We start from the raw sequence: 57,671 nt of genomic DNA on the forward strand, positions 1-57,671 counted from the left end.
CGGGTTGCCGAGGCTCCAGTCCCACGGCCGCACCTCCACCCGCGAAAACAGGCCTTCCTTCACATACGGATCATTGCCGACGAACCGCATCACCGCATCGATGTCGTCGGCTTCGATGACGAGCAGCGTACCGTTCATCGCATCGTCCTGCGGGTCGAGCGTCGGGCCGCCGAGCCGCACGTACACGCCATGCTGAGCCGCCGAGCGCAGATAGCTGCGATGCGTGGGCCGCACGCGGTCGCGCACGTCGCGCATCCCCGGCTGGTCCGTCGCGAACACCGCAAAGAATCGAGCCATATCGGTCAGCTCCGGTCGAGCACGAAGTCGTACGTTGCTTCGCGGTACGCACCGCTGATGCCGAACCGACGCGCCAGCTCATCGCCCGCTTCGCGCCGGCGATAAGCGACCATCAGCGACGGCTTCACGCCAAACACCGCATCCGACTGCAGGTACGCGTCTTCCTCGTCGAACAGATGCGTGACGAGCCGGCGATAGCCGGGCGCATCGATCATGAAGTGCAGATGCGCGGGGCGCCACGGGTGGCGCCCGGTCGCGTCGAGCATCTTGCCGACCGGGCCGTCGGTCGGAATCGGATAGCTGACCGGCAGAATCGTCGTGATCGCGTAACGTCCCTGCGCATCGGTCCGGTAGCGGCCTCGCAGGTTGCCGTGCGATTGCGCCGGGTCCTGTCCGGAATACATGCCGTTGTCGGCGGTCTGCCAGACGTCGAGCACGGCATCCGGCACCGGCGCACCGTCGGTGGTCAGCACTCGGCCATGCACGAGCGCCGGCGTGCCGGACGTGAGCGCCATGTTCTCGCCATACGCGCGATCGGGCATCCCTTCGATGTAGAACGGTCCAAACACCGTCGTTTCCGTCGCGCCGGTCGCCAAGCGATGGTTGATCGCATCGACCAGCATCGACACACCGAGCGTGTCGGACAGCAGGATGAACTCCTGCCGCACGACGTCGTCGCACATCTGCCCGGTTTCGGTCAGGAAGCGAATCGCGGCCATCCACTCGGCTTCGGTCAGCTCGGTTTCGCGGACGAACGCATGCAGGTGCCGCACGAGGCTCTGCATCAGCATGCGCACGCGCGGGTTCGGCGCGCCGTCGAAGCTGGCGACGACCTGCTCGGTCAACCGCGTATCGCCGTCGTCATGATCATTCGTCACGTTCGTCTCCTTTGACGCGGACCGCCGCTCACCGCGGCGCGCGCCCTTCCCATGCATGCTGAAGCAACGCGCGGATCGGCGCACGTTCGATCGGCCGCGGGTTCGCATACGGATTCCGGCATGCCAGGTCGGCGGCTTCGTCGAGGCCCGCCTCCGGCATCCCGAGATCGCCGAGCGCCGCCTGCAGCCCGAGCTGCCGGTTCAGTTCGAACAACAGCTGGCCGGCGTCGGCGGCGTCGCTACCGCCCAGCGCCCGCGCGACACGTCGCAGCGCCTCGGGCGCCGCCGCATGGTTGTAGTGCGCGGTATGCGGCAACATCGCGGCATGCGTCTGCGCGTGCGGCAGGTTGAAGGTGCCGCCGAGCGTATGGCAGAGCTTGTGATGCAACGCCATGCCGACCGCCCCCAGGCACGTGCCGGCGAGCCAAGCGCCATACAGCGCGCGGCTGCGCATCTCGCGATCGTCGGGCGCGCGTACGATCGCCGGCAATGCTTCGCCGAGCGCGCGTATCGATTCCTCCGCCATCAGACTGATGACCGGGTTCGCATCGTCGGCATAGAGCGCCTCGACCGCGTGCGCCATCGCGTTGACGCCGGACGCCGCCGAGATCCCCGGCGGCAACGACAGCGTCAGCGACGGGTCGTAAAGCACCGTGCGCGGCAGCACGCGCGGGTCGCGCCCGGTGCGCTTCAAGCGGCCTTCGGTGAGCCCGTGAATCGGCGTCATCTCCGAGCCCGCGTAGGTCGTCGGCACGGCGACGATCGGCAGCGACGATTCGAGTGCGATCGCCTTGCCGAGCCCGATGGTCGAACCGCCGCCGATCGCGACGCAACAGTCCGCGCCGAGTTCGACGGCCATCTCGCATGCCGCGCGTGCCACTTCGACCGGCACGTGCATCACGGCCTGCGCACACACGCCGGCCGCGCGCTCGCCCAGTACGCGGCTCACGCGCTCCGCGAGCGGCTGCTGCTCGGGCGTCGACAGGATCAGCGCCCGCTGCACGCCGAGTGCATTCAGCTCGTCCGGCAGCCGTTCGAGCGCGCCCCATTCGAATACGACGCGCGAAGGCGTTCCCTGGTAGACGAAGCGCTCCATCGCGACCTCAACGCTTGAAGTGCGGCGGCACGTTGCCGTCGACGTTGACCCACACCGAGCGCGCTTCCGTGTAGTCGTGCATCGCCTCGAAGCCCATCTCGCGGCCGTAGCCCGACTTGCCGATGCCGCCGAACGGGCTGCCCGGGTTGACGCGCTTGTAGCAGTTGATCCAGCACATCCCCGCGTCGATCTTCGATGCCATCCGGTGCGCGCGGGACAGGTCGTTGGTCCACAAGCCGCTGCCGAGCCCGTATTCGGTCGCGTTGGCAATCGACAGCGCTTCCTCGTCGCTGCCGAAGCGCAGCACCGTGACGAACGGACCGAACACTTCCTCCTGCGCGATGCGATCGGCCGCGCTCTTCGCTTCGATGACGGTCGGACGCACGTAGTAACCGTCGGCGAGTGCGGCATCCTGCGGCGCGCTGCCGCCGGCGAGCACGCGGCCGCCCTGCTCGCGCGCGACGTCGACGAACGACAGCACGCGATCGAGGTGCTGCTTCGACGTCAGCGGACCCATCTCGGTGTCCGGGTCCAGCGGATTGCCGATGCGGATCGACGAAGCCAGCGACACGAAGCGCTCGAGGAATTCGTCCGCGATACGTTCGTGCAGGATCAGACGCGAACCGGCGATGCAAGCCTGCCCCTGGTTGTGGAAGATCGCCCACGCGGCGCCGTTGATCGCGGCATCGAGGTTCGCGTCGTCGAATACGATGTTCGCGCCCTTGCCGCCCAGTTCGAGTTGCACGCGCTTCAGGTTGCCCTGCGATGCCTCGACGATCCGGCGCCCCGTCGCCGTCGAACCGGTGAACGCGATCTTGCCGACCCCAGGGTGTTCGGCAAGACGCTGGCCGGCCGTGTGTCCATAGCCGGGCACGATATTGACGACGCCGGCCGGAAAGCCGACCTCGGCCATCAACTCGACGATGCGCAGCGTCGACAGCGGCGTGATCTCCGACGGCTTCAGCACGACCGTGTTGCCGGCGGCCAGCGCCGGGCCCATCTTCCAGCTCGTGAACATCAGCGGGAAATTCCACGGCACGATCTGGCCGACTACGCCGATCGGCGCGCGCTGCACATAGTTGAGAAAGCCCGGTTCGACCGGGATCACCGAGCCTTGCAGCTTGTCGGCCATCCCGCCGAAGTAGCGGAAGCACGCCGCCGTGCGCGGCACGTCGAGCGCCCGCGAATCGCGGATCGGGTGTCCGGTGTCGAGCGATTCGAGCTGGGCGAGTTCCTCGGCATTCGCCTCGATCGCATCGGCCAGACGCAGCAGCAGCCGGCCGCGGTCGGCCGCCGCCAGCGCCGACCATGTCGGAAACGCGCGCGTCGCGGCTTCGACCGCCGCGTCCACGTCGACGGCGGTGGCGGCGGCGATCTTCGCGATCAGCGAGCCGTCGTGCGGATTGAGCACGTCGATCGTGCCGCGGTCGACGGCGTCGACGAAGCGCCCGTCGATGAAAAGTTGGGTTTGCATGAATCGTCCTCGATTGGTTGCGCGAGCGCGGCTCAGAACTCGATCGGATACGGCGCCAGCTCGCCGCTTTCGTATCGCTGCGGCAGGTCCGACGTCGCGTTTTCCCAGACCAGCAGCATCGAGCGCTTCGTCGAGTAGCCCTGATGCCGGATGTCGGCCGGCATCGCGCAGATGTCGCCGGCGCGCATCGTGATCCGCGCACGCGGCGCACCGGTGTTCTTGTCGCCGATGTCCCACACGATTTCGTCCGACAGTTGCAGGAACCATTCGACCCGGTCGTTGCCATGGAACACCGGCAGGATGTATTCCTCCGTCGTCGGGCAGAACAGGCTGCGCCCGCACACGGATGTCACAGACGGATTCCACGTCACGTCGGAGCGCGACAGGTACTTGAACAGGTTGAACGCGTGCAGCTCACCTTCGAATCCGGGCTCCACGTGCACCTCCGGCTCGTCCTGATCGACGTCGAGAAACGCACGGTTGACCGGCAGCGCCTCGCGCAGCGGCGAGTCGCCTTCGAGGCCCGGCATGCGGCGCGTCGCGATGCGCGTGCGTTCGATCGCCGAATCGTTTTCGCCGTGCTTGCGGCCGAATGCGCTGCCCGTCTCCTCCGGCGCCGCGAATGGATCGAAGCCTTCGTTGGTCCAGTCGTGCAGCATCGCCTTGAACGTCGCCATGATCGTCGGCGTCTCGAACGTCTCCGTGTAGTCGACACCGGCTTCCTTCAGGATGCCGTTGAACGTTCCCGCATAGACGTCGACCTTGCCGTAGTGATTGCGCGTGCCGAACACGTGATCGAAATTCACCCAGCCGTAGAAGAAGCCCCACGCGACGTCGCGCATCATCGCGCGCAGGAAGGCGTCGGCGGGTATCGCGTGCGTGCGGGTCTGGCCTTTCGCGGGCCAGCTGATCTTCACGAAGTACTCGTCGCGCTGGAACGCGAATTCGCCGAGCTGGAAGCGGCGGTAACCGGTGACGGCATCGGCTTGCGTCGCCTGCACCAGATCGGCGGCAAAGCCTGCGGAAAGATCGAGGGTCTCGAGCGTGGCCATGAGATGTCTCCAGGAATAGTTGAATGGTGTCGAGCGGGCGGATCAGTGCACGCAGATCTCGGCCCACTTCTCGACGGACAGCTCGCCGAGCACGGTCTGCACGAGCGCGACGCCGGGCTTGCTCGTGATGAACCGATACGCGCAGCCCGCCGGCAGCAATGCCTGATGCCCCTTGCGCAGCACCACGTAGCCCATCTCGCGGCCCGCCGGCCGGATGCCGGCGCTCACGGTGCCGCGGCCCGTGGTGGGCGGGCTGTCGAGCTTGATGAATTCGATGCGGACTTCGCCGTCCATCTGGATCGCAAACTCGTCGTGCGCGCAAGCAAACCACGGCGACTCGCCCTCGGTCCGCAGCACCTCGATCACGTATTCAAGGTTCTTGCCGGCAACCACTTTCTCGTAGGGCGCCGACTTCGATGCGATGTCGAAGATGTTCGAAAACGCGTAGTGTTTCGCGCTGCCGCTGGTGATTTCGATCTCGCCCCGCGTGTAGCTGTCGAGCGAACCAAAAACGGTGTGACGTGCCGTGTCGGTCATTGCTGTCTCCTGAGTTGAACCGCTTGTTGGATTCAACTCTAGGGGCAAGGGCGCCCCTCAACAAGGCAACGGACCGCGACTACGGCATTTGCGATTCGCGAATAATCGCGCCGTTCAGCGAACCCAGCCGCGTTCCAGCAGCGGGCGGTCCCACGGCGATTCGTCACCGATGTATTCGGCGAGGAATTCGACGAGCGCCTTGACCTTCAACGCCTGTCGCTGCGTTGCGGGATAAACGGCCGCGAAGCTCAGCGGCGCGATCTGGAAATCGGTCAGAATCGGCACCAGGCGGCCCGCGACGAGTGCATCGCTCGCGACCAGCGTCGGGAGGCACACGACACCGCCGCCCGTGAGTGCGTACTCGCGCAGCAGATGCACGGAGTTCGAGCGGATCATGCCGGGCAGCTCCATTTCGACGACTTCGTCGCCGCGCGTGAGCGTCCAGCGATTGCGTGATGGATAACCCGAATACAGCGCGGTGGTGTGCTGCAGCAATTCGCGCGGATGCTGTGGCGCACCATGCGTTTCGAGGTACGCGGGCGACGCGCAGAACAGGCGCCGCACGACGAACAGTCGCCGCTCGATCAGCGAGTCGGAAATCGGCGGGAAGATCTGGAATGCGATGTCGAACCCTTCTTCGACCGGGTCCACGACCCGATCGTTGACGATGACGTCGAGCTGGATGCCCGGATAGCGGCGATTGAATTCGGCGAGCGGCACGCCGAAGTGATCGAGCGCGAAGCCGGGCAGCATCTGGATGCGCAGCCGCCCGGTCGGTGTCGCGCGCAGCTCGCGCATCTGGTCGGTCAGCTCGTTCACGCGGCCGACGACCTCCGCGCATTCGCGGTAGAAGGTCTCGCCCACTTCGGATAAGCGAACGTGCCGCGTGCTTCGATGGAACAGCGGCGCGTTGACGAACTTCTCCAGTTGCTGGATACGGTTCGTCACGACCGAACTCGTGACCCCAAGCTGACGGGCCGCTTCGGCGAAGCTGCTCGCCTCCGCGACCCTGACGAATGCCTCGATGCTCAGAAACCGGTCCATACCGCGCCCTTGCTGCAAGCGAAAGCACCAGTCTAACCGGAGCTGCCGGCCGGTTCGATCATGCGAAAGGCGTCACTCTGTCGCCTGACGGGTGTCAATCGCGCCGGCCGCCTCCGGCACGTTACTGCTGCTTGCCGGCCGTCAGCTCCGGCTGCACGCCGACGCGGCGCTGCAGCACGGCCGGCGCGGTTTCCCGCATCAGCGTACTGACCACGATGCCGAGCAGCACCGCGCCCATCGGCAGCCACAGGATGTTCTGGATCCCGAAGTGCGCGGCGACGTAGCCGCCCATCGCCGGCGCGATGCCGCCGCCGAAGATTTCGCCGCAGCCGACCACCACGCCGATCGACGTCGACACGAGGCCCACCGGCGCGGCTTCGGTTGCAACCGGCCCCGACAGCAGCGACACCAGCCCGAGCGTGAAGAACGAGGCGACGAACAGGACGATGAACAGCATGACGGGCTGCGGGCCGAGGCCGCGGAAGAGGTAGAGCATCACGGCCGTGCCGGCGAAGCCGACGATGCTCGCGACGCGGCGCCCCACCAGGTCCGACAGCCCCGGCAACCCGAACTGCCCGAAAAAGCCGCCGAAACCGATTGCCGATACGACAAGCCCCATCTTCTGCGTGCCCAGCGACAGGTAGTCCGTCAGGTACAGCGGCAGCAGCGCGCCGAGCACGAACACGCCGGTCATCGCGCAACACAATGCGGCCATTGCGACGAGGATGTTGCGGCTCTTCAGCACATGGCCGAGCGACGCCGGCGCGTGCTCCAACTCGACTGCCTTCGCGCGTTCCGGTTCGCGGATCACGAAGAACATGACGGCGCCGAGGACCAGACCGGGCACCGCGACGAGCGCGAATACCCAGCGCCACGACACGAATTCGAGCAGCTGCGTCGCGATGATCGGCGACAGCGCGAGCCCGAACAGCGCGAAGCCGCTCTGCTGTAGCCCGAGGTTCAAGCCGCGCCGCCGCGGATGCGACGCGTCGGCCGTCGCCGCGAAGCTGGTCGGGCAGAACGAGCCTTCGGCGACGCCCATCAGCCCGCGAATCGCGATCAGCCCGAGCGCCCGCTCGCGAGCCCCGAGAAGCCGGACAGCAGCGAGAACGCGACGATCGCGGGAATCAGGACCTTGCGGCGACCGACCTTGTCCGAGATGCCGCCCATCAGCGCGGCGAAGATGCCCCACGACAGGCCGAGTACGCCGATGCAGTTGCCGACGTCCTGCGCCGTGAGGTCGAGGTCCTTCATGATCGAGGGGAACAGCGGCGCGATGAGCCAGCGGTCGAGGCCGACCAGCCCGAAACCGAGCGCCAGCAGCGTAACCGCCTTCCACTCGTACGCGGTATCCCACTTGTTTGCTTTCATGTCTGTCTCCGTGAAGCTGGTCAGCCCGCGCGAGGCGCGGCGTTCGTGCATGAGCCAGGTCCGTTGTCTTTGCGTGCGATGCGACGCGAGCCGCGCGGAAATGGCGCTCGCCTGCCGGCCGGAGGCGTCGAATTCAGCCCGCCGACGCCCGAACGATAGGTGTGCGGATGCGGATTGGGTATGGAACAACCGGCGAACGCGCCATTCGCGAAATGCAAATAATCGGCGTGGCGGGCGCGCAGGCCGGTGGAGAAGCGCTGTGCGAACGCATGCGGGATTGAAACGGGCGCCTACGGGGGAATCCCTCATAGACATCGGCATGCCGCTCGCGGCGCCCGGGATGCGATCGTTTCGAGGCAGAAGCGCCTGCCGTGGAGCAGGCGGCGACTGAAGAAGGAGCGACAAATGTGCGGGCATTCGCGGGCGTGCGCATGCCGTGCGATCCTCCCCAGCGAGCGACCGCGCCTCGCTTTACCGCATCAGCCGGTCACCCTCACTTTTGCGACGGGATTTCGCAACACGCCGAGCGCGTCGATTTCGACCTTCGTACGGCGGCAACGCGATCGCATCGGCATGGCCGTTCGGGCGCGGCGTGAAGGCGCGAACACGGTGCGGGAGCGCTGTGGGCGCATCAGAGCGGCGGGTTACTCGGCGAGACGGCGGACCCGAAGCAGTCGCGCGATAGCGAGCGCGTCCGACGCCCACCGGTCGCGCGACGTCATGCATGCGTGCGCGGCTGCGACTGCGACCGCAACTGCAATCGTCCTTGAACCCGCAAGCCCGACCGATCGTCGCGACACCCGCATCGCCTCGCGTAACGCCGTTGCATCGGAGTCGATCGCGCGTACACCGCGGCACCTCATAACGTTCCGACAATTTATTGGTTCCCTCGACGATGCATCTATCCGTATCGTTCACCCCGAATCGTCAGACCTAACGACCAACGGGGGAATCCAGTCATGAAACGCATCAGGTCACTCGCCTTGCTCGCCCTGCCGGCATCGCTCTACGCGGCCGGCGCGCACGCGCAAAGCAGCGTCACGCTGTACGGGATCGTCGATGCCGGCATCGCGTACGTGCACAACGCGCAGAACGCGAACGGCAGCAACGCGTCGAATCTCGTCAAGTTCAGCAGCGGCAACCTGTCCGGCAGCCGCTGGGGGCTGCGCGGCACCGAGGATCTCGGCGGCGGGCTCGCCGCGCTGTTCCAGCTCGAGAACGGCTTCAACATCGGTACCGGCGCGCTCGGCCAGGGCCAGCGGGAGTTCGGCCGCAAGGCGATCGTCGGCCTGTCGAGCGGCACGTACGGCACCGTGACGCTCGGCCGCCAGTACGATCCGGTCGTCGATCTCGTGCAGGGGCTCACGGAGGACAACTACTTCGGCGGCGTGTTCGCGACGCCCGGCGATCTCGACAACTACGACAACAGCCTGCGCGTGAGCAATTCGGTGAAATACACGAGTCCGCTGATCGCCGGCTTCCAGGCCGAAGCGCTGTACGGCTTCGGCGGCGTCGCCGGTGCGACGGGCAGCGGCCGCACGTACAGCTTCGCGCTCGGCTATGCGAACGGCCCGCTGTCGCTCGGCGCCGGTTACTTCTTCGCGAACGGCGGCACGACGACCGCAAACGGCATCCGCTCGTGGACGAGCAGTTCGGACACGCTGTTCAACACCGTGATCAATCAGGGCTTCTCGAGCGCGAAGTCGATTCAGATCGTGCGCGTGGCCGGCCAGTACGTGGCCGGGCCGGCGACGTTCGGCATCGCGTATTCGAATACGCAATACGGCGCCGACACGCTGTCGGCGTTCCGCCAGACCGCGAAGTTCAACAACGGCTCCGCGTTCTTCAACTGGCAGTTCTCGCCGGCATTGCGCGCGGGCGTCGGCTACAACTACACGTCGCTGACGGGGCCGACCTCCGCGCATTACAACCAGGTCAACGTCGGGGCCGACTACGCGCTGTCGAAACGCACCGATCTGTATGCGCTGTTCGGCTATCAGAAGGCGAGCGGCCATACGCTCGACGCGAACGGCGCGCGCGTGAACGCGACCGCGTCGGTCGGGTCGTACGGCGTCAATTCCGGTACCGATACGCAGGAACTGGCGATCGTCGGGATCCGGCACAAGTTCTGACCGCTGCGCGCCGCCGCGATAGCGGCGTATCGGCAAGCGTCGCGACGGGCGCGCACTGCGGTGTGCGCCCGTTTTTTTGCTCGCTCGAAAACAAGGCGCCCCATCGCGTGAGCCGCGTGTGCGGCCCGTCACTGGCGGAGGCCGGCGAACTTGACCGTTAGTTGCGTCAACGCGCCGACTGTCGCGATCCGGTCGTCGGCCTGCCGATGACATCGACGGAAAGTGTGCCGCCAAAACGACCGAACAGTTCCGTACCGACAGCACCAGACTGTCCATGGCCAGCGCGTCGTACGCGGCCGAATAATCCTTCAGTCGACGACAGCGACCGACATCGCCGAAGCCGAAGCGAACCGCAAGCGAACCGACAGCGGTTCGGCTATATTCACACCTTGCTTTTCGTCAGGCGAATACGCCGCGCTCGACGCTCGCATGCGCGCGCGGCCGCCGGCGCCAGGCAAACGAACCCTTCAAGGGTGACGGAGACTCGTCCGGTCATCGGCCGCCCACAAGGCGACCGGCACGCCGGACGTCAATAGAAATATCAATCGATATGGAGATGGCTGATGGAACGAAGCATTGTCGGCATGCGCTGCAAACCCCTGATCACGGCCGCACTCGCCGTCGCCGCATTCGGCGCGGCGTCGGGCGCACTGGCCGATCAGGTCGTCAAGATCGGCAGCGTTGAACCGACGACGGGCGGCATCGCACACCTCGGCAAGGACAACGAGAACGGCGCGCGCCTCGCGGTCGAGGAAATCAACGCGAAGGGGCTGACGATCGGCGGCCAGAAAATCACGCTGCAGTTCGACCCGCAGGACGACGCGGCCGACCCGCGTCAGGCGACACAGGTTGCGCAGAAGCTCGTCGACGACAAGGTCGTCGCCGTGATCGGCCATCTGAACTCGGGCACGTCGATCCCCGCCTCGAAGATCTACAGCGACGCGGGCATCGTGCAGATTTCGCCGTCGGCGACGAACCCGACCTACACGCAGCAGGGCTTCAAGACGACGTATCGCGTGGTCGCGACCGACGCGCAGCAAGGCCCGGCGCTCGCAAGCTACGCGCAGTCGAACGGCGTGAAGACGGTGGCCGTCGTCGACGATTCGACCGCGTACGGCCAGGGTCTCGCGAATGAGTTCGAGAAGAAGGCGAAGGCGCTCGGCCTGAAGGTGCTGTCGCACGACGCGACGAACGACAAGGCGGTCGACTTCCGCGCGATCCTGACGAAGATCAAGGGCGAAAACCCCGACGCGATCATGTACGGCGGCATGGACGCCACCGGCGGCCCGCTCGCGAAGCAGGCGAAGCAGCTCGGCCTGCGCGCGAAGATCCTGTCGGGCGACGGCGTCTGCACCGACCAGCTCGCGCAGCTCGCCGGCCCCGCGGCCGACAACGTGCTCTGCTCGCAGGCCGGCGCGGCCATCGAGAAGATGCCGGGCGGCGCCGCGTTCGTCGCGAAGTATCAGAAGCGCTTCAACCAGGGCATCAAGTTCGATGCGCCGTTCGCGTACGACGCCGTGTACATCGTCGTCGACGCGATGAAGCGCGCGAACTCGACCGACCCCGCGAAGATCCTGGCCGCGATGCCGGCGACCAAGTACGAAGGCGTGATCGGCACGACGACGTTCGATTCGAAGGGCGACCTGACGCACGGGATCATTTCGATCTACGGCTACAAGGGCGGCAAGAAGACCTTCCTCGATCAGGTCCGGATGTAACGGCCGCAACGCCGGCCCGACGGGTGTCGTCGCCCGTCGGCGCCGGCGCCGCGCGAGCCGGCTTTGCTTGACGGAGGACAGCAATCATGTGTGCGATGGCGTATGCCGACTTTCAGCAGGAGTTGAAGAAGGCGCAATTGACCGCGCGCGAGTTCGCGCGCCTGATCCGGATGAACGAAAGCTCGATCACGAACTATTCGAGCAAGGGCACGGTGCCGTCGCATCTCGCCGTGATCGCAACGCTGATCGGCGCGCTGGCCGCGCATGAGATCGACTTCCGCCGCGTGATCCGGCAGACGCGGATCGAGCCGAAACGGCCGCGCGGCGTCGGGGCGTTTCCCGCAACGGCCCATCCGCGTACCGCAAAGCGCGGCGACGACCAGTCGTAAAGCGCGTCAACCGGCGATCGCGAACGGCACGCCGCCGCGCGGCGAGACTATCCGTTCGAATCGCTCGCATGCGCGCACGCGCGACTTCACGATAAACGGCACGTCGCTCGATGCGCGCTTCACATGCGGCGTTCGCGATTGCTCGATCGCCCCTCGCCGCCCCGCCCTGTCGTGCCACCACAGCCGCCTGTGCGGCCGCCCGAGTTCGCTGCGGCAACCGCGCCCGCATCTTCTCCATCGCCGCGACGTTGCGCGCCTGCACGTCGCCGAAGCCGCGATTCACTGCGCCGCCCGCACCTGATCGAGCAGCACCTGCAGCGGATGCCGCAGCTGCCGCGCGGACATGCGCTTGACCTGACTGCGGCACGAATAGCCGGTCGCCAGCGCTTCGCCGGCCGGCTCCGGCGCATCGACGTGCGCGGCCCACGACTGCGCATAGATCGTCCGCGACGTATCGACGTTGCGCGCCTCGTGTCCATACGTGCCCGACATCCCGCAGCATCCCGCAGGCTGAACCTGCAGACGCAAGCCGCGGCGCGCGAATACCTGCGCCCATTGCTTGCCGCTGTCCGGTGCATTGGTCTTCTCGGTGCAATGCGGCAGCAGCCGATACGCGCGTGCCGCGTCGCCGGCCTGCGTGTCGGCCTGCGTATTGCCCTTCACATCGGGCAGCACATCGAGCAGCCACTCCTGCGGCAGCGCGACCGGCGGCACGTCGTGCAGCCCCGGCACCTTGCGGTATTCCTGCCGATACGTGAGCGTGATGGCGGGATCGACGCCGACGAGCGCGACGCCCGCACGCGCGAGCGCAGCCAGCTGCGTCGCGTTGCGGATCGCGGCCCGCTCGAATGCGCGCAGAAAGCCCTGCACGTGCAGCGCCTTGCCGTTCGGCGCGAGCGGCGCAAGCCACACGTGAAAGCCGAGCCGCGCGGCCAGTTCGATCAGCGTCGCCAGCTGTTCGGTGTCGAAATAGCGCGTAAACGTGTCCTGCACGATCACGACGCTGCGCGCGCGCTGCGCGTCGGTCAGCGCGGCGAGCGCATGCGGATCGGCCGGCCGCACGTCCCACTGCCGAATGACGGCCGCGAGATCGAAGCGGCTCAGCAACGGGCTGTCGACCATGCCGACGTGCCGTTCGAACAGCGTGCGCACCCAGCCCGCACGCATCAGTCCGTTGTATAGCGCCGGCACGCGCGCGAACCACGGCACCGTGAATTCGAGCGAGCCGATCAGGTAGTCGCGCAGCGGCCGCAAGTAGCGCTGGTGATAAAGCTCGAGAAAGCGCGAACGGAACTCCGGCACGCTGACCTTGACCGGACACTGCCCCGCGCAGGACTTGCACGCGAGGCATCCGGCCATTGCGTCGTACACGTCGTGCGAAAAGTCCGCTGCGCCGCGACGTGCGGCGCGCGTGTTGCGCCAGCGGTCGACGAAACCGCGCAGCCACGGCTGCCGCTCGCGTGCGGCGGCGAGCACGTCGGCGCCCGCTTCTCCTTGCAGACGCAACCATTCCCGCATCAGCGACGCGCGCCCCTTCGGCGAATGCACGCGTTCGCGCGTCGCCTTCCATGACGGGCACATCGCGTCGTCCGGATCGAAGTTGTAGCACGCGCCGTTGCCGTTGCAGTGCATCGCGGTGCCGTAGCTTTGCCACACGCGTTCGTCGATCCGCCGGTCGTGCTCGCCGCGCGTCGGCACTTCGTCGATCTTCAGCAGCCGCATCGCGGGCTGAGGCGGCGTCGCGATCTTGCCCGGATTGAACTGGTTGTGCGGATCGAACGCAGCTTTCAGCTGCTGCAGCGCCGGATACAGTTCGCCGAAGAACGCCGGCGCATATTCGGAACGCACGCCCTTGCCGTGCTCGCCCCACAGCAGCCCGCCATGCCGCTGCGTGAGCGCGGCTACCGCATCCGACACGGGCCGCACCAGCGCGGCCTGCTTCGGGTCCTTCATGTCGAGCGCCGGGCGCACGTGCAGCACGCCCGCATCGACGTGGCCGAACATCCCGTACCGCAGCCCGTAGCCGTCGAGCAGCGCGCGGAATTCGGCGATATACGCGGCGAGATGCTCGGGCGGCACGGCCGTGTCCTCGACGAACGGCTGCGGGCGCGCTTCGCCCTGCACGTTGCCGAGCAGCCCGACCGCGCGCTTGCGCATCGCGTAGACGCGCTTCACCGCATCGTCGCCGGCCGCGATCGTATGGCCGAGGCGCTCGACCGTCGTGTCGGCGCGCAGATGCTCGCCGAACGCGCGTACGCGCGCGTCGACCTCGTCGGCATCGTCGCCGCTGAACTCGATCAGGTTGATGCCGAGCGTCGGGCGCCGGTCGTCCTGCGGAAAATAGTCGGCGACGCTGCTCCACACGAAATCCTTCATGGCGAGCATCAGCACCGTCGAGTCGACCGTTTCGATCGACAGCGGCTTGAGCTCGAGCAGTGCGCGCGCATCGCGCAGCGCCTCCATGAAGCCCGCGTAGCGCACGTTGACGAGCACCGAATACTTCGGAATCGGCAGCACGTTGAGCGTCGCCTCGACGACGAAGCCGAGCGAGCCTTCCGCACCGCACAGCACGCTGTTGAGGTTGAAGCGGCCGTCGGGCTCGCGCAGGTGCGCGAGATCGTAGCCGGTCAGGCAGCGGTTCAGCTTCGGGAACTTCGCGTCGATCAGCGCGGCGTGGTCGTCGCTGATCCGGCGCGCGGTGCGATAGACCTCGCCGATCCGGTCCTGCCGCGCGCAGCGGCGCGCCAGCTCGTCCTCGGACAGCGCGGTGCTATGCAGCCGCTCGCCGCCCGGCAGCACGAAATCGAGCGCGAGCACGTGATCGCGCGTCTTGCCGTAGCTGCAGCTGCCCTGCCCGCTCGCATCGGTGTTGATCATCCCGCCGATCGTCGCGCGGTTCGACGTCGACAGCTCCGGCGCGAAAAACAGTCCGTGCGGCTTCAGCGCCGCATTCAGCTGATCCTTGACGACGCCCGCCTGCACACGCACCCGGCGCCGCTCGACATCGATCTCGAGAATCCGGTTCAGGTTGCGCGACAGATCGACGACGAGCCCGTCGGTCAACGACTGTCCGTTCGTGCCGGTGCCGCCGCCGCGCGGCGCGACGACGATGTCGCGATGCGCCGGCTGCGCGAGCAGCCGCGCGAGCCGTTCGACGTCGCCTACGTCGGCCGGGCACACGACCGCCTGCGGCAGGCGCTGGTAGATCGAGTTGTCGGTCGCCTGCACGGTGCGGTTCGCGTAGTCCGCGCGGATCTCGCCGGCAAAGCCGGCCGCCCGCAGCGCATCGAGAAAATCGCGATAGGCGGTGGCGGTCGGGGTGGCGGGACGGGGCAACGGAGCGATCGGCATCGGAGGAACAGGGTCAAGAGAATGAATCGGTCCGCGGCCGCCGCCGAATCATGAATTTTGAGCAAGTTTCCGCGCGACCGGGGTTTCCAGTATCGTTCGGGTAATGGCAGCAAACAAACGTATTCTTGTCCGTCGACACTTGCATAAAACTCATGAATTACCGGCGTCTGACTCCGTCCATGTCGTTGCTGCTCGTCTTCGAGGCCGCCGCGCGTCATGAGAGCTACACGCGCGCGGCCGACGAGCTGTCGCTGAGCCAGAGCGCGATCAGCCGGCAGATCCAGACGCTCGAGGATCAGCTCGGCGTGCCGCTGTTCCGGCGCGAAGGCCGCTCGGTGAAGCTGACCGACGTCGGCCGCCGCTACTTCGCCGAGGTCGGCGGCGCGCTCGGCCGCATTCGCGGCGCGACGCTGCAGGCGATGTCGCATCAGGCGGGCGCCGGCACGCTGCGGCTCGCGACGCTGCCGACGTTCGGCTCGAAATGGCTGCTCCCGCATCTGCACGACTTCTATGCCGCGCATCCGGGCGTGACCGTGCATCTGCATTCGCGGATCGGCAACATCGATTTCCACGTCGACGATCTCGACGCGGCGATCGCGGTCGGCACCGGCGACTGGCCGGGCCTGCATGCGCACCGGCTATACAACGAGTTTCTGATCGCGATCGCGAGCCCCGACGCGCCGCCCGACGCAAACGGCGAGCGCGCCCCTGCGTGGGCCGCTCGGCAGACGCTGCTCGGCGTGACGAGCAATCAGCACGCATGGGCGGAATGGTTTGCGCACTACCGGCTCGACCACCGCCAGATGCGGATCGGCCCGAGCTTCGAACTGACGTCGCACCTGATTCAGGCCGTGCGTGCCGGCATGGGGATCGGGCTCGTGCCGAAAGTGCTCGTCGAGGACGAGCTGAGCCGCAACGAACTGGTGTCGATCGGCGACGCGATCACGAGCCGGCGCAGCTACTACCTCGTGTATCCGCCGGAGAACGAATCGTTGCCGTCGTTGGCGGCGTTTCGGGATTGGCTGATGAACGCGCGCTGAAACGTGCGATCGAGATCGGGTTCGGGTTCGGATCTGTTCGAAACGCCGCTTCCGTGCGATCGTGCGCCCCGCTCGTCGCTCATGTGCCGGCGAAGCGAGTGCAGCGCTGTTGCTCCCAGACGTCAAAGACTGATCGCGGCGATCCCGGCCAGCACGACGACGGCGCCGGCGATGCGGCGCGCCAGATGATCTTCGCCAAAGAGCCAGTACGCGAGAAGCGAGCCGATGATGATGGACGATTCGCGCAAGGGCGCGACGAGCGCCAGCGGCGCAGAGAGCATGGCGGTCAGCACGAGGACGTAGGCCAGCGGAGAGAACACGGCGACGACGAGAATCGGCACGGCATCGACGCGGAAGGCGGCCCGGATTCGATGCCCTCGCCGCAGCGCATTTGGCGTCATGATCAGACTCTGTAGCAGCAGTGTGCTGGCGTAGTAACTCACGGGCGCCAGGTGCAGCGTGGTGACCGAGTAGCCGTCCCACAGCGTGTAACCGGCAATGGCGGCACCCGTCGCGACACCCCACAGCATTCCCTTGAGCGGCGCACGCCCGTGCGTGAATGGATGGCCAGTGACGACAAAAATACCCGCAACCACGAGGCATGCACCGAGCATCGCGACCGGGGTAAGCCGCTCGCCCATGAAGAGCATCGCGAACAGTATCGTGAGTAGCGGCCCCGTCCCTCTGGCGACCGGATATACGACGCCGAGTTCGGCGCGATCGTAACCGGCCTGCAAGGTCAGCGAGTAAACGATGTGCAGCGCCGCCGAAACGGCCGCCCCCACCGCAAGTTGCCAGTCGATCGTCTGCTGCCCCTTGACGATCTGCACGATGCCGATCGGCACACAAAGCAGTGTCGAGACGCAGCTATAGGCCCAGACGAACACCAGCGTGTCTTCCCGCTTGTACTTCGAGGCGAGGTTCCACACCGCGTGGGCGACGGCCGCGGCGAGGACGATCGCAATCGTGCCGGACTGCATCAATCGATGTCGGGCAGATCGATACCGGCGCGCTCTGCGCAGCGGCTGCGCGCCGGGTCGCGCAGCGCGAGGGCGGAGACCAACGCGTCGATCACGACGAGCTGCGCCAGGCGACTGCCCGCAGCGGCCATCTGCGCCGGCAACGGCGCGCCGCCGACGACCAGCGCGATGTCTGCGAGGTTCGCCAGCGGCGTGCCGTATTGATTGGTGACGGCAACGAGCGTGGCGCCGGCCGAGGATGCCGCATCCGCGACGGCGAGGGTCGAGGACGTGCGCCCGGTCGAACTGACCGCGATGACAACGTCGCCAGGGCCGAGAAGCCGGGCCGCGATCATCGCCGACAGATAGTCGGGAATCCCGACGGTTGTCACGCCGACCGCCCGCAACCGGAAGACCGCGTCGGCGGCGACGGTAACCGAAGGGCCCGCACCGAACGCGAATACCTGGCGCGCTTGCTGAATCGACGCGACCGCCTTGTCGAGCGCGGCGATTTCGATGGCGCCGCTGAGCGCGGACAGTGCATCGACGCCTGTGCGGATGGACGTCTCCAGCACTGCGGCCGAGCCCGCGTCCGCGGTGAGTACTTCAGGCGGCGCGAAAAAGCGGGCGGTGCCGCGAGCACGCGCGATCTCGATTTTCAGCTCGGTGAACCCCGTGAACCCAAGTGCACGTGCGGCGCGAATGACGGTGGGCGGCGAAACACCGGCACGCGCGGCGACCTGCGCGGTCGTGCTCGCGCCGACGAACAGCGGGTCGCTCAGCAAGAGCTCGACCACCTTCGCCTCGCTCGCCGCCAGATCGCCGCTGCGGGCTTGAATGCTGCCGATCCATTGCTGCAGACGTCGCTCGCCGCCTGAAACGTCATTACCAATATCTTCGCTCATGTGTAATATATTACGTACCGTCTGCCACGCGCGCAACCATCCGTCGGCATGCGCGGTTACAGGAGTCCCTCTCATGAACGCCGAAATCGGTACTGAAATCGCTGTCGTCGGCCCCGGCGCCATCGGCACCACGGTCGCGGCGGCACTGCACGAAGCGGGCCGCACGCCCTTACTGTGTGGCCGCACGCCCCGCGATGAGCTGACGCTGCGCGATGGCGTCCGCCTCATCGTCGTGCCCGGCCCGGTCCGAACGGATCCCGCGGAAATCGATCGCACGGTCGATCTTGTCTTCCTGTCAGTCAAGGCAACGCAAACTGCCGCGGCCGCAGAATGGCTGGCCGCGCTGACCGGTCCGGGAACCGTGGTGTGTGTCTTGCAGAACGGAATCGAGCAGTTGGATACGGTGGCCCCCCATTGTTCGCAAGGGCGGATCGTTCCCGCGGTCGTATGGTTTCCCGCGCAGGCGCAACCGGACGGCTCGGTACGCTTGCGAGGCGACGTGCGGCTCAGCCTGCCGGATACGGCGGATGCCCGCACGGTGGCCGACGCGTTGCGCGGGACGCGATGCGCCGTGGACGTGACGGCCGCCTTCAGTTCTCTGGCCTGGCGCAAATTGCTGCAGAACGCGGTAGCCGGTCTTATGGCGCTCACGGTCCGCCGCGCGGGCATGTTCGGCCGCGCTGACATCGCCGAACTTGCAGTAGCTTATCTGCGCGAATGCCTGGCGGTGGCTCGTGCCGAAGGCGCTGAACTCGGCGACGAGGTGCCACGAGAGATTCTCGACAAGTTCCGCGCAGCGCCTGCGGACATGGGCACCTCCATCCTGACGGACCGGGAAGCCGGCCGGCCATTGGAATGGGATATCCGCAACGGTGTCATCTCGCGTCGCGGCCGGATGCACGGCATTCCGACTCCGATCAGCGACGTCCTTGTGCCGCTCCTCGCGGCCGCGAGCGACGGGCCGGGCTGATGCCGTGATCAGCGCTCGTGCCGTTCTCCCTCTTGCTCGGCGCATTCGGAGCCAGGGGCATTCCCGACCTTTTCGACATGAAGAAAGTGCATGCCCACCGCTCGCTACTCCGAACCGCTTCCCTACTGGTTTCCTTTTGCGTTCCCAGCACGGGACACGCAACTTCCTTCAATTGCCATCGGGCCGGCCATCCGACCGAACGAACTATTTGCGCCGTCCCAGAGCTGTCAAAACTCGACGATCAGCTTGTGATCGCGTGGTCGCTCGCGACACAATGTGTCGGCAGCTCCGGTGATTCCGGTCTCTATGAAATGAGAACGCTCCATGTTAACGAGCGCGCCGACGCAGCCCGTTTGACGTTCGATGCAGTTTCATGGAACGGTCAGAACAGCGGACGGGAATTCAATGGTGATGCCGTCGTGCGAGCCGACAGCAAGGCGTTATATGTAGGTGCGGATGCGTGCCAGCTCGATTTTGCTATTCGCGGCGCGCAATTGTGGGTCGGGCAACGCGGTCAATGCGGCAAAGTACTAGGGCACGGCGACAATGTCGATTTTCAAGGCCCGTATGTCGGTGACGAGCACGTTCGCAAAAAGGACTTCGTATTTGAATGACGCACTTGCACTGTTGTTCGCGGGCAGCGGACGCTAGATCTCACCTACGTGATGACTTTGTAGCTAGGACTGCCCGTGTGGCGCGTAACGACGTGTTCGCTCGTGAGATTGCGAGCCGCGTGTCGCGTTCCGCGCACCCCGCTCGGAACACGATCATTGTGCCGCGCCCGCTCGAGCCGCACGTTCCGCCAGCGGGCGAGTAGGAAAACCGTGATGAAAGCGATCGGGTTGGCACCCACGAGATACCACGCAGGCGCCATCGGATCAGCCCCTCTCGGCTGACTGCAAGATTACTTCCCCAAAGTCAAATCCCTTGAGATTACTCGCCTCTACGGCTCTTCGAAATTTCTCGGAAACAAATACTGTCGCCGGCTTCTCTTTCAACCGGAACATATCAACGTCCCGCACCCGCTTTTCCAAGAGAACAATCTTATTGAATACTGTCGCCTGAGGGTAGACTTTGAATTTGGACGCATCCATATCTACAGCGCCTTCCAGCACACGCGTAACATGGAATCCGCTCATACCGTCCACTGGAGCTTGAACCGGTAATATCTGTCCGCTTGCTTGAAGGAAGGGCATCAACGCATCTAACGCTCTTTTACTAAATACGAGAAACGGAGAAAGCATCGCCTGCAAATCACAATCTTTCTTCTTGCGCGGCGTTCCCCAACACAGTTTGGGCGGCAAAAAGCTTCCGTCAAACTGCTCTCCACAAAGCGCCGTCGCCTTTATCGCGACACTGTCGTCATATCCAATTTCACCCGCATCATCGACCTGAACCAACGCTTGGAATGCGTCGTCCTGCCTCAAGCCATAGATATTGTTCATATACCCTCACAACTCAGAAAGAACAGATTTCCACGGAGTATCTCTGGATGCATTTTGCAACGTCTCTCTTATCGTCTGAAGCTGGTCGAGAACGGCTTGCTTGCCACCCAGATCGGCATCCTGCAGCAACTGGTTTACCTTTTGGAAATACGTATTCGGATGCTTCCCGTTATGCAATATCCCGGCGAGATTGTCCGTATTATTCCGATTAGGCAAGAATACGCCATTCAATTCAGAATCGACATCAATGCCGTACTTCGAGAGGATGGCGCGCGCCGGCGCCGCTTCCTTCGCGGTATCCCCGACGATGTGGTGCGCGGCAGAGTTGGCCGGACGAGTCACGCCTGACTTTTCCATGTTATTGCTCAGCTTGACCGAACACCAGCCCCACGGATCGACCCACTGCTGTGAATTTGGCCCATAGGCATATAAGTTTCCGCCGCCGTACAGGCCGATCGGATCCTGATTGATGAACCGCCCTACGTCTGGATCATAGAAGCGGAAGGTGTTGTAGTGCAGGCCGGTGCCTTCGTCAGCATATTGCCCGGCATAGCGCAACGGTTGCTCGATCCTGGCGATGTCCTTGCTGCTCGACTCAACTTTGCCCCACGCCGTATATTGCCCGGTCCATGCCAGTTCGCCCGACTCGTCTGTCACTTCGAGCGGGGCTCCAACCAGATCAGTATGGAAGTGGTAGATCCGCGCTGCACGCTTCGCGGTGTCGATCGCTGCGGCCGCCAGCGCTTCTGCGATCACCTTGTCGACGCGGGCTGCAGGCGAGTAAGGCGCATCTGGACTATACACGTAGCTGCTCACCCCGGTTTCGCGGACCTCCTGCGCGAGTCGCAGCCCCTCCCATACGAAGCGCTTCGTCTCGGTGCGCTGCTTCACTCCGCGGATGTCGAAAAACGTATCGGACTTCGCGATGCGCCGACCGAGGGGATCGTAAGCGAAGCGCGATTCCACAACACCACGCGTGTCCTGCGTGCGCACCGCGATCAACCGATCCTGCCCGTCGTACGTGAAGCGCTGCGTCCGGTTCGCGCCGCGCGTCTTGGCCACCAGATTGCCGAACGCATCATATTCGAACCGCAGATCCTGCCACATTCGCAGACGGTTCCCTTCGACATATCCGCGGCTTCTGCGCTGCACATCGTCTAGCAGGTTACCGGCGGCATCCCACGCAAACTCCTCGAGCTGCCGGTCCAAGATGTTCACGCGGCGAGTCAGCTGTCCTGCCGGGTCGTAGTCGTACTGCGTGCTGCCGCGCAGGTTGTCACTCGTTTCGATCAGTTCACCGGCGGCGTCGTACCCGTAGTTACGCCACAGATGGCCGCGCCCGCGGCCCAGCGCCTCTGGGTGGAAACCGGCGGACTGCCAGACCTTTCGGCCGAGCGGGTCATACGCAGAACGCTGAATCAGCCGCCCTTGCGTACGCGTCACCTCGCGATGCAGGTCGTCGCGCTCGAAGTCGCTGACTATCTGATCGCCGCAACGAATTTGATGCACGTGGCCTGAGCCATAGCGCAGCATCTGCAGCTTCTGCTCGTGCGGCAATTCGAGCGTCATTACGTTGTCCAGCGCGTCGAGCGTGTACTGAACGGTTCCGTTCGCACCATGCTCGGCAACAAGGCGGCCGGCCTTGTCGTACTCGAACTCGACGGTGTCCGACGCAATGCCGAGAGCAATGCCCATGGCAGTCGGCGTGCGCTCCACCTTCAGCAGCCGATCTCCCTTGTCCCGCTCGTAGCGGGTCACTTCGGTCGGCGTGTGCTGGACCTTCAGATTGCCCATCCGGTCACGTTCGAAGCGGACGGTGCGGATCGGTCGATTCGAGGTTGTACCGCTGTCCGGCGCGCCGACGATGTCCAGCGCAATCAGTTCGCCGGCTTCGCCGTACCCGAACCGCCGCTCGACACCATCGGGACGTGTTTCGGTCGCTAGTCGACCGCCGGCGCTATACGTGAAGGCGTAGTGCGCGTGCCCCTGCTGTAGCTCGCGAAGCCGCCCCTCGGGATCGTAACGAAAGCGGGTCCGTCGACCAGCCGGATCAATTGCCTCGACAAGTTGCCCGCGCGCATTGCGCAGCGATTGTTGAATCCGGCCGCCGAGTCCGACGTGCTTCACTACGAGCCCGGCGGCATCGTATTCGAACGTTTCCGAGCTGCCGTCGGGATAGGTGATCCGACGGGGCTCACCGGTTGGACGCACGTCATACGAGATGCGCTGCCCGAGCGCGTTCTCGCGTGCGAGCGGAAGGCCGAACGCGTCGAAGAACGCACGCGTTGTCTTGCCTGAGCAGTCCGTGTAGCCGACCAGCTCGCCAAGGCGGTTCCACTCCAGCATTTTGCGGCCGCCGCGTGCATCGATGTGCGCGGTCGGCAGCGCGGTCAATCCCGTGGGATATTCGTAGCGATTCTCACGGCCCAGTGGATCCTGAGTCGACAGCAACCGACCTTGTGGATCGTATTCGGCGCGCCAGGCGCCGCCATCGGCCCCGATGATCTCGACGGGCCGCATGCTGTTACCGTCATAGCGGGTACGCGTCGTGCGCCCGAGCGGGTCGGTCTCGGCAACGATTCGGCCGGCGTCGTCGTACTCAAACTCGACCGTGCGCTCACCCGGCAGCATGAGCATCGTCGGCATACCCGCGTCGTTGTACTTGATCCGATAGAAGCCACCGTCGAGGTCGGTGTACTCGACGATCTGGAACGCAGCGTCGAAACGCCAATGCGCAGTACGGCCGTCAGCATGCCGAACGCGGGTTTGCCGACCGTCGACGTCGTACTCGAAAGTCCAGTGTTCACCCTCGCTGGTGTTCGTCTCGACGACCCGCCGCTGTCCTTCGATCGTTGACCACACGTAGCTCGACGTGAAACCCAGCGCATTGGAATGGCTCGTCATCAGGCCGTCGGCATACCTGAATCGGCGCACGATCGCGCCGTTTGCATCCGTCACAGAGGTGAGTTGGCCGTTTTCGTCGTACCCGTACGTAACGGCAACCCGGCGCTCGTCACCGTGAACGAGCGTGACCGCGCCAAGGCGGCCATGCTCCGGTTCATAATCGAGCGCAGCCTGCAGGCCGCCGCACGTCTGGATCTCGGTGACGCGGCCACGGCTGTCGCGCTCGAACTGGTACCACTGTCCAGCCTGATCCTCAATACGGCGCACCCACGCAATACGCCCGGAATCCGGCTCGTATCGGCCGAAGTCGTAATATGTCTCGCCGATGTCATGCAGGATGTAGCGGCCATCCGGCGTGCAGGTCAAGTATCGCTGGTCGGCCTCGCTGAAAGCCGCTTGCCCGGTACGCAATAGCGGGAATCCGCTCTCACGCCCTTGGGCGTCGGTGTACCAGAGGCGTCCGTCTCGCGCTTGAAGTCGAAGTTCCCACGGCAGCACCCAGCCGCGGCCGAGCGTGCCTACGTAGTCGAGGCTGCTCGAATAGAATCGCTTGATCGCGACCGGAATCGGGCTCGGGATGACGTAGTCGATTTCTGATTCGGCCAACAGAATCTTCCGACCCGTCGTGACGTCGACCGGGTTGCCGAACATCCCGCCGATCGCCTTGTTGATCGCGGGACCGGCAACATAGCGACCTACGGCTTCGCCCAATACGTATCCACCGATAAACTTCGCAGCGCACGGCAAGACCGCGCGCGATAAACCGCCTGCCGCCTTCAGCAGCCCACCGAGCCCGCCGACCAGACCCGCAAGTGCAAAGGCCCAGTCGGTCGCAGTCCGCAGCCACGGCGGGACTTCATCGTCGACCGGGAGATACGTCTGGGTGCCGCCGTGGAAGAAGGTGTCGTGCGAACCACCGCCGATCGTCGCGCCGCAAGTGATCTTGTCGTCCTTGCGAGCCGCCGGCCGATTGTTGATGAAGATGTTTGTCGAGCCCTGCGCGACCAGCGGAACGGGGTTGTGCTTGCTGCACGCCACGCCGCTCAGCGTCGCATAGGCCGCCGGCTTGCCGTTGACATAGACGTTCGTCGAGCCGGTGATGATGTTGCCGGACTGCGAGCTGAACATCTTGCCGATCGCCTCGCCTAACGATAGCAGCCCCTGTGCACCGATGCCTGCTGCCATACCCGCCAGCAGCGCCACACCGAATCCACACGTGAATGTCGCGAATGCCACGGCGGCGATCAGGGCGATGCCGAGTACAGCGCCGACCAGAAAGCCCGCGAGCGCGCTGGTATGCTCGATCGGATCAGTGACGCGTGCGGCTTCGTACACGATGAATGTCCTTTGCTGTTGTCATGCCGACGCTTGCTCAGCCGGCCGGTAGCCATCGAGCCAGGTGTGCCAGAATGTGTCGAAGGTGCCGTTGAAGCTTTTCGCGTTCGACGCCGTGAAGATAAGTACGCGCCCGGGCGCGACGATGAACGCGGCTTGCCGTTGAAACACCATCTTTGCGCCGTTCCGATAGGCTGTGTCGATGCGTTCTCCAGGCATCCCGTCCGCCTCAGGCCCGAGCCGCTCGGCTTGACGACCGAGCAAGCGAAGGCCCTGCAAACGGGATTTGAGCAACGTGACCTGCCGGTCGATGTATGGCGCGAGCGTTTCTCCATCCTTGAGCCAGTCGCGGGCCACACTGAGGTTCGGCTGCGTGGTCAAGTCGGCAGGCACAAGCAGATTGGTTGTGCGATCCTCGAAACCGTCTGGCAGTACGATGCTGCCTTCGTGAATCCGGATGCGGTTTTCGGAATCGGTCATGCGGGGAATCTCGTGAAACGGGGAAGTCGAAAGGAGTCAGGCGCCTTGGTAAAACTCAGTTGCCGGGCGGTGCGGTAGCGGCGTCCTGACGCAAACGCAAACCGCCCAACAACAACGCAACCTGCGAGATGAGCCAGACGTAGAAAGCAATGCCGAAGCCCGTGATCGGAGTGGCGTCGGCTTCGTTGAAGTACCACTTCGTCGTGAACAGTGAGCAGAGTGCGCATACGACTGCCGCGCCGGAAAATACGCTGGCGCGTCCGTATCGTGCACGGCCAAACTGGACCGCAGCGATCACATAAAGCGGATTGGCGAGCCATGAAGGATTGAGCATCAGCAACCCCCACCAGCCCTGAGCGAGAACGGACATCCCGATGAGCGGGGCTTCCTTTTCGAAATACATCGCGGGCAGCAGCAGCGAGACGACATACAGCCCGACCGATACCCCCAGGACGGTTCCTCGTCGAACGCGTGGCAGCGATTCCAAGGCACGCGTCATTGCCTGATTCCTTCGCAAGCCGGATTATCGATTGCCCACACGCTCATTCCGTTTGGCCAGCCGGTGTCACGACCTTTTCGCCACGCGCGCGCATGGCCGCGCGTTGCGCTTTCGGATCGACCGGCGGCCACGGCGCACCAGCCGCTACAATCTTGCGGCGGATTGCGTCGATGCGCGCACGCGCCGGCGAATCGGGCGTCGTGTGGTTTTTCAGTTCGTTCTGCAGCACCCAACCGTAAGAAACGCCGAGTTCGCTGGAGATCTTCGGGTCAGCGCCATGCGCGAGCAAGTAGTCGACGGTATCCCACTGCTGAATCATCGTCGCCTCGAATAGCGCCGTTTTTCCAAGCGAATCGCGGCCATTCACATTCGCCTTATGTTCGATCAGCAGCTTCAACTGGGGCAGCAGCTTGTTCTCGGCGACTTCAAAAATCATTGGAGTGTCGCCGCTTGGCCGCCAGTTGGGATCGAGGCCACCGTCCAGCAGCACGCGCAGCAGATTCGGCGTGTCGGCGCGCAACGCAACATCGACGACCGTTCCACCGTTGGCCCCGACCGGCGCCTTCGGATCAGCACCATTCTTGAGGAGCGCCGAGATAATCTGATAGCGCGTGTTTGACGCATCGTTCTTTACCGGGACGATCTCCTGCACGGCATACGACAGTAGCGTCGTATTTTTTGCGCCCGGTGCATTCAGATCGGTCTTCGGCGCGAGCTGCTGCACGCGGTTAAGGTCGCCGTCATGAATGGCCTGAGCCAACGCGAGCTGCTGCCCCGAGAAGAATTCTTCCGGTGCGTAACGTTTGAAGCCAGTCATGTTCGTCCCTTGAGCTTGAGTGGGCCACCAAAGCGGTGAGGTCGCTCCCACGAGCACGGCAATCGCGCCAGCGGTTATCGCTTTCTTGTATTGCATGTCAATGTGATGAATTCAATTGGGACACCAGGTCGAACTCGTCTTTCGCGACCTGCTGGTTCATCCCGTTCGTTACGTCGCCCATCATGTGGCGCCCAACCGTGGTGATGCTTTCGCCGTCGAGGGTGACGGGTGTACCGACCGCTTTGGGCATGAGCTGCGCAGTGCCATCGCTAATCGGCCCGAGCCGGCCTTCCTGTAGCCCGGTCAAGATATCGCCATCTACCCGATAGGCCGTGATGTTGGTCGGTTGAACGGTCCCACCGTACTGCGCCACTGTCCCCGGATTGAGGCCAGCCGCATTGAACGTCATTGCCGAGCTACCGCTGGCTTCTGCGGCCGCCGAGGCCAGCCCACCGCCTAGGGAATGCCCGGTGAAATCGACGCCCGAGGACGCACCTGCGGCCTGGATGTTCTTGCCGATGGAGACCGCACTACGATAGTACGGTGCATCGGCACCAAGCCCCTGCGCCATGTTGTTGGTCATGTCTTCGCCGAAGAGTTGCTGCGTTCCCTTGAACGCGATCGAAGGTTTCATGCTGTCGCCGAAGACCTTGGGATCGGGAACATACATCTGTGCCCCAAAATTGCTACCGCCTTTCAGGAAATCGCTCGGCTTCAAGCCAAACGCCTTGAGCGCTTCCGGATCGTTGGTGACCATCTTCCAGCCGGTGGGCGGTGGATCGTTCGGGTGATAAACGTGATCAGCCAGTTTCGCCATTTGCTGGGCTTTCAGGGAATTCGCCAGCTTGCCCGCGGCGGCGCGAGTCGCGGGATCAGGGCTCGCCAGCCCTTCGGCAATCATCGCTTGTGCTTCCGCCCACTGAAGCGCAAGCGCTTGTTCAGGCGCCTGTGCACTGCCCTGATTCAGGTGGATGACCGGCGCGTCGAGATAGATCCCGTTCGCGTTCATGAGGATCGTCGACGGTCCGTGCGCCAGCTTGATGCCGTCCGGCGTCATCGTCACGATGCTTTCGCCGACACGAAACTCCATGCCGTCGCTGGCCTGGTGACTCTGCATCCCGGGGCCGGCCTTGCTAGCGATCGCCTTCGTGTTGATCACGTTCGCGGTGGTGTCGCGCGTCAGCGCGATGGTTTCCGACAGCCCGCCCTGTGCAATCTGCTTGGTTTCGCTGCCCTTGAGCAATGAAACAGTGCGCGCGCCGGCTTCGACAGTATGCGTTTCGGAATCCTTGATCACGGTCTTCATATCCTTCTGCGCATGCAGAAAGACTTCCTGAGCACCGTTCACGTCGGAAAACCGCAACTCGTTCGAGCCCTGTCCTTTGTGCGTCTGGCTCTTGATCCCCATCGTCTGGCCAGCCGCACCGTGGTACGGATTGCCTTGCTCGCCGTTGAAGACGCGCCCCACAATCACCGGGTTATCAGGATCGCCCTGATTGAACGAGACCAGAACTTCCTGCCCGATCCGCGGAATCGCAGCTGCACCCCACCCCGCACCCGCCCATGGCTGGGACACTCGAATCCACATCGAGTCAGACCCATCCATCTGGCCGCGCCGATCCCACAAGAAGTGCAGCTTCACGCAACTGCCATTCGTATGGATTTGCTCGCCTTTCGGGCCGACAACAATCGCCGACTGAGTTCCATGGATGACCGGCTTCGGCGTGTTACGCGGCGCGCGGTACGGAATGTTTTGCGGCAGAAGCGCAAACGAGTTGCGGTACGGCATCTTCGCGGCATGCTGCGTGTAGTCGTTCACCGCTTCATGCCGCACGTGCAGGATTGCGTATTCCTGATTGTTTGCCATCACGGGATGGTTGGCTACCGTCACACTGCCGGCGGTGGTCATCCTCCATGCATAGCCGCTACCGGTATATCGATGCGCCTGCGCTTCCTCCGCCTGCATCGCAATGCGCGCGTAGCGATTTCCGTCGTCACCGTGGTCATACAGCGACTGGTGCTCGAAACGCTCGGTCGCGTCGAGCCGCGCGTGTCGCAACGTCTGCGGCTCAGCTTGTACGAGCATCAGCGGCGACGACGGATTCTGATGATTGAAATCCTGGAACGTAACCTTGCCGACGCCAAAACGCCGCCCTTCGTGCAGCTGATCGATTCAGTTGAACTCACTGGCTTCGCTGTCCGCGTAAGGAACCGTCGTGAGTCCTTCGATCGGGCGGAACACGAAGTTGGTATCACCGATCACGAGAATGTGTTTGTCCTTCTCGTAGCGGTGCGTCCAGATCAACCCTTCCTGCTCCATCAATCGCGCGCAGAAGTTGTAATACGACTCCTGGTACATCACGATGTACTCGATGGGTTTCTGGGCGGTCCGGATGTCGAACTCGAAGTCGGTGAACCCGTGATCCTGGAAAATCTCGCCGAGGATCTCGCGCGAAGTCTTGTTCTGGAAAATTCGGCAATCGGTCGAGCGCGTCAAGAACCAGAACCAGGGCACCACGGTCATGTGGTACTGCGTTACGCGCCCCGGATTGCCGGCGCGATCGAACGACGCGACATACCCGTCGAAATAGCGGTTATTGTCGGCACCGCCGGACATTACGATGCGTTCGAGTGTCGACTGCCGCGCATTGTGATCGAGCCGCAGCTTGATCGGCTGGCCGATCAGATGATCCGGCGTGAGATCATGCTTATGCGACAGCAAATCGAGATGAATTTCCGGCAGGCGATTGACGTGTTCGTCGATGACCGCAGCACCGACCAATAACACGTCGGGCCCGAGCGGAGATTCGATCGTCACGTACCGGTTCAGTTGCGTCAGCCGAGCGACGCCGCCCGTTGCATTGTTGAGCGCATCCGCAATCGCAGCGGGCGTCTTGTTCATCAACGAGAAACCGGTCTGCGCCAGCTGGACCGCGCGTTGCACGGTGTCGAGATGGCCGGCGACGCCAGCAAGCGGGCCGATTTGGCCGGCCACTGTGGACGCAATTGGACCGGCAAGGCCGCCGAGCGCACTCAGTGAGCCCAACGAATTCCCTCCGAATCCGCTCGGAATACCGCCATTCGGGGCGAAACTCATTCTTGTTCCTTTCTTCTCGTCTCAGGTTCTACCCCGGCAGACCGCCAATCCGAGGCCCCGCTACTGTAGGACAAATTCCAACACGGCGAAAGGTGCTCGAAACTACCTTTCAATTACATTTCACCGAAAAGGCAACCTACTATTTATCGGGCGAGGGGGTGGTTGCCCGAACACGGCTCAGCGCATCGCAGGGTTGCGCCCGTAATAGCCGATAGCAGCGCGATCTGTACAAAGCCGGTGATCGGCACGTAGCAGGCCAAGATCCGGTCCGCTACTCTGCCCAGCTGACATCGTCATTCCCCCCAGCTATCAATTCGGGGGTCTCCCTTCCCTGCTTCGCCGGCTCGACTGCCGGTTCTGGGGCGCACGCCGGGCTCCATGCCGCAGCAAGGCCCAATAGAGGGCCGACACTGCGGTATCGCACCCTGCGAAGCGCGCCATCACCCGACACGCCCTCCACCCTCACATGTCGATAATCGGCCGAAGCAGCGCCTGCCCTTCATACAGATAACGCAGACAGCGCTCGCGAATGTCGTCGAGCGACAGCGACGACACCTGCGTCGTGATCGTGAGGCTCGCGCACATCTGCCCGGCGCGATTCGTCAGCGGCACGCCGAGAATCCGCATGCCGACCTCGTACTCCTGATCCAGTTCCACGTACCCCTGCTCCCGGATCTGCGCGACGATCGCCTTGATCTCGTCGACCGACGTGCGCGTAAACGGCGTCAGCGGCTTGCGCTCGACGCGCGCCAGATACGCGTCGACCTCGTCGTCGGGCAGCGATGCGAGCCACAGCCGGCCGCTGCCCGTGCAGTACATCGGTAGCCGATAGCCCTGCCGGATCGACATCGACGACACGTTGGCGATCCGGCTACGCACGATATGTACGACCTCGTCGCCGTCGAGCACGGCTACCGACACGTGTTCGCGCGTTTCGCTCGCGACCTTCTCGACGATCGGCCGCAGCATGCGCGGCAGCCGCGCCGAATCGACATACGCCTGGCCGATCCGCAGCGTCTTCGCGGTCAGCCAGTATTGGCGGCTGTCGGTCTGCGCATAGCCGTCGTGCACGAGCGTCAGCAAAAAGCGCCGAGCCGCGCTTCGCGTGAGCCCGGCAAGACGCGCGACGTCGGCGACGCTCAGCCGCGGTGTTTCCTCGGTGAACAGCTGGATGATCGCGAGCCCTTTCTGCAGACCGACGATCAGGTCGCGCTCGTGGATCGGCGGCTGGGGCATGGTTTGGGTCCGAAACGGCAAACGAGTGCGATTATCGCATCGGAATTGCGATCATCGCTCGAACCGGCCGATTCCGGCGTTGTCGCCCGCCGGCCGCGGTCGCACCATGCGTGCTGTTCGCCCTCCCCCTCCGGTGCATTCATGATCAGCGGTACGACCGAATTGTTGGCCATCGTCGGCTCCCCCATCGCGCAGGTGAAATCCCCGCAGAACTTCAACGCATGGTTTGCGCGTCACGGCGAAGACGCCTCGATGATTCCGATCGATCTCGAGCGCGAATCGCTCGACGCGTTCGTCCGGACGCTGCGCGCCTGGCGCAATCTGCGGGGTTGCGTGATCACCGTGCCGTACAAGCAGGCGATCGCCGCGCGCATCGACACGCTCACCGAACGCGGGCGCGCACTCGAATCGGTGAACGTGATCCGCCGCGAAGCCGACGGCACGCTCGCGGGCGACATGCTCGACGGCGACGGTTTTCTGAAGGCCGCGCGCGAGCACGGCTTCTCGCCGCGCGGCGCGCGTGCGATGGTGGTCGGCGCCGGCGGCGCAGGCAGCGCGATCGCGTGGGCACTGTGCGAGCACGGCGCGGCGGCCCTTACGCTCGTCGATCTCGACGCGTCGCGCACGCAGCGGCTGCGCGCGCTGCTGCACGCACGTTTTCCGGCGGTCGACACCGGCACGCAGGTCGGTTCGCTCGCCGCGTTCGATCTCGTCGTCAATGCGTCGCCGGCCGGCATGCCGGGCAACGACGTGCTGCCGCTCGCCGAAACGCGGCTCGCGACGCTGCGTGCGGACACGCTCGTCGCGGACGTCGTCACGACACCCGACATCACGCGCTTTCTCGCACTTGCACGGCGCGCCGGTTGCCGAATTCAGACCGGTGCCGAAATGGCGCTCGCGCAATTCGACGATCTACGTGCGTTCATGATGAGGCCGCTCGCCGCGTAAGCGCGTGCGCCGCGCGCGCCGGCGCCACCTACTGCGCGCAGCCCACCTACCGATATCAAAGACAGGAGACGACAGATGAACCCCGATGCGACAACCGCCGCACCCTCCATGCAGCAGACCCGGCGCGCGACCGCGAGCGGCTGGATCGGCTCGGTGCTCGAGTACTACGACTTCTTCATCTACGCGCAGGCCGCGTCGATGGTATTTCCGCAGCTGTTCTTTCCGCACGGCGATCCGACGCTCGCGATCGTCGCGTCGCTCGCGACGTACGGCGTCGGCTATGTCGCGCGGCCGATCGGCGGCTTCGTGCTCGGGCGCCGCGGCGATACGCACGGCCGCAAGCACCTGCTGCTGCTGTGCATGTTCCTGATGGGCGTCTCGACGTTCGCGGTCGGCCTGCTGCCGACCTACCGCCAGATCGGCATCGCCGCGCCGATCGCGCTCGTCTTGCTGCGGTTGATCCAGGGCTTTGCCGTTGCCGGCGAAATCTCGGGCGCGAGCTCGATGATTCTCGAGCAGGCGCCGTACGGCAAGCGCGGCTATTACGCAAGCTTCGCGCTGCAAGGCACACAGGCCGGCCAGATCCTCGCGGCGGCAATCTTCATGCCGCTCGCATACTGGCTGCCGGCCGATGCGTTCGCGTCGTGGGGTTGGCGCATTCCGTTTCTGCTCAGCGCACTCGTGCTCGCCGCCGGCTATCTGATCCGCCGTCATGTGCAGGAATCGCCCGCGTTCATCGGCGAAGGCACGCAACACGCGATGCCCGAACCGCCGATCCGCGTCGCGCTGCGCGACAGCTGGCGCGACATCGTGCGGATCGCGGTCATGGCGACCGCCGCAGTGATCGCGATGGTCGCGACGATCTTCGGCGCCGCGTATGCGGTGCAGCCGGCGTACGGCATCGGCTTTCATGCCGACACGTACCTCGTGATCCCGTTCGTCGGCAACGTCGTCGCAGTGATCCTGATTCCTTTCGTCGGACGATTGTCCGACCGCATCGGCCGCCGCATTCCGGTCGTCGTCGGTTCGCTGGGCGCGGGGCTGCTCTCGTATGCGTATCTGTATGCGATCAGCGTCGGCAACGCGGCGGCCGCGATTCTCACGTCGGTGCTGATGTGGGGCGTCGTCTATCAGGGCTTCAATGCGGTGTTCCCGAGCTTCATGCCGGAACTCTTTCCGACGCGCACGCGCGTCTCCGCGATGTCGATCGGCCAGAACGTCGGCATGGCGCTGACTGCGCTGCTGCCGTCGCTGTTCGCGGCGATCGCGCCGCCCGGCACGCACGACATTCCACTGCGGATCGGCACCGTAACACTCGCGATCAGCGCGCTCGCGGCCGTCGCCGCATGGACGGCACGCGAGACGCACCGCACGCCGCTGCACGAACTGGGCGGCCCCGCCGCGACGCGCCGCGCCGCCGAACGTCTCGCACCAGCCAACGCGATCGAACCGCGCTGAACCAAAAACGCACAACCTGTCGCAATCGTGATGATTCGCGTCGTGTCCGGATAAAAGCGCGGCCGCCGCGGTGCCGTTAACGCGTTCGCAGCCCGGGCGCCGCGCTGCATGCGGCGTTCGTCCCTCCGACCCGGAACACTTCTGCGCCATCGGCCGCGTGCGGCCGCCGGCAAGGGAACGACATGCGAAAACGATTCACGATCCGCGGCGGGCTCGTCGCGACCATCGCCGGCTATACGCTGCTGCTCGTCCTCGTGGTCGCCGCGTGCATCGGCGGCCTGTACCTCGGCAACGACTCGCTCGAAGCGATGTACCGCGACGACACCGCGTCGCTGCTGCACCTGAAGACCAGCTCCGAGCGCATGCTCGTACTGCGCGAGCGGATGGCCGACGTCGCGCAGATCATCAGCGCCGGCCGGCCCGCGAAGGACGAAATCGCGCAGCTTCGCACGCTGCTGCAGCAGAGTAACGACGAACTGCTCGCGTATTCGCGGCTGCATGCGCGCGACGCGCACGAGCAGACGCTGTTCGACGCACTGCAGGCCAGTCGCCGCGCGCTGCTCGATCGCGTGTTCTCGAAGGCGCTCGCGCAGCTCGATCAGGACGACGCGTTCAATTTCCTCGACACGCAGCGCACCGCGCCGCCCGAGCTGTTCGCCGCATACCAGAAGGCGATCGACGCGCTCGAAGCGTTCCAGGTCGAGCGCGAGAAGGCGCGCTACGAAGCGGCCGGCGAGCGCTTTCACCGGATCGTGTGGGCGATGGCGGCGGTCGCCGCGATTGCGCTGGTCGTCGGCTTCGTCGCGCAGCGTCTGCTCGCGAAGGCGATCATCGAACCGATCGCGCTCGCGGTCGATCATTTCGACAAGATCTCGAAGGGCGATCTGACCAGCGCGGTCGCGATTGCCGGCGACAACGAGATGGCCTATCTGCTCAACGCGCTGAAGCGGATGCAGGACGGGCTCGTCGACACGGTCAGCCAGGTACGCGCGAGCACGGAAACGATCGTCGGCGACGTGCGCACGATCGCGAGCGGCAACGTCGATCTGTCCGCGCGCACCGAACAGCATGCGGTGTCGCTGCAGCAAGCGGCCGCGAGCATGGAGCAGCTGACGGCGACCGTGCGGCAGAACGCCGACAACGCGCGCGATGCGCGCAGCTACGTCGAAGGCGCGGCCGGCATCGCGGCGCGCGGCGGCGAGGCGATGCAGCGCGTCGTCGATACGATGTCGGCGATCTCGCAAAGTGCCGCGCAAATCGCGGGCATCGTCGGCGTGATCGAAAGCATCGCATTCCAGACCAACATCCTTGCGCTCAACGCGGCGGTCGAAGCGGCGCGCGCTGGCGAACAGGGCCGCGGCTTCGCGGTCGTCGCGACCGAGGTGCGCGGGCTCGCGCAGCGCTGCGCGGCGGCGGCAAAGGAGATCCGCGAGCTGATCGGCGATTCGACGCAGCGCGTCGAACACGGCAGCGGCCTCGTCGCGCATGCCGGCTCCGCGATGACGGAGATCGTCGCGGCCGTCGAGCGCGTGAACGCGATCATGAGCGACATCAGCACCGCGTTCGACGAACAGTCGTCGGGCATCGAGCAGGTGAACGCGACCGTCACGCAGATGGAGCAGACGATGCAGCGCAATACCGCGCTCGTCGAAGAGACGGCTGCCGCCGCGCTGTCGCTCGAGGAACAGGGCGCGCGGCTCAGCAATGCGGTCGCCCAGTTTCGGCTGCGGGAGGCGGCATCCGCATGATGTGAGCACGCGCGCATCGCGTGCGCAGTCGTCGTCAACGCGGCCCCGCTCGCTGCCGCGGCACCGGCAGCGTCGGCGCGCAGCGCGCACCGGCGCGAATCGCGCCATCGCCGACGACGACGTTCTCCACGACGCACGTCGCGGCATCGCCGCGCAGCTTCAGCTCGACGACAGGCGCGACGTCGAACGCAAACAGCGCTCCGTCGCGATCGCCGTCCGCCGACGTCGCGCAACACAGCGCGACGGCGAGCATGCCCGCGTAAAGCGCAACGAGCAGACAGATGTCGGCCCGCTCTCCGATGACGATCCACCAGCGCCGCATGGAAACCGATCCTCGCGAAATCGCAACGGTTCGTCGACGCGCGCCGAACGGGTTAACCCCTAGCCTCCACTCCGCTCGAAGCAACGCGCGCCGTTACCTATACTTTTGAACGGCCGGCGCATATGCGGCACTCCCATTTGGGAGGGAAACGGCTGTCCGGCGAGGAGCCCATGACGCGCATCGAAACGATCCATCAAACGATCCGGCACATTTACGATGCTGCGCTGATGCCGGACGGATGGTCGCGCGCGGGCATCGCGCTCGCGCATACGACTGCTTCGCCGATGGCGATCCTGCTGAATGCGCGGCCCGCAACGCAGCGCTCGGCGAGGCTCGCGACCGGCTTCGACGCTGCTTGCGCCACGCGCATGCAACGCGAGTTCGAAGCACAGCCGCCGCCGTGGATCGGCGCGATTCCGGTCGCCACGCCGGTGCGGCAGACCGCCTGCATATCGGATCGCGACTTCGCACGGTCGCGCTTTTACCACGACGCGGTGCGGCCGGCCGACGGCTTCTATGCGATGATCGCGCCGCTCGCCGCGGACCGGCGCGTGGTTCTGGCGATCGGCCGCCATCGCGGCGCGGCGGACTTCACGGACGACGACGTACGCGTCGCGCAATGGCTCGTCCCGCATGTCGCGACCGCGCTGCAGGTGCAGCGTCGCATCGCGGAGGCCGACCTGCGTGCGCAGGGCGCGTACGACGCGATCTCGCGTCTCGCGTTCGGCGTGATCCTCGTCGATGCGGCGATGCGCCCGCTCTTCGCGAATCCAGCTGCCGAAGCGCTTGCGCGCGGCGGCAACGGACTGCTGCTCGATCGCAACGCCGTGTCGGCCGTGCAGCCGGCCGACGCGGCGCGACTGCGGCGTACGATCGCCGCGGCGGTCGCGCTGAACGCCGGGGGCCGGCGCGTCGCAGACGCGGCCGTGCAGCCACCTGCGTCGATGCGCTGCCATGTATCGCGCCGCCCGCCGCATCCGCCGCTCACGATCCGCGTGGTGCCGGTCGGTGCCTCCGACCTGCCCGACGGCATCGACTCGGCGACGCGCGCAATCGTCTTCGTGACCGAGCTGGACCGGCCGGCTGACATCGATCCGCACTGCATCGCGACGACGTTCGATCTCACGCCGCGCGAGGCGGCACTCGCCGCGCTGCTCGCCGGCGGCCTGGATCTCGGTGAAGCGGCCGCTCGACTCGGCATCGGTATCGGCACCGCGCGCGGCTATCTGAAACAAATCCTCGCGAAAACCGGTACGCACCGGCAGGCCGAACTCGTGTCGCTGGTCGTGCGTGCCGCGCTTCCTGTCGTGCGTTGAGCCGGGACCGCGAGCGGCCGCATCGAGCCGGCGCGTTGCGATCGTACAGTTAGCCGGTCCGATGCCGATGCGGATGACGCGCCCCATTGCGTTCAACGGACAGAGCGCGCTCTTTGGGCGCATCGCGATGATCGTGCTTCGCCTGCCCACCTCGTCGCGCAAGCCGAAAATGAGAAGCAGTGTCGCTTCGAGAATCAGTGGCGTTGCGGATCGACCGTGCGACTGCGCGTAACGCCTTGAACTGCTCGGCATCGCGCATCGGGCCGCTGCGGCATCTCGATCCAAAGCATCTGCGCCCACGATTCGACATCCCCATGCGCACGCGCCGCTTGATTCCACCGGTCATTGCGCACGCATCGACTGTGTCTTTTTGACCAGCGGCCATCCAAACGGCATCGCGTACCGGCCTCCCGATATCTCTCCCCCGACAAATTGCGGCGCAGCACGCGGCGCCGGACGCTGCCTGCGCAACGAACGCCGAAGCGCCGCACGACGTGCGCAGTCACCGCGCGCGATCCGTCGCCGCAGCACCGCATCGTGATCGGCCGTCCGTCGATACGCGCGCCGGGCACGACGCTTGCCCCTGTCGGCCGGCCGTGCCGCACGGCACGGCGAGCGCGCTTCGCTTCGCGGCTCGGAGCGCTCACGGCTGGCCAGCGCCGCATTCATTCAGGGAGACGTTGTCATGGACGGGACCGGAGCATATCGCCATTACGACCGGCGGCGCTTTCTCGCCGGCGTTGCCGCTGTTGCGGGCAGTGTCGCGCTATCGGGTTGCGGCGGCGGGGGCGGCGACGGCGGTAACGGTGGCGGTAGCGGCGGATCGGGCGCCGACGGCAATGCGGCCGCGCCGTCGATCGGCAACACGCCTTCGCCGAACGGCGGCGATCGCTACAGCCTGCCGCGGCCGCCGTTGCCGGACCCGTCGAATGCCGGCATCGATCACATCGTGCTCGTCACGATGGAAAACCGTTCGTTCGATCACTTCCTGAGCTGGGTGCCCGGCGCCGAAGGCATGCCCGCGAACCGCCAATACACCGACGCGTTCGGCGCGACACACGAGCCGTTCGCGCTCGCGTCCAATTCCGCATACGGCTATCAGGCCTGCGCGTATCACGACCCGAACCACAGCTACGAAGGGGCGCGCACGCAACTCGCGTCCGGCGCGATGAACGGCTGGCTGCTGACGCCGGGCACGAGTCAGACGCAGGGCGACCTGCTGCCGATCGGCTATTACACGTCCGCCGATCTCCCATTCTTCAGCGCGGCGGCGACTCACTACACGATCGGCGACTTCTACTTCACCGGCATTCTGACGAGCACGTTTCCGAACCGTCTGTATCTGCACAGCGGCGCAACCGACCGCCTCGGCGACGGCATCGATACGTCCGCGCTGCGCACGATCTGGGACAACCTCGCCGATGCGAACGTGGGCTGCCATTACTACTATCACGACGTGCCGTTCACGGCGCTGTACGGCACGCGCTATGTCGGCATCTCGCATCCGTTCTCCGAGTTCCTGTCGAATGCAGCGGCCGGTACGCTGCCGGCGTTCTGCATGGTCGACCCCGCTTTCGCGGGCGAACGCGAGGGCACGTCGTCCGACGATCATCCGCACGCCGACATTCGCGACGGCCAGGCATTCCTGAATCAGGTGTATGACGCACTGCGCACGAGCCCGACGTGGAGCCGCACGCTGCTGATCATCGTGTACGACGAATGGGGCGGGTTTCTCGAACACGTGGTGCCGCCCACCCGGCCGATCACCAACAACGAGCTCGCGCTCGGCAACGACGGCAAGCTCGGCTGCCGCGTGCCGCTCGCGCTGCTCGGCCCGCGCGTGCGCGCAGGAACGGTCACGCGCTACCCGTTCGATCCGAGTTCGATTCATGCGCTGCTGCAATGGCGCTTCGGGCTGAAGCCGCTCGGCGTGCGCGGCAGCGATCCGGCGACCGTCAACCTCGCGTACGCGCTCGATCTCGCGAGTGCGCCGCGCACCGACGCGCCCGCCTTCACCGTGCCGCAAGGGCCGTTCGGCGGGCTGTGCGCCGGCGCAACGGCACCGGCGCCGTCCGACTCGATCTCGCAGATCGATCCGTCCCAAATGGCCGCGAAACCCGCAGTGAATCCGACCGCCGACCGCTTCGCGGACCTGCGCGCGAAGGCAACCGCGCTCGGCTTCGCGACGGGCGGCTGACGCACGCGCAGCCGCCAAGGCGCGGCGCCTACGACCGCGGTACGGCGCGGGCCGCCGTCGCCGCTTGCACGTCGGCGGGCGGCGGCGCGACCGTGCGCTCGCCGCCGTCCGCATTGCCCGCACGCGCGCTGCGGCTGAAGCGGCGAACGGCCTGCGGCGGCTGACCGATCGTGCGCAGGAAGGCGCGCCGCATCCGTTCGCGATCGGCGAAGCCCACTTCATCGGCGATCACGTCCAGCGATAGACGCCCTTTCTCGAGCAGCAGCCGCGCGGCTTCCACGCGCAGATGCTCGACCGCCTTCGCCGGCGACTGGCCCGTTTCCGCGCTGAACGCGCGGCTGAACTGGCGCGGACTCAGTCCCGCGACGTCCGCGAGTTCCTCGACGGTCAGCGGCTTGCGCAGATTCGCGCTCGCATAGTCGATCGCCTTCTGGATCCGATCCGATTTCGGTTCGAGATCGAGCAGCGTCGAGAACTGCGATTGCCCGCCCGCGCGACGGTGGTAGACGACGAGCTTGCGCGCGACCGCGCGCGACACTTCGTGCCCGTGATCCTTCTCGATCATCGCGAGCGCCATGTCGATCGTCGCGGTCATGCCGGCCGACGTCCAGATCGGCCCGTCGACGATGAAGATCTGATCGTCCTCGACGGCCACCTCCGGATAACGGCGCTGAAGGTCGGCCGCGAAGCGCCAGTGCGTCGTCGCGCGCCGCCCGTCCAGCGCGCCGGCCTCCGCGAGAATGAACGCACCCGTGCACGGCGCCGCGATGCGTCGCGACGTCGTCAGCGCGCGCCGCACGAACGCGGTCAGCGCAGGCGACGCGATGTCGATCTCGACGCCGGAACCGAACATCACCGTATCGAACGACGTGTCGGAGAACGGCTGCGTCTCGACGCGGATGCCGGCCGACGACAGCACGAGTCCGCCTTCCTCCGACAGCACCGTCACGTGATACGCCGGTTCGCCGACCACGACGTTCGCGAGCTCGAACGCGGTGATCGCCGCGAAGCCGAGCAGATAGAAATTCGGGAAGACGACGAAACCGATCGTGTGCATGCGCGTGCTCCGGCGATGTCCGAAATTGCTTGTATATATGACATTTGAGACACGGTCAATCGCGCCTATCCTCTCCGCGTACCGCTCCCGAAACCCTTACCGTCAAAGCTTTCGTATGGATCGTCGACTATCGATACTCGCCGTCGGGATGTTCGCGATGGGGACCGACAACTTCGTCGTCGCCGGCATTCTGCCCGGCGTCGCGGCATCCCTTCATACGTCGGTCGCGCTCGCCGGACTCATGGTGACCTGTTACGCGTTCACGTACGCCATCGCCGCGCCGATCATGGCGGCACTCGCCGGCCGCTGGCCGCGCAAGCTGCTGCTGGTGTCCGCGCTCGGCATCTTCGTCGCGGGCAACGTACTGAGCGCGCTCGCGACCGACCTCGGCGTCGTGCTGTTCAGCCGCGCGCTGGCCGGCTTCGGCGCGGCGCTGTTTTCGCCGACCGCGCTTGGCGTCGCATCGGCGCTTGCGACACCCGAACGGCGCGGACGCGCGCTGGCCGCCGTGACGGCCGGGCTGACGGGCGCGACCGCGCTCGGCTCGCCGCTCGGCACCTTCATCGGCGGCTTCGGCGGCTGGCGTTCGACGCTCTGGTTCGTCGCCGCGCTCGGCGCCGTCGCGATGATCGGCGTGTGGACGATGCTGCCGGCCGTGCCGCGCCCCGCGCCGGTCGGCCTGCGCGAGCGCATCGCGCCGATGCGCGACGCGCGGATCGCACTGACCTTGCTGACCTCGCTGTTCGCGTTCGGCGGCTTCCTGATGGTCTACACGTATGCGGGCGTCGTGCTGCAGCGCGTGACGCACGGCGACGAACGCATGCTCGCGGCGCTGTTCCTGCTGTGGGGTGTCGCGGCGACTGCCGGGAATTTCATCGCCGGCCGGCTCGTCGACCGCTTCGACAGCCGCCGCGTGATCGACGCGATGCTCTGGATTGCGATCGTCAACTTCTGCCTGCTGCCGTGGACGGCGGCCCACGTATTCGGCGCGATCGTGTCGCTGACGATCTGGGGCCTCTGCGGCTGGGGGCTGATCGTGCCGCAGCAGCACCGCCTCGTGCATGCCGCGCCGCAGGTCGCGCCGCTCGTGCTCGCGCTGAACAATACGGCGACCTATATCGGGCTCGCGGGCTCCGGCGTGCTCGGCGGCCTCGTACTGCGCACGATCGATGCGCGCTATCTGAGCGTGGTCGCGGCCGCGCTGATCGTCGTCGCGTTCGTGTGCGCCGAAGCCGCGTATCGACGAATGCGCGCGCCCGCCGCGATCGACCGGACGACACCCGACACGCGTATCGAAACACGCGTACTGACAACCCCTGTTGAACATGGAGAATGACATGACCCGCCGTCTCGACTATGCGCAGATTGCGCCCGCCGGCATGAAGGCGCTCGGCAGCGTCTACGGATACGTGATGCAAAGCGGCCTTTCGACGATCCTCGTCGATCTCGTCTATCTGCGCGTCTCGCAGATCAACAATTGCGCATACTGCCTCGACATGCACACGCGCGACCTGATCGAGCGCGGCGCGAGCATCGAGAAGCTCGCGCTCGTCCAGGCATGGGCCGAAGCCGGCTCGCTGTTCGACGAACGCGAACGCGCGGCGCTCGCCTGGGCCGAAACGGTCACGCGCGTCGCCGAGACCGGCGTGCCCGACCCTGCCTACGAGGCCGCGCGGCAGGTATTCGACGAGCGGGAAATCGTCGATCTGACGATTGCGATCAGCCTGATGAATGCCTATAACCGAATGGCAATCAGCTTTCGCAATACGCCGCAGGCGGCGCTGTAATCGTTCGGCGCGGCCTGCACGCGACGCTCGCAGCGAGGCCCGCAACGATGCTCAGGATCGGCAACCTGTTCGATATCGAACGCACGCCCGGCGACGGCGAACGCTTCGACACGCTCGTCGCCGGATCGAACGTGACGATCGAGCGGATCGTCTCGGCCGGACACGCCAGCCCGCCCGGCTTCTGGTACGACGATCCGCGCGCCGAATGGGTCGTGCTGTTGTCGGGCGCGGCCGTGCTCGAGTTCGAACACGACGCCGCGCGCCACGCGCTGCACGCCGGCGACCATCTGCTGATCGACGCGCATTGCCGGCACCGCGTCGCGTGGACCGATCCGTCGGTGCCGACCGTGTGGCTCGCCGTTTACCACGAACCCGAGCGCGTCGCTTCATCGGCATCGGCGCCGGCGCGCTCTTCTTGAACCGCGCGTCGAGGTCGATGCCGGCGCTTCGTCGCGAACCGACATCAAGCGCGCGCCCGTCACAGCCGGCCGAGCGACGAAGCGGCGCGGCCGCAGCCGGGCACGACGGCCGCGCCGCCCGTCACGCCGCGAAGTCGGTCGACGCCGACAGCGCGCGCCACGCTTGCGTTTCCTGCGCGACGTACGCGTTCTTCGCGGCGATCGCGGCCAGCGTGTCGGTGCCGAGCGGCAGACGCAACGGCGGGTTCGGCGCATCGACGAGCGCGATCATCGCGGCCGCGAGCTTCGTCGGGTCGCCCGGCTGGTTGTGATTCAGGTGCGCGGCCTTGCGACGCACGGCGCCCGACGTCGCGTCGTAATCGTCGATGACGGTCGGCGCGACGACCAGCGACGACGCATCGAGAAAATCGGTGCGGAAGTAGCCGGGCTCGACGACCGTCGCATGAATGCCGAGCGGCTGCAGTTCCGCATGCAGCGCTTCGGTGATCCCTTCGACCGCGAATTTCGTCGACGAATAGACGCCGAACCCGGCCGCCGCGCGATAGCCGCCGACCGACGAGATGTTGATCACGTGCCCCGACCGGTTCGCGCGCATCGCCGGCAACGTCGCGCGCGTGACGTTCAGCAGCCCGAACACGTTCGTGTCGTACATGCGGCGCACGTCCTTGTCCGACGATTCCTCGACCGCGCCGAGCAGGCCGAAGCCCGCATTGTTGACCAGCACGTCGATGCGGCCGAAGCGTTCGACCGCCGCCTGCACGGCCGCGCGCGCCTGCGCTTCGTCGGTCACGTCGAGCGCGACCGGCAGCAGCGCGGCCGATTCGCCGAGCCGCTCGACGATCGCCGACACGTTGCGCCCTGCCGCGACGACGGCGTTGCCGTCCGCGAGCGCCGCTTCGGCAATCAGTGCGCCGATCCCGCGCGACGCGCCGGTGATGAACCAGACGCGCTTGAAACCGTGATGTTGCGTGGCTGCCATGACGTTTCTCCTACGTGTGTGATGAAGTGAGTTCATCGTAGGCGCGTCGATTGACACACACTAGCTGCCGCGAACTGGACGCATAATCAACTTTTATTTGCGAATCGGGGAGACCGCCGTGAACGAAGTTCGTGCGATCACCGTCTTCGTGCGTGCCGCGACGCTCGGCAGCCTGCGCGCGGCGGCCGTCGATCAGGGCATCTCGCCGCAGGCGGCGAGCCACGCGGTGATGCAGCTCGAGAAAGCGCTCGGCGTGCGGCTCTTTCACCGGACGACGCGCAAGCTGAGCCTGACGGAAGAAGGCGAGCGGCTGTTCGACAGCGTGAAGCCGGCGCTTGCGATGCTCGCGTCCGCGCTCGGCGACGCGCGGCGTTCGAAGTCCGAGGTAGCCGGCCTGCTACGCGTGAGCGCGCCGCGCGCGCTCGGGCTACCCGTGCTCTGGCCGTGCTTCGAGGCGTTCGAGCACGCGTATCCCGACGTGCAGCTCGACGTGCGGTTCGACGATCAGTTCACCGATCTCGTCACCGAGCGCGCGGACGTCGGATTCCGCGGCGGCCCGCCGCCGTCCGCCGGCTCGATCGCGCGGCCGCTCGTGCCGATCCAGTTGATCGTATGCGCGTCGCCCGAGTACATCGCGCGCCACGGCGCGCCGCGCACGATCGACGAACTCGCCGCGCATCGCTGCACCGGCTATCGACGCGCGAACACGGGCAAGCTCGCGCAGTGGACGTTTCGCGTCGGCGACGAAATCGTGTACCGCGACGTGCCCGCCGCGCTCACCGTGAACGACACGGACATGGAAACGCATGCGGTGCTGTCGGGCCTCGGGGTCGGACAGCTCGGCAGCTTCAGTGCGGCGATGCATCTCCGCAGCGGCCGGCTCGTTCCGTTGCTGACCGAACACGTGGTCGAGCACGGGATGATCTATCTGTACTACGGTCACCGCACCGAGCGGTCGCTGCGCGTGAAGACGTTCATCGACTTCGTCGTCGAGCGGCTCGCCGACAATCGCGACTTCTTCCTCGACGCGGCGGAGCTGCGCGCGATGCAGCACGGTACGCCCCGAAGGCGCGCGGCCAAAGCGCGCCGGTAGCGGCCGGCGAGCCGGCCCGGCGCCACGCGCTTCGCTACGCGCGCGTTCGCCCGTCAGGCGGCGACCGGCTGCCGCTGCGCCTCCAGTTCGCGCACGAGCGGCAGCACGCGCTTGCCGAAGTATTCGACTTCCTCGATGAAATGCAGGAAGCCCGCGAGCACGAGATCGACGCCGATCGCCTTTAGCTCGACGATGCGCTGCGCGATCTGCTCGGGCGTACCGATCAGGTTCGTGCGGAAGCCGTCGTTGTACTGGACCAGATCCTCGAACGTCGATTTCGCCCAGTTGCCTTCACCTTCCGGCGAGGCCTTGCCGGCCTGCTTCACCGCGTCGCCGAACGCGTGCACCGCTTCGACATGGGCGTGACGGACGATATCGTCGAGCACGGCGCGCGCCTCGTCCTCGGTGTCACGCGCGATCACGAACGCATTGACGCCGATTCGCACGCGATGCCCGTTCGCGGCCGCCTTCACGCGAATGTCGTCGATCTGCGTCTTCAGGTTTTCGGGCGTATTGCCGTTCGTGAAGTACCAGTCGGACACGCTTGCCGCGTTGTCGCGTGCGGCGCGCGAGCTGCCGCCCTGGAAGATTTCCGGATGCGGCTTCTGCAGCGGCTTCGGGCTCAGCGTGTAGTTGTTGAAGCGATAGAAGTCGCCCTTGAACGTGAAGTTGTCCTGCGTCCAGATGCCCTTCAAGGCCTGAATGAATTCCTTCGAACGTCGATAGCGCTCGTCATGCTCGAGCCACGGCTCGCCGATCGCGGTGAATTCGTCCTTGAACCAGCCGCTGACGACGTTGATCGCGATGCGTCCGTTCGAAATATGGTCGATCGTCGCGAGCTGCTTCGCGACGACGGCCGGATGCCAGGGCCCCGGCAGGATCGCCGCGAGCACTTTCAATTTCGTCGTCGCGTGCAGCTGCGCCTGGCTGAACGATACCGACTCGTGCTGATACTCGGCGCCGTAGCCGGCCGTGAAGCGGATCTGACTCAGCGCATAGTCGAAGCCGGCCGCTTCGGCGACGCGCGCGAGCTGCTGGTTGTATTCGAGGCTCCAGTCGGTACGCTGCTCGATCGTGCTGACCACGAGTCCGCCGCTGACGTTCGGCACCCAGTACGCAAATTTGACGCCATCGGCGTGCGATTCGGTAACGCTCATGAATTGTCCTCGTCGGGAAAAGCGGGATTACGCGGCGGCGTCTGCCGCCACCGGAAACTGACGTGCGCGCAGGTGCGGCGCGGCATGCCGGGCTGCGCGTGCGATGCGTGCGTGTAGCGCCGGATTCGCGATCGCGTAGCGGTCGAAATCGCTTTCGGATGCATACACGCCGATCGGCAGCGTGCGCGCCTGGAAGAAGCCGAGCAGCGGGCGCAGCTGGTGGTCGATCACGAGCGCGTGCCGCTCGCTGCCGCCGGTCGCGGCGAGCAGCACGGGAACGTCGACCAATGCGTCGCGATCGACGAGATCGAACAGATGCTTGAGCAGGCCCGTGTACGACGCGCGATAGACGGGGCTCGCGACGATCAGCACGTCGGCCGTTTCGATTGCACGCAGTTGCGCGTCGAGATCGGGCGGCACCTGTGCGCGCGTCGCGGCGCCGGCAAGCCGGCTGCCGATTTCCGCGAGCTCGATGCGTCGCGTTTCGATCCGTGCCGCGTTGCCGAGCGCCGCGAGGAGCGCGTCGATCAGCACGAGCGTGCGCGACGGTCGTTGCAGGCTGCCCGATACCGCGACGACATTCACCGGTTTGCTCATCGCTTGCGTCTCTCCTGTCGAAGCGGGCCAGGCGCCCGTCGCTGGATTGCGTTGCAAGCGGCGTGCCATTTCGGGGAGTCGCGTCGAGGTTCGGCGGCGAAGGGCGGTTGTCGGGATGGTGCGCGACGCCCGGCGGGCGCAGCGGCGTTATTCCACGCGCGAAGATATGCGTGTGAGCAAGGTGCTCATAACGCTATCGGCAGGCGAGATGAACGAGCGTGAACAGTGATGCTGATTCGGTGCTGCTGGGGCAGCAGTATCCGGAGCGTGGCTCGAGCGCGCGGTTCAGACATCCGCCTCGAGACACGAAGCATTGGCGCCGGCGCGCGCCTTTATCTCGTAGCAATGACCGGGTTCGAGCGCGGTCACCCGCCACGCGCGTGATCGAATCGATCACCAAAATGATCGATTTGCGCAAAATGCGCAGCCGAAGTACACTCCAGACTGATCGTTTCAATCATATAAGTGACCGATTCAATCAAAGTCCGATCAGAGAATGGAGACTGGCATGGCTCAAATACACATCAAGCGCGGCATCGAACGCGTACCCGGCGGCATGATGATCGTGCCGTTGCTCGTGGGCGCACTCGTCGCCACGTTTTTGCCTGACATGCCGAAGCTTTTCGGCTCCTTTACCAATGCGCTGTTCACCGGTGCGCTGCCGATCCTCGCGGTGTTTTACGTCTGCATGGGCGCGAGCATCGATGTCAAGGCAACGCCCTACCTGCTCAAGAAGGGTGGCGCGCTGTTCGTCACGAAGGTGGGCGCCGCGATCGTCGTGGGCGTCGTCATGGGGCATTTCCTCGGCGAACAGCCGATCTCGTCGGGATTGTTCGCCGGCCTGTCGACGCTCGCCGTCGTCGCGGCGATGAACGACACCAACGGCGGGCTGTACATGGCGCTCATGGGCCAGTACGGTCGCTCCGAAGACGTCGGCGCGTATACGATCATGTCGCTCGAATCCGGGCCGTTCCTGACCATGGTCACGCTCGGCGTGGCCGGACTGTCGGCGTTCCCGTGGCCGACGCTGGTCGGCAGCATTCTGCCGCTCGCATTCGGCATGCTGCTCGGCAACCTGGATCGCGAGATGCGTGCGTTTCTCGGCAAAGCGGTACCCGTGATGATTCCGTTCTTCGCGCTGGCGCTCGGCGCGAGTCTCGATCTGCACAAGGTCTGGCAGGCCGGCGTGCTCGGCGTCGGCCTGGGGATCGCTGTCGTGATCGTGACGGGCATTCCCCTTTACCTCGCGGACCGTCTGACGGGCGGCACCGGCGTCGCCGGCACCGCGGCGGCGAATACGGCAGGTAACGCGGCCGCCGTGCCGGCGTTGATCGCCGCGGCAAATCCGGTCTACGCGGAGGCCGCCAAGAGCGCGACGCTGCTGGTGGCCGCCTGCGTCGTCGTGACCGCGGTCCTTTCGCCGATCCTGACCGCCGCCGTCGCAAAACGCGTGCAGGTCGGCCGCGAAGCAACGGAAATGGCGCAATGAGCATGCTGATCATCGCGGACGATCTGTCGGGCGCCGCCGATTGCGCCATCGGCTTTGCGAATGCCGGCTATCGGACGATCGTCACGCTTGACGTGCCCACGCAAGGCCTCGACGCAACCGTCGCCGACGTGATCGCAGCCGATACCGACACCCGCCGCCTCACGCCGGCCGAGGCCGCGCAGCGCACGTCGGCCGCGTGGCGGGCGTTGCGCGAACCGGGCCGGCGCCTCTACAAGAAGATCGACTCGACGCTGCGCGGCAATTGGGCCGCCGAAGTCGCCGCGTTGCAGCCGCTCGCGGGTCTTGCGATCGTCGCGCCGGCGTTTCCGGCGACGGGCCGCACCGTGCTCGGCGGCCGTGTGTTCGTGCGCGGCGAGCCGCTCGAAACCACCGATACATGGAAGCTCGAAAACGCGGGCCGCACTGCAGACCTGCACGCGATGCTCGCGCAAGCCGGTGTTTCGACCGCCCAACTCGACGTGGACGCATTGCGCGAAAGCAGCCAGACGCTCATCGCGCGAATCGCCGCCGTGGCGGCGAGCGGCACCGAGGCGCTGGTGGTCGACGCCGAGACGAACGACGATCTGATCGCACTCGCACGGGCGACGGCACAGATGGACGACGCGCTGTTCTGGGTCGGCTCGGGCGGGCTCGCGCGCGAAATCGCGAGCGTGGAAAGTCTGTTCGGCCCGCGCGCGGCGCGAACCGGCGCTGTCGCTTCGCAACGGCAGCCACGACACGCGCCCGTGCTGGCGCTGGTGGGCAGCCTGTCGGCGGTGTCAGAACGGCAGTGCGCGATGCTGCGCGAACGCGCCGGCATGATGGAACTCACGGTACCGCCCGCCGTGCTGCGCGGCGGCGAGCGCCACGCGGACGTTCCGCAATGGCAGGCGCGCATCGGCGACGCGCTGCGAACGGGTGCGGACCTGCTGCTGCGCATCGGCAGCGACGACGCGTTCGATCCGGCGGAAGGCGCGTTGCTGTCGGCCGCGCTTGCCGCGCTCGTCAAGCCGCATTTCGCGGTGCTCGGCGGCTTGATCGCGACGGGCGGCGAAACCGCCCGCGCGATGCTGAGCGCGGTTGGCGTCGGCAGCGTCGAACTGATTGCGGAGATAGAGGCCGGCGTGGCCGTCGGCAAGCCGATCGGTGCCTCCGCTTGCCAGCCTCATCTGCGTATCGTCACGAAGGCGGGGGCGTTCGGCACCGATCACGCATTGTTCGCCGCGTGGCGCTATCTCCGCGAGACGCCGGCAGCGAGCGTCAGCGCGGGCGCCCGCTCACCCGGTTCGGCCTGATCGTTCCTACGCGATCGGGCATGCAGTAGAGCAGAATTCAAGGACATCAAGGCAAAACATCATGAGTAACTACCTTCCCGTGATCGGCATTACGATGGGCGACGCAGCAGGCGTCGGCCCGGAAATCATCGTCAAGAGCCTCGCACACGACGTCGTTTATCGGCAATGCCGTCCGCTCGTGATCGGCGATGCGCGCCGGCTCGAACGAGCGAACGAGATCGTCGGCGGCACGGCGAAGATCCGCCGCATCAAGGAGGCGGCCGACGCGCGCTACGAACCGGGCACGATCGACTGCATCGATCTCGACCTGATTCCGGCCGACCTGCCCTTCGGCCGCTTGTCGGCCGTCGCGGGCGATGCGGCCTATCAATTCATCGCGCGGGCGGTGAAGCTGGCGGAAGCCGGGCAGATCGACGCCATCTGCACGGCGCCGCTCAACAAGGAAGCGCTGCACGCCGGCGGCCACAAGTATCCCGGCCACACCGAAATGCTCGCGCATCTGACGGGCGTCGACGAAGTATCGATGATGCTCGTCGCGCCGCAACTGCGCGTGATTCATGTGACCACGCATATCGGGATCATCGATGCGATCCGCAAAATCGAGCCGGGCCTCGTACAGCGCACGATCGAGCGCGGCCACGCGACCCTCGTGAAGGCCGGCATCGCAAAGCCGCGCATCGGCGTATGCGGGATCAATCCGCATGCCGGCGAGAACGGTCTGTTCGGATACGGCGAGGAAGAAGAGAAGATCGTGCCGGCGGTCGCGTTGTTGCAGGAACGCGGCCTCGACGTGACCGGCCCGCTGCCTGCCGACACGTTGTTTTTCCGTGCGGGCCGTGGCGACTTCGATCTCGTGGTCGCGATGTATCACGACCAGGGTCACGGCCCGGTGAAGGTGCTCGGGCTCGAAGCGGGCGTCAACGTGACGGTGGGACTGGAAGTCATCCGCACGTCGGTCGATCACGGCACCGCGTTCGACATCGCGGGCACGGGCGTCGCCGACGAGCGCAGCCTGCTCGAAGCGCTGCGCCAGGGCGCCGAACTCGCGACGCGGCGCGGCTGAGCGCGCAACCAGCGTGACGGAATGCGCGCGGGCCGTGGTGTAACATCGGCAACCTCCCATCCTGCAGATGTCAGCCATGAAAGCGTCCGAGCGCCATCGCGCGATTCTCGATCTCGTCCTGACGGGCGACGCCAGCGTCGAACAGCTCAGCGCCGCGCTCGGCGTATCCGAAGCTACCGTGCGGCGCGACCTGACGACGCTCGCCAACCAGCGCCGTCTCGTGCGCACCTATGGCGGTGCGACGGCGCTGATCGGCGCGCATGAACCGGAGGCGTCGCTCGAGGAGCGCAAGGCGACGCAGCGCGAGCAGAAGGAAGCGATTGCTCGCGCGGCGGCCGCGCACGTGCATGACGGCGATACGCTGCTGCTCGACGGCGGCACGACCTGCGCCGCGCTGGCGCGGCATCTCGTCTCGCGCGTCGATCTTCATGTGGTGACCAACAACCTGCTTGCCGTCATGACGCTGGCGAACGCGCCCGGCGTCCATCTCACGTTGATCGGCGGCGATCTGCGCAAATCGAGCATGAGCACGCTCGGGCCGCTCGCCGAGCTGTCGCTGAGTCGCTTGAGCGTCGACAAGGCATTTCTCGGTGCGGACGGCGTGGTCGCGGAGTTCGGGCTGTGCGAAGCAAGCGCGCAACAAGCGTATCTGAAGGACTGCATCATCCGGCGTGCGGCCCAGACGTTTGTGCTCGCCGACGCCGACAAGCTCGGCCGCTCGCGGCAACAACACTGGACGCCGCTCGAACGGGACTGGCGCTTGATCACGTCGAGCATGGCCGGCGAGGCGCTTCTTGCGCCGTTCAGGGCGCTCGGACGCGTCGTGGTCGAGACGGCCGATATGGACACGCCGTCGCGCCCGACGATCTCGTGATACTGCGCGACGCCCGCAGTACAACGAGGCGGAAAGGCGTCGGACCTTCGACGACGAGATAGCGAACCGTCGGCCGAAAACATCCGACGTCACGTTCCATCTTTACCTTCCCGTAACACGTCGCGGCCTTGCTGCGATGCCGACCTGACGAACGCGTCCAGATCGCGGTTGAAACGCTCGGGCTCCTCGATGAACGGCGCATGGCCGGCGTCCGCGTACACGTGACTTACGATGCTCGGATTCAGCGCGGCCGCGCGGGCGAGCGTCGCCTGCGTGTCGACCAGTACGTCGCGACCTCCGTAGATGAAGAGCAGCGGTACGCGCGCCTTGGCGAGCCCTTCTGTGGCGAACACGGTCATGGTCGGCACTTCTCGCTGCATGTCCCACGATGCCATGGCGGCGTTCGCGAGCAGCCGCGCGAATGTGTCGGCGTCCGGCCGACGATTGAAACAAAGGCCGACGAAGGTACGCTCGCCGTCCAGATGCGTCTTCAGATCGGCCGAATTCATGTCGCGATAAACGTCGGGGTGAGCGACGATCTGACCGGGCGCGAGCTCGACCACGCCGTCGACATATACGGCACCCGCGATGCCGCTATCGCCATATTTCGCGAGATAGTTCGATATCACCACGCCGCCGAGCGACCAGCCGACCACGACGGGCTTGCGGGCATGCGAGCCGCGGATCACCGCTGCGAGGTCGTCCCCCCAGCGGCTGCCGTCGTGATAGGGCTCCGGGCCGGCCGGCTTGTCGGACAGACCGTGGCCACGCAGATCATAGGTAATGATCCGGTATCGGCTCAGTTCGCGGCTTCGCACCTGCGCATCCCAGTTCAGGCGGCTGCCGAGCAGTCCATGCACCAGAATGATCGGCTGGCCGTTCGGATTGCCGTTTTCCTGAACGGCGATCCTTACGCCATCCGCCGAGGTCACCGTATAGCTGTTCGGTGCTGCAAATGCGTGAGGAGCGGACGCAAGCAGCGTAACCGCCGAGAGCGCGGAAATCAGAAGGTGAGAGAACGTCCTTAAGCTCATTGTCTTGCCCGGGAGAGTGTCGGTACGCTTACTCTCAACCCTTACACTGATGTGAGAGTCAAGCGAATCGTGCTACGCTGCTTTGCATGAAAAACACGCCTTCCCGGCAGCTGCTGGCGATCGGACAACTTTCGCAACTCACCGGCGCCAGCGTGCGGTCGATCCGCCACTACGACGAACATGGTCTGCTCACTTCGGTACGTGCGAGCAATGGCTATCGCATGTTTCCCGAGAAGGCCGTCACGCAGGTCAAGCAGATTCAGCGCATGATCGCGACCGGATTCACCATCGACGATATTCGCGGTTTTCCCGACTGCATGCTTTTGATCGAGGGTGCCCGTTCTTGCGATCAGATCACCGACGTTCAGCGGGCAAGGCTAGAGGCGATCGAGCGTCAGATCGCCGACCTGGAAAAGCGTCGGGCGCGTCTTCTCAAGACCTTGAACGAAGGGGTGATTCCGCCGGTCGATTGATGCGGCGTGGCAATGGCCACGGCCGCGACGCTGCAGCCTGCGCGCTACCCGGCCTGGCGCCACGCGGCGCTCTCGCGTCCCTGCGTCAGCAGCTTGCGCGCAATCTCGGCCACGCGCGCCACGTGCGCGACGGCTGCGTCGCGCGCGGCCCTCCCGTCACCGGCCGCGATCCCGGCGAGAATCTCGCGCATTTCCTCGACCGCCTGCTGACCGCGATCGTCGGAAGCGATCGTCAGCGCACGCAGCCGATTGATGCGAGCGATCAACGTCTGCACGATCTCCCACGCAACGTGCTTTTTACCGGCGATGAACATGCGCTCGTAGAACGCCGACGTCAGCGCCTTCACCGCGTGATGATCCTGCGTATCGAACGCGTGCTGGATCCGGTCGATGCACGTCGAAAGATCTGCGACGAGCGACGCATCGGCATGCTCCGCGCAGGCCATCGCGGCCTCGCCCTCGAGCAAGGCGCGGATCTCGTAGATCTCGGCGGCCGTGTCGAAGTCGAGGACCGCGACGATGGGCCCCTGGTTCGGGATCGAGTCGACGAGGCCCTCCGTTTCCAGATGGCGCAGGACCTCGCGCACGACGGTCCGGCTGACGCCCAGGATCTCGCACAGTGAGCGTTCGACGAGCCGTTCGCCCGGCTGGAAATGCGCGTCGAGGATCGCGGTGCGCATCTTCTCGAGCGCGAGCTCCCGCAGCGTGGCAGTAGGCCGCTCGACTTTCAGTGACGGCAGTGCGGGACGCATGGCCGTTGCCGTCACGCTTGCGCGAACAGGCGCGCGTCGCGCGCATCCCACTCGACGAGCGCCTGTGCGCCGATCACGATGCCGTTGCCGTGTCGATGGGCGGCCGGCGTGCGGATCGAGATTTCCTGCTGCCACGGTGTCGCGACCGCGTAGTGCATCGCATCGCCGAGATAGGTGATGTCGCGCACCGTGACGGGCAGACCCGCGCCGACGGCCGACGCGGTTGCCGCGCCTGCGTATTGCACCGGGCGGATGCGTATCTGTTCCGGACGAATCATCAGCGTGCCATCGTCGCCGGCAGCGAGCGAGGGATGGAATGCGTCCGAGGCCGTTTCGACACCGTTGGGAAACACGCCGCCCATGCGACCGTCGCGTGTCTTCGTCACCTTGACCGGCATGAAATTCGAATTACCGATAAAGCTCGCGACGAAGCGCGACGCGGGATTCGCATACAGTTCCTCGCCCGTGCCCACCTGCTCGATCCGCCCCTGGTTGAACACGGCGATACGGTCGGACAACCGCAGCGCCTCCTCCTGGTCGTGCGTGACGTAAAGGATCGTCACGCCGGTCTCCTGGTGAATGCGGCGCAGTTCGAGCTGGATTTCCTCGCGCAGCTTCTTGTCGAGCGCGGACAGCGGCTCGTCCATCAGCAGCACGGGCGGATCGTAGGCCAGCGCACGCGCGATCGCGACGCGCTGCTGCTGGCCGCCTGAGAGTTGCGCAGGCATCCGGTTACGGCATTCGGACAGATGTACGAGCTTCAGCATCTGCTCCACTTTGGCGCGGACTTCCGCGTCGGGCCGGCGCCGCACGCGCAGCGGGAACGCGACGTTCTCGCCCACGCTCAGGTGCGGAAACAAGGTATAGCGCTGAAACACCATTCCGATGTTGCGCTGGTTCGGCGCAACCGAGAGCAGCGACTTGCCGTCGAGCAGCACGCGTCCGTCGGTCGGCTCCTGAAAGCCTGCGACGATATAGAGCGTGGTGCTCTTGCCCGAACCCGACGGCCCGAGGAAGGTCATGAATTCGCCCTTGCGCACGTCGAGCGACACGTGGTCGATCGCGACGACGTCATCGTAGGTCTTGCGCAGGCGCTGGATTTGCAGGAAAGCAGTCATGGCGTAGTACCTCAGTGAGCGCGTGCGCGGCGCACCACGGCGCCCGCCAGCATCAATACGGTCGTCAGTCCGACGAGCAGCGACGACGCGGCCGCGACGACAGGCGTCAGGTCTTGCCGCAGCGTTGCCCAGATCCGCACGGGCAGCGTCTGCAGTGTCGGGCTCGACATGAAGATCGACACCACGACTTCATCCCACGACGCGAGAAACGCGAAGACCGCGGCCGCAAACAGGCCGAGCCGGATGGCAGGCAGCGTGACGCGCAGCTTCACCGTGAGCGGCGATGCGCCGCAGATCAGCGCGGCGTCTTCCAGCGCCGTGTCGAAGCTCAAGAGCGAATTGCTGATCGCGATGATCGAAAACGGCAGCGCGATGATCAGGTGGCCGATCACGAAGCCGGTCATCGTGCCGTTGAGCCCGATACGCAGAAAGAATGCATAGAGCGCAACGGCGAGCACGACGACGGGCAGCACCATCGGTGTCAGGAAGAAGCCGCGCACCGCCTCGCGGCCGCGGAACCTGCCCCGCACGAGCGCCAGCGAGGCAAGAAAGCCGATCGCGACGGACAGCATCGTCACGATAATCGCCAGCTTCGCGCTGGTCAGCAGCGCGTCGATCCAGCCGGCGTCGGTAAACAGCTGCCGATACCATTCGAGCGTCCAGCCCGGCGGCGGGAAAATGAGCCATTGCGAATCGCCGAACGACAACGCGACGATAAACACGATCGGCAACAGCAGGAACAGTGCGACGGCCGCGCCCACGGCCACCAGAATCCAGCGCAGCGCGCCGAGGCGATCGAAATCGAGCAACATGTCAGCGGCCTCCGGCGGCGGCGTGTGCGCTGCCCGTGAAGCGCAGCTGCAACGCATAGAGCGCGAGCGTGACGGCAAGCAGCACGAAGGCCGCGGCGCCGGCGAGGCCCCAGTTCAGCAGCTCCTGCACGAGCTGCGCGATCAGTTCGGCCAGCATCATGTACGACGGCCCGCCGAGCAGCGTCGGCGTGACGAAGTAGCCGAGCGCCATGACGAACACCATCAGCGCACCGGACGCCACGCCCGGCATCGCGAGCGGCACGAGGATGCGCCAGAACGCCTGCCAACGGCTCGCACCGCACACCGCGGCCGCGCGCAGCGTCGACGGGTCGATGCCGCGCAGCGTCGCATGCAGCGGCATCACGAGAAACGGCAGCATGATGTAGGTCATGCCGATCGTCACGCCGGTCAGATTGTTCACGAGCGACAGCGGCTCCCGGATCACGCCGAGCGCCATCAGCGCGCGGTTGATCGGTCCCGTTCCCTGCAGCAGCACCATCCACGCGAACGTGCGCGCGAGCAGGTTCGTCCACATCGACAACAGCAGGATCGCGAACAGCACCGAACTGAGCTTGCGCGGCGCGATGGCGAGCAGCCACGCCATCGGAAAGCCAACGATCAGCGTGACGAGCGTCACGACCGTCGCGACAATGAACGTATTGCCGAACACGCGCGCGTACGTCGTCGAGCCGAGTAGTTGCGCGTAGTTGTGCAGCCCGGGCGCCGGCTCGAGCACGCTGCGCAACAGCAGCGACAGCACGGGCAGCAGGAAAAAGATCACGAGCAGCAGCATCGCGGGGGCCAGCAGCCGCACGCTGCGCCAATCGCGCCGCTTGCGCGGCGGTGTCGCGGCAGGATGCGCGACGGTACTCAATACGTTCGGCATGGTGTCTCCTTTGTCGGCCAGCGCCGGCACTTCAGTGCCTGTTGCCGCTGGCCCCATGCAGGTTCGTTGCGCTACCGGGCGGGTGCCGCCCGGTTCGGGATCCTGAACGGCGTTCGGGTGGGTACAACACGACGCGCCGGCTTACTTCGACTGCCACGCGTACCAGCGCTTCGCGATCGCATCGCGGTTCTCGGCCCAGTACTTCATGTCGAGATTGATCTGCGAACTCTTGTACTGGTCGGGCAGTGCTTTCGCGATCGCCGGCGGCATCAGCGCGGCCGACTTCACGTTGATCGGTGCATAGCCGGTATTGGCGGCGAACCTGGCCTGGGCCTCCGCGCTCGTCGCGGCGGCCAGGAACTTCATTGCCGCGTCGCGATGCTTGGCGCCCTTCGGAATCACGAGCATGTCCGCCGCGGTCAGGTTCTGATTCCACGACATGCCGACCGGTACGCCCGTCTGCGCGAGCGCATGCAGACGGCCGTTCCAGAACATGCCGATCGGCGCTTCGCCCGATGCGAGCAACTGCTGCGATTGCGCGCCGCCGCTCCACCAGACGATATCGCCCTTGATCGAATCGAGCTTCTTGAACGCGCGGTCGAGATCGAGCGGATACAGCTTGTTCGGCGCGACGCCGTCGGCGAGCAGTGCGATCTCGAGCACGCCCGGCGCCGACCACTTGTAAAGCGTACGCTTGCCCGGAAAACGCTTCGTGTCGAACAGATCGACCCAGTTCTGCGGCTGCGCACCCGTGTACTTCGCCTTGTTGTAGCCGAGCACGAACGAATAATAGAAACTGCCCACGGCAGACGGCGTCGCGAAGCGCGGGTCGAGGTCGGCCTTCTTCACCACGGAATAGTCGATCGGCTCGATCAGTCCGGCCTTTTCCGCCGCATACGCGAAGTCGCCTTCGACGTCGACCACGTCCCAGCTGACGTTGCCGCTTTCGACCATCGCCTTGAGCTTGCCGTAGTCGGTCGGTCCGTCCATCAGCACCTTGATGCCGCTCGCCTGCGTGAACGGCTGCGCCCAGTCCTTCTGCTGCGACGACTGGGTCGTGCCGCCCCAGCTCGTGAACACGATCGGGTCTGCAGCGAGCGCCGGTGCGGCGCAAAGAACGGCCAACGGTGCGATACAGGCAAGCTGCGATGCCAGACGCGATGCTGCGAAACGCGGGATGCTTCTGCTGCTCATGGTCTCTCTCCAGATGAAACGGGTGCGGCTTGCGGCCACCGGAACGGCAGCCCTCCGAATACGCGTGCTCGGTCCGGCAGCGCCCGCCGCGCCGGCTGCTCGATCGCCTCGTTCGTCACTGCGGCGCATCGGGCGCCGCCGATGCCGTTACGCGGCGGCCAGCGGCTGGACCGTACCGGCCTCCGTGTCGCCGACGTAGATTCCATATGCGTCCTGCCTGCGTTCGCGCACGTAGCGCTCGAGCATCGAGCGCACGGCGGTATCGGCGATGTCGTCCCAAGGAACCTGCCACAGCGGCACGATGCGAATACTGCTGTCGAACCACGGCGAACCGGTGGGCATCACGCGGCCGCGGTAATAGATGTGCACGCCCGGCTCGCGGCCGCCGGCCGATTCGAAGACGGCGAACAGGAAGTCGAGATGCGCGTTGAGCCCGAGCTTCGTCAGCACGCCGCGCAGGCTCGCCGCGTCGCTCGCCGGTTCGAGCCGGCTGCCGGTCGGCAGGCGCAGGCCGTGCGGCGTATCGACGAGCACCAGCCCGTCGCGATGTTCGAGAATCGCGCCCACCTGCGCGCGC

The 57,671-nt window shown here is 65.7% G+C and carries 48 protein-coding genes and 2 pseudogenes (1 of these 50 running past the window's edge); 20 read left to right on the forward strand and 30 right to left on the reverse strand.

Annotated elements, in window-relative coordinates; genetic code table 11:
- The 8 genes and pseudogenes from ACSHSS_RS08155 to ACSHSS_RS08190 all read right to left on the reverse strand — a co-directional run.
- Window positions 1–297: YciI family protein (locus tag ACSHSS_RS08155; RefSeq protein ID WP_445544827.1), on the reverse strand; the 297-nt coding region annotated here is incomplete at its 3' end.
- A gap of 5 nt (window positions 298–302) precedes the next feature.
- Entirely contained in the window at window positions 303–1,175 is an 873-nt protein-coding gene (locus tag ACSHSS_RS08160; RefSeq protein ID WP_006415991.1) for an intradiol ring-cleavage dioxygenase, read from the reverse strand.
- 28 nt (window positions 1,176–1,203) lie between these two features.
- Window positions 1,204–2,271, reverse strand: coding sequence for a maleylacetate reductase (locus ACSHSS_RS08165; protein ID WP_006416031.1), 1,068 nt, complete (start codon window positions 2,269–2,271; stop codon window positions 1,204–1,206).
- A gap of 7 nt (window positions 2,272–2,278) precedes the next feature.
- Window positions 2,279–3,745: an aldehyde dehydrogenase family protein gene (locus tag ACSHSS_RS08170; protein ID WP_006416013.1), complete on the reverse strand. Its 1,467-nt coding sequence runs from the start codon at window positions 3,743–3,745 to the stop codon at window positions 2,279–2,281.
- 32 nt (window positions 3,746–3,777) lie between these two features.
- Window positions 3,778–4,797 (reverse strand): hydroxyquinol 1,2-dioxygenase, encoded by a 1,020-nt coding sequence (locus tag ACSHSS_RS08175; RefSeq protein ID WP_048996541.1) that lies wholly within the window; start codon window positions 4,795–4,797, stop codon window positions 3,778–3,780.
- A gap of 42 nt (window positions 4,798–4,839) precedes the next feature.
- Window positions 4,840–5,334 carry a hypothetical protein gene (locus ACSHSS_RS08180; RefSeq protein ID WP_006416032.1) on the reverse strand — a complete coding sequence of 165 codons (495 nt, stop codon included), beginning with the start codon at window positions 5,332–5,334 and terminating at the stop codon, window positions 4,840–4,842.
- A gap of 114 nt (window positions 5,335–5,448) precedes the next feature.
- Window positions 5,449–6,378, reverse strand: coding sequence for a LysR family transcriptional regulator (locus tag ACSHSS_RS08185; protein ID WP_006416012.1), 930 nt, complete (start codon window positions 6,376–6,378; stop codon window positions 5,449–5,451).
- Between the two features lie 121 nt (window positions 6,379–6,499).
- A pseudogene (locus ACSHSS_RS08190) lies at window positions 6,500–7,749 on the reverse strand (MFS transporter).
- 959 nt (window positions 7,750–8,708) lie between these two features.
- On the opposite strand from ACSHSS_RS08190, the gene ACSHSS_RS08195 reads away from it, so the two are divergent.
- The 3 genes from ACSHSS_RS08195 (at window position 8,709) to ACSHSS_RS08205 (ending at window position 11,988) form a co-directional block, all read left to right on the forward strand.
- Window positions 8,709–9,881 (forward strand): porin, encoded by a 1,173-nt coding sequence (locus tag ACSHSS_RS08195; protein ID WP_006399239.1) that lies wholly within the window; start codon window positions 8,709–8,711, stop codon window positions 9,879–9,881.
- A gap of 563 nt (window positions 9,882–10,444) precedes the next feature.
- Complete coding sequence (locus ACSHSS_RS08200; protein WP_006399240.1) at window positions 10,445–11,599, forward strand: branched-chain amino acid ABC transporter substrate-binding protein; 1,155 nt, start codon at window positions 10,445–10,447, stop codon at window positions 11,597–11,599.
- Window positions 11,600–11,685: 86 nt separating this feature from the next.
- Complete coding sequence (locus ACSHSS_RS08205; protein ID WP_006416004.1) at window positions 11,686–11,988, forward strand: DNA-binding protein; 303 nt, start codon at window positions 11,686–11,688, stop codon at window positions 11,986–11,988.
- A 279-nt stretch (window positions 11,989–12,267) separates the two neighbouring features.
- On the opposite strand, the gene ydiJ is transcribed toward ACSHSS_RS08205, so the two are convergent.
- On the reverse strand, window positions 12,268–15,339 hold the full coding sequence (gene ydiJ / locus ACSHSS_RS08210) for a D-2-hydroxyglutarate dehydrogenase YdiJ (RefSeq protein ID WP_048996544.1): 3,072 nt from the start codon (window positions 15,337–15,339) through the stop codon (window positions 12,268–12,270).
- A gap of 152 nt (window positions 15,340–15,491) precedes the next feature.
- On the opposite strand from ydiJ, the gene ACSHSS_RS08215 reads away from it, so the two are divergent.
- Complete coding sequence (locus tag ACSHSS_RS08215) at window positions 15,492–16,379, forward strand: LysR substrate-binding domain-containing protein (RefSeq protein WP_012464833.1); 888 nt, start codon at window positions 15,492–15,494, stop codon at window positions 16,377–16,379.
- A gap of 122 nt (window positions 16,380–16,501) precedes the next feature.
- On the opposite strand, the gene ACSHSS_RS08220 is transcribed toward ACSHSS_RS08215, so the two are convergent.
- Window positions 16,502–17,359, reverse strand: a complete 858-nt coding sequence (locus ACSHSS_RS08220; protein ID WP_006416017.1) for a DMT family transporter — start codon at window positions 17,357–17,359, stop codon at window positions 16,502–16,504.
- A complete protein-coding gene (locus ACSHSS_RS08225) occupies window positions 17,359–18,243 on the reverse strand; it encodes a MurR/RpiR family transcriptional regulator (RefSeq protein ID WP_006416025.1) in 885 nt (294 codons plus the stop codon). The genes ACSHSS_RS08220 and ACSHSS_RS08225 overlap by 1 nt, the downstream gene beginning before the upstream one ends.
- A gap of 73 nt (window positions 18,244–18,316) precedes the next feature.
- Here ACSHSS_RS08225 and ACSHSS_RS08230 point away from each other — a divergent pair, with 73 nt between their 5' ends.
- On the forward strand, window positions 18,317–19,213 hold the full coding sequence (locus tag ACSHSS_RS08230) for an oxidoreductase (protein WP_048996546.1): 897 nt from the start codon (window positions 18,317–18,319) through the stop codon (window positions 19,211–19,213).
- Between the two features lie 17 nt (window positions 19,214–19,230).
- Window positions 19,231–19,827 (forward strand): hypothetical protein, encoded by a 597-nt coding sequence (locus tag ACSHSS_RS08235; RefSeq protein WP_238543663.1) that lies wholly within the window; start codon window positions 19,231–19,233, stop codon window positions 19,825–19,827.
- Window positions 19,828–20,091: 264 nt separating this feature from the next.
- On the opposite strand, the gene ACSHSS_RS08240 is transcribed toward ACSHSS_RS08235, so the two are convergent.
- From ACSHSS_RS08240 to ACSHSS_RS08270, 7 genes and pseudogenes are all read right to left on the reverse strand, one after another.
- Window positions 20,092–20,658 carry an imm11 family protein gene (locus ACSHSS_RS08240; RefSeq protein WP_043281717.1) on the reverse strand — a complete coding sequence of 189 codons (567 nt, stop codon included), beginning with the start codon at window positions 20,656–20,658 and terminating at the stop codon, window positions 20,092–20,094.
- 6 nt (window positions 20,659–20,664) lie between these two features.
- Window positions 20,665–24,897: an RHS repeat-associated core domain-containing protein gene (locus ACSHSS_RS08245; protein WP_006416009.1), complete on the reverse strand. Its 4,233-nt coding sequence runs from the start codon at window positions 24,895–24,897 to the stop codon at window positions 20,665–20,667.
- A gap of 21 nt (window positions 24,898–24,918) precedes the next feature.
- A complete protein-coding gene (locus ACSHSS_RS08250) occupies window positions 24,919–25,377 on the reverse strand; it encodes a DUF1795 domain-containing protein (RefSeq protein WP_006416021.1) in 459 nt (152 codons plus the stop codon).
- 55 nt (window positions 25,378–25,432) lie between these two features.
- Window positions 25,433–25,876: a hypothetical protein gene (locus tag ACSHSS_RS08255; RefSeq protein WP_006416022.1), complete on the reverse strand. Its 444-nt coding sequence runs from the start codon at window positions 25,874–25,876 to the stop codon at window positions 25,433–25,435.
- A gap of 43 nt (window positions 25,877–25,919) precedes the next feature.
- Window positions 25,920–26,789: an ankyrin repeat domain-containing protein gene (locus ACSHSS_RS08260; protein WP_006416023.1), complete on the reverse strand. Its 870-nt coding sequence runs from the start codon at window positions 26,787–26,789 to the stop codon at window positions 25,920–25,922.
- Window position 26,790: 1 nt separating this feature from the next.
- A pseudogene (locus tag ACSHSS_RS08265) lies at window positions 26,791–29,790 on the reverse strand (type VI secretion system Vgr family protein).
- Between the two features lie 462 nt (window positions 29,791–30,252).
- A complete protein-coding gene (locus ACSHSS_RS08270; protein ID WP_006399257.1) occupies window positions 30,253–31,026 on the reverse strand; it encodes an IclR family transcriptional regulator domain-containing protein in 774 nt (257 codons plus the stop codon).
- A 141-nt stretch (window positions 31,027–31,167) separates the two neighbouring features.
- On the opposite strand from ACSHSS_RS08270, the gene ACSHSS_RS08275 reads away from it, so the two are divergent.
- From ACSHSS_RS08275 to ACSHSS_RS08285, 3 genes are all read left to right on the forward strand, one after another.
- On the forward strand, window positions 31,168–31,974 hold the full coding sequence (locus tag ACSHSS_RS08275; protein WP_006415996.1) for a shikimate dehydrogenase family protein: 807 nt from the start codon (window positions 31,168–31,170) through the stop codon (window positions 31,972–31,974).
- A gap of 75 nt (window positions 31,975–32,049) precedes the next feature.
- On the forward strand, window positions 32,050–33,432 hold the full coding sequence (locus ACSHSS_RS08280) for an MFS transporter (protein ID WP_006416026.1): 1,383 nt from the start codon (window positions 32,050–32,052) through the stop codon (window positions 33,430–33,432).
- Between the two features lie 182 nt (window positions 33,433–33,614).
- Window positions 33,615–35,180, forward strand: coding sequence for a methyl-accepting chemotaxis protein (locus ACSHSS_RS08285; protein WP_006416020.1), 1,566 nt, complete (start codon window positions 33,615–33,617; stop codon window positions 35,178–35,180).
- Window positions 35,181–35,214: 34 nt separating this feature from the next.
- On the opposite strand, the gene ACSHSS_RS08290 is transcribed toward ACSHSS_RS08285, so the two are convergent.
- Window positions 35,215–35,586, reverse strand: coding sequence for a hypothetical protein (locus tag ACSHSS_RS08290; protein WP_258395278.1), 372 nt, complete (start codon window positions 35,584–35,586; stop codon window positions 35,215–35,217).
- Between the two features lie 86 nt (window positions 35,587–35,672).
- Between ACSHSS_RS08290 and ACSHSS_RS08295 the strand changes: the two genes are divergently transcribed.
- Together ACSHSS_RS08295 and ACSHSS_RS08300 are read left to right on the forward strand one after the other, a co-directional pair.
- Window positions 35,673–36,818: a helix-turn-helix transcriptional regulator gene (locus ACSHSS_RS08295; RefSeq protein ID WP_006415994.1), complete on the forward strand. Its 1,146-nt coding sequence runs from the start codon at window positions 35,673–35,675 to the stop codon at window positions 36,816–36,818.
- Window positions 36,819–37,503: 685 nt separating this feature from the next.
- Complete coding sequence (locus ACSHSS_RS08300; RefSeq protein WP_006416005.1) at window positions 37,504–39,015, forward strand: alkaline phosphatase family protein; 1,512 nt, start codon at window positions 37,504–37,506, stop codon at window positions 39,013–39,015.
- Between the two features lie 28 nt (window positions 39,016–39,043).
- Here the strand turns inward: ACSHSS_RS08300 and ACSHSS_RS08305 are convergent, their stop codons facing one another.
- Window positions 39,044–40,072, reverse strand: coding sequence for a GlxA family transcriptional regulator (locus ACSHSS_RS08305; protein ID WP_048996549.1), 1,029 nt, complete (start codon window positions 40,070–40,072; stop codon window positions 39,044–39,046).
- Window positions 40,073–40,187: 115 nt separating this feature from the next.
- Between ACSHSS_RS08305 and ACSHSS_RS08310 the strand changes: the two genes are divergently transcribed.
- The 3 genes from ACSHSS_RS08310 to ACSHSS_RS08320 are packed head-to-tail and all read left to right on the forward strand — an operon-like array spanning window position 40,188 to window position 42,278.
- Window positions 40,188–41,408 (forward strand): MFS transporter, encoded by a 1,221-nt coding sequence (locus ACSHSS_RS08310; RefSeq protein ID WP_006414448.1) that lies wholly within the window; start codon window positions 40,188–40,190, stop codon window positions 41,406–41,408.
- Window position 41,409: 1 nt separating this feature from the next.
- Window positions 41,410–41,859 carry a carboxymuconolactone decarboxylase family protein gene (locus tag ACSHSS_RS08315; protein WP_006414455.1) on the forward strand — a complete coding sequence of 150 codons (450 nt, stop codon included), beginning with the start codon at window positions 41,410–41,412 and terminating at the stop codon, window positions 41,857–41,859.
- Between the two features lie 47 nt (window positions 41,860–41,906).
- Complete coding sequence (locus ACSHSS_RS08320; RefSeq protein ID WP_006414459.1) at window positions 41,907–42,278, forward strand: cupin domain-containing protein; 372 nt, start codon at window positions 41,907–41,909, stop codon at window positions 42,276–42,278.
- 121 nt (window positions 42,279–42,399) lie between these two features.
- On the opposite strand, the gene ACSHSS_RS08325 is transcribed toward ACSHSS_RS08320, so the two are convergent.
- On the reverse strand, window positions 42,400–43,257 hold the full coding sequence (locus ACSHSS_RS08325) for an oxidoreductase (protein ID WP_006414452.1): 858 nt from the start codon (window positions 43,255–43,257) through the stop codon (window positions 42,400–42,402).
- Between the two features lie 118 nt (window positions 43,258–43,375).
- Here ACSHSS_RS08325 and ACSHSS_RS08330 point away from each other — a divergent pair, with 118 nt between their 5' ends.
- Window positions 43,376–44,350, forward strand: a complete 975-nt coding sequence (locus ACSHSS_RS08330; RefSeq protein WP_006414441.1) for a LysR family transcriptional regulator — start codon at window positions 43,376–43,378, stop codon at window positions 44,348–44,350.
- Between the two features lie 53 nt (window positions 44,351–44,403).
- Here ACSHSS_RS08330 and sfnG read toward each other — a convergent pair whose 3' ends face one another.
- Both sfnG and msuE read right to left on the reverse strand, forming a co-directional pair.
- Window positions 44,404–45,507: a dimethylsulfone monooxygenase SfnG gene (sfnG, locus tag ACSHSS_RS08335; protein WP_445544828.1), complete on the reverse strand. Its 1,104-nt coding sequence runs from the start codon at window positions 45,505–45,507 to the stop codon at window positions 44,404–44,406.
- 27 nt (window positions 45,508–45,534) lie between these two features.
- Window positions 45,535–46,104 (reverse strand): FMN reductase, encoded by a 570-nt coding sequence (gene msuE, locus ACSHSS_RS08340; RefSeq protein ID WP_006414451.1) that lies wholly within the window; start codon window positions 46,102–46,104, stop codon window positions 45,535–45,537.
- A gap of 508 nt (window positions 46,105–46,612) precedes the next feature.
- Between msuE and ACSHSS_RS08345 the strand changes: the two genes are divergently transcribed.
- From ACSHSS_RS08345 to ACSHSS_RS08360, 4 genes are all read left to right on the forward strand, one after another.
- The gene (locus ACSHSS_RS08345; protein ID WP_048996551.1) at window positions 46,613–47,593 is read left to right on the forward strand and encodes a 2-keto-3-deoxygluconate permease; all 981 of its coding nucleotides are present in this window, start codon (window positions 46,613–46,615) and stop codon (window positions 47,591–47,593) included.
- On the forward strand, window positions 47,590–48,888 hold the full coding sequence (locus ACSHSS_RS08350) for a four-carbon acid sugar kinase family protein (protein WP_006414463.1): 1,299 nt from the start codon (window positions 47,590–47,592) through the stop codon (window positions 48,886–48,888). Before ACSHSS_RS08345 ends, ACSHSS_RS08350 begins: the two co-directional genes overlap by 4 nt.
- A gap of 61 nt (window positions 48,889–48,949) precedes the next feature.
- A complete protein-coding gene (pdxA, locus tag ACSHSS_RS08355; RefSeq protein WP_006414439.1) occupies window positions 48,950–49,951 on the forward strand; it encodes a 4-hydroxythreonine-4-phosphate dehydrogenase PdxA in 1,002 nt (333 codons plus the stop codon).
- Between the two features lie 76 nt (window positions 49,952–50,027).
- A complete protein-coding gene (locus tag ACSHSS_RS08360) occupies window positions 50,028–50,825 on the forward strand; it encodes a DeoR/GlpR family DNA-binding transcription regulator (RefSeq protein ID WP_006414464.1) in 798 nt (265 codons plus the stop codon).
- 89 nt (window positions 50,826–50,914) lie between these two features.
- Here the strand turns inward: ACSHSS_RS08360 and ACSHSS_RS08365 are convergent, their stop codons facing one another.
- A complete protein-coding gene (locus tag ACSHSS_RS08365) occupies window positions 50,915–51,859 on the reverse strand; it encodes an alpha/beta fold hydrolase (protein ID WP_006414472.1) in 945 nt (314 codons plus the stop codon).
- A gap of 86 nt (window positions 51,860–51,945) precedes the next feature.
- Between ACSHSS_RS08365 and ACSHSS_RS08370 the strand changes: the two genes are divergently transcribed.
- The gene (locus ACSHSS_RS08370; protein ID WP_006414453.1) at window positions 51,946–52,332 is read left to right on the forward strand and encodes a MerR family transcriptional regulator; all 387 of its coding nucleotides are present in this window, start codon (window positions 51,946–51,948) and stop codon (window positions 52,330–52,332) included.
- A 44-nt stretch (window positions 52,333–52,376) separates the two neighbouring features.
- Here the strand turns inward: ACSHSS_RS08370 and ACSHSS_RS08375 are convergent, their stop codons facing one another.
- From ACSHSS_RS08375 to ACSHSS_RS08400, 6 genes are all read right to left on the reverse strand, one after another.
- Complete coding sequence (locus tag ACSHSS_RS08375; RefSeq protein WP_006414457.1) at window positions 52,377–53,084, reverse strand: GntR family transcriptional regulator; 708 nt, start codon at window positions 53,082–53,084, stop codon at window positions 52,377–52,379.
- Between the two features lie 11 nt (window positions 53,085–53,095).
- Window positions 53,096–54,202 carry an ABC transporter ATP-binding protein gene (locus tag ACSHSS_RS08380; RefSeq protein WP_006414460.1) on the reverse strand — a complete coding sequence of 369 codons (1,107 nt, stop codon included), beginning with the start codon at window positions 54,200–54,202 and terminating at the stop codon, window positions 53,096–53,098.
- Between the two features lie 11 nt (window positions 54,203–54,213).
- Window positions 54,214–55,014: an ABC transporter permease gene (locus ACSHSS_RS08385; protein WP_006414456.1), complete on the reverse strand. Its 801-nt coding sequence runs from the start codon at window positions 55,012–55,014 to the stop codon at window positions 54,214–54,216.
- A gap of 1 nt (window position 55,015) precedes the next feature.
- Window positions 55,016–55,900 (reverse strand): ABC transporter permease, encoded by an 885-nt coding sequence (locus tag ACSHSS_RS08390; RefSeq protein ID WP_006399284.1) that lies wholly within the window; start codon window positions 55,898–55,900, stop codon window positions 55,016–55,018.
- 141 nt (window positions 55,901–56,041) lie between these two features.
- Complete coding sequence (locus ACSHSS_RS08395) at window positions 56,042–57,094, reverse strand: ABC transporter substrate-binding protein (protein WP_006414468.1); 1,053 nt, start codon at window positions 57,092–57,094, stop codon at window positions 56,042–56,044.
- Window positions 57,095–57,241: 147 nt separating this feature from the next.
- Window positions 57,242–57,671 carry the end of a flavin reductase gene (locus ACSHSS_RS08400; protein WP_006414469.1) on the reverse strand. 533 nt of this gene lie beyond the right edge of the window, so 430 of the gene's 963 nt are visible here — the last part of the coding sequence; the start codon falls outside the window, past its right edge; the stop codon is at window positions 57,242–57,244.

Source organism: Burkholderia sp. BC1 (assembly GCF_052683555.1).

What these genes read in the sequence shown, in the direction of transcription:
- ACSHSS_RS08240 (WP_043281717.1), bottom strand. Translation starts at nt 20,658, where the DNA reads ATGAACAATATCTATGGCTTGAGGCAGGACGACGCATTCCAAGCGTTG.
- ACSHSS_RS08385 (WP_006414456.1), bottom strand. Translation starts at nt 55,014, where the DNA reads ATGTTGCTCGATTTCGATCGCCTCGGCGCGCTGCGCTGGATTCTGGTG.
- ACSHSS_RS08255 (WP_006416022.1), bottom strand. Translation starts at nt 25,876, where the DNA reads ATGACGCGTGCCTTGGAATCGCTGCCACGCGTTCGACGAGGAACCGTC.
- ACSHSS_RS08230 (WP_048996546.1), top strand. Translation starts at nt 18,317, where the DNA reads ATGAACGCCGAAATCGGTACTGAAATCGCTGTCGTCGGCCCCGGCGCC.
- ACSHSS_RS08260 (WP_006416023.1), bottom strand. Translation starts at nt 26,789, where the DNA reads ATGCAATACAAGAAAGCGATAACCGCTGGCGCGATTGCCGTGCTCGTG.
- ACSHSS_RS08165 (WP_006416031.1), bottom strand. Translation starts at nt 2,271, where the DNA reads ATGGAGCGCTTCGTCTACCAGGGAACGCCTTCGCGCGTCGTATTCGAA.
- ydiJ (WP_048996544.1), bottom strand. Translation starts at nt 15,339, where the DNA reads ATGCCGATCGCTCCGTTGCCCCGTCCCGCCACCCCGACCGCCACCGCC.
- ACSHSS_RS08205 (WP_006416004.1), top strand. Translation starts at nt 11,686, where the DNA reads ATGTGTGCGATGGCGTATGCCGACTTTCAGCAGGAGTTGAAGAAGGCG.
- ACSHSS_RS08195 (WP_006399239.1), top strand. Translation starts at nt 8,709, where the DNA reads ATGAAACGCATCAGGTCACTCGCCTTGCTCGCCCTGCCGGCATCGCTC.
- ACSHSS_RS08170 (WP_006416013.1), bottom strand. Translation starts at nt 3,745, where the DNA reads ATGCAAACCCAACTTTTCATCGACGGGCGCTTCGTCGACGCCGTCGAC.
- ACSHSS_RS08370 (WP_006414453.1), top strand. Translation starts at nt 51,946, where the DNA reads ATGAAAAACACGCCTTCCCGGCAGCTGCTGGCGATCGGACAACTTTCG.
- ACSHSS_RS08320 (WP_006414459.1), top strand. Translation starts at nt 41,907, where the DNA reads ATGCTCAGGATCGGCAACCTGTTCGATATCGAACGCACGCCCGGCGAC.
- ACSHSS_RS08285 (WP_006416020.1), top strand. Translation starts at nt 33,615, where the DNA reads ATGCGAAAACGATTCACGATCCGCGGCGGGCTCGTCGCGACCATCGCC.
- ACSHSS_RS08295 (WP_006415994.1), top strand. Translation starts at nt 35,673, where the DNA reads ATGACGCGCATCGAAACGATCCATCAAACGATCCGGCACATTTACGAT.
- ACSHSS_RS08200 (WP_006399240.1), top strand. Translation starts at nt 10,445, where the DNA reads ATGGAACGAAGCATTGTCGGCATGCGCTGCAAACCCCTGATCACGGCC.
- sfnG (WP_445544828.1), bottom strand. Translation starts at nt 45,507, where the DNA reads ATGAGCGTTACCGAATCGCACGCCGATGGCGTCAAATTTGCGTACTGG.
- ACSHSS_RS08325 (WP_006414452.1), bottom strand. Translation starts at nt 43,257, where the DNA reads ATGGCAGCCACGCAACATCACGGTTTCAAGCGCGTCTGGTTCATCACC.
- ACSHSS_RS08350 (WP_006414463.1), top strand. Translation starts at nt 47,590, where the DNA reads ATGAGCATGCTGATCATCGCGGACGATCTGTCGGGCGCCGCCGATTGC.
- ACSHSS_RS08300 (WP_006416005.1), top strand. Translation starts at nt 37,504, where the DNA reads ATGGACGGGACCGGAGCATATCGCCATTACGACCGGCGGCGCTTTCTC.
- ACSHSS_RS08380 (WP_006414460.1), bottom strand. Translation starts at nt 54,202, where the DNA reads ATGACTGCTTTCCTGCAAATCCAGCGCCTGCGCAAGACCTACGATGAC.
- ACSHSS_RS08185 (WP_006416012.1), bottom strand. Translation starts at nt 6,378, where the DNA reads ATGGACCGGTTTCTGAGCATCGAGGCATTCGTCAGGGTCGCGGAGGCG.
- ACSHSS_RS08180 (WP_006416032.1), bottom strand. Translation starts at nt 5,334, where the DNA reads ATGACCGACACGGCACGTCACACCGTTTTTGGTTCGCTCGACAGCTAC.
- ACSHSS_RS08250 (WP_006416021.1), bottom strand. Translation starts at nt 25,377, where the DNA reads ATGACCGATTCCGAAAACCGCATCCGGATTCACGAAGGCAGCATCGTA.
- ACSHSS_RS08175 (WP_048996541.1), bottom strand. Translation starts at nt 4,797, where the DNA reads ATGGCCACGCTCGAGACCCTCGATCTTTCCGCAGGCTTTGCCGCCGAT.
- ACSHSS_RS08310 (WP_006414448.1), top strand. Translation starts at nt 40,188, where the DNA reads ATGGATCGTCGACTATCGATACTCGCCGTCGGGATGTTCGCGATGGGG.
- ACSHSS_RS08280 (WP_006416026.1), top strand. Translation starts at nt 32,050, where the DNA reads ATGAACCCCGATGCGACAACCGCCGCACCCTCCATGCAGCAGACCCGG.
- ACSHSS_RS08360 (WP_006414464.1), top strand. Translation starts at nt 50,028, where the DNA reads ATGAAAGCGTCCGAGCGCCATCGCGCGATTCTCGATCTCGTCCTGACG.
- ACSHSS_RS08365 (WP_006414472.1), bottom strand. Translation starts at nt 51,859, where the DNA reads ATGAGCTTAAGGACGTTCTCTCACCTTCTGATTTCCGCGCTCTCGGCG.
- ACSHSS_RS08270 (WP_006399257.1), bottom strand. Translation starts at nt 31,026, where the DNA reads ATGCCCCAGCCGCCGATCCACGAGCGCGACCTGATCGTCGGTCTGCAG.
- ACSHSS_RS08315 (WP_006414455.1), top strand. Translation starts at nt 41,410, where the DNA reads ATGACCCGCCGTCTCGACTATGCGCAGATTGCGCCCGCCGGCATGAAG.
- ACSHSS_RS08390 (WP_006399284.1), bottom strand. Translation starts at nt 55,900, where the DNA reads ATGCCGAACGTATTGAGTACCGTCGCGCATCCTGCCGCGACACCGCCG.
- ACSHSS_RS08305 (WP_048996549.1), bottom strand. Translation starts at nt 40,072, where the DNA reads ATGCACACGATCGGTTTCGTCGTCTTCCCGAATTTCTATCTGCTCGGC.
- msuE (WP_006414451.1), bottom strand. Translation starts at nt 46,104, where the DNA reads ATGAGCAAACCGGTGAATGTCGTCGCGGTATCGGGCAGCCTGCAACGA.
- ACSHSS_RS08220 (WP_006416017.1), bottom strand. Translation starts at nt 17,359, where the DNA reads ATGCAGTCCGGCACGATTGCGATCGTCCTCGCCGCGGCCGTCGCCCAC.
- ACSHSS_RS08275 (WP_006415996.1), top strand. Translation starts at nt 31,168, where the DNA reads ATGATCAGCGGTACGACCGAATTGTTGGCCATCGTCGGCTCCCCCATC.
- ACSHSS_RS08345 (WP_048996551.1), top strand. Translation starts at nt 46,613, where the DNA reads ATGGCTCAAATACACATCAAGCGCGGCATCGAACGCGTACCCGGCGGC.
- pdxA (WP_006414439.1), top strand. Translation starts at nt 48,950, where the DNA reads ATGAGTAACTACCTTCCCGTGATCGGCATTACGATGGGCGACGCAGCA.
- ACSHSS_RS08225 (WP_006416025.1), bottom strand. Translation starts at nt 18,243, where the DNA reads ATGAGCGAAGATATTGGTAATGACGTTTCAGGCGGCGAGCGACGTCTG.
- ACSHSS_RS08395 (WP_006414468.1), bottom strand. Translation starts at nt 57,094, where the DNA reads ATGAGCAGCAGAAGCATCCCGCGTTTCGCAGCATCGCGTCTGGCATCG.
- ACSHSS_RS08215 (WP_012464833.1), top strand. Translation starts at nt 15,492, where the DNA reads ATGAATTACCGGCGTCTGACTCCGTCCATGTCGTTGCTGCTCGTCTTC.
- ACSHSS_RS08375 (WP_006414457.1), bottom strand. Translation starts at nt 53,084, where the DNA reads ATGCGTCCCGCACTGCCGTCACTGAAAGTCGAGCGGCCTACTGCCACG.